Origin of the sequence: Eubacterium sp. AM05-23, from assembly GCF_003477535.1 — a bacterium.
Classification (GTDB): domain Bacteria; phylum Bacillota; class Clostridia; order Eubacteriales; family Eubacteriaceae; genus Eubacterium; species Eubacterium maltosivorans.
In genome coordinates, this window is the sequence record NZ_QUDF01000009.1 from 115,344 (window position 1) to 164,658 (window position 49,315).

General features: G+C 51.2%; 46 protein-coding genes (1 of these 46 running past the window's edge). 10 read left to right on the plus strand and 36 right to left on the minus strand.

The features are described from left to right. The 7 genes from DW091_RS13755 to DW091_RS13785 all read right to left on the minus strand — a co-directional run. A protein-coding gene (locus DW091_RS13755; protein WP_118518439.1) for a calcium-translocating P-type ATPase, PMCA-type crosses the window boundary here: on the minus strand, positions 1–748 show its start. The gene continues 1,940 nt to the left of window position 1, outside the view; 748 of the gene's 2,688 nt are visible here — the first part of the coding sequence; the start codon lies at positions 746–748; its stop codon lies off the left edge, out of view. A 337-nt stretch (positions 749–1,085) separates the two neighbouring features. Then, positions 1,086–2,342 carry an ABC transporter permease gene (locus DW091_RS13760; RefSeq protein WP_058694963.1) on the minus strand — a complete coding sequence of 419 codons (1,257 nt, stop codon included), beginning with the start codon at positions 2,340–2,342 and terminating at the stop codon, positions 1,086–1,088. Further along, the gene (locus DW091_RS13765; protein ID WP_058694964.1) at positions 2,329–3,057 is read right to left on the minus strand and encodes an ABC transporter ATP-binding protein; all 729 of its coding nucleotides are present in this window, start codon (positions 3,055–3,057) and stop codon (positions 2,329–2,331) included. The genes DW091_RS13760 and DW091_RS13765 overlap by 14 nt, the downstream gene beginning before the upstream one ends. After that, entirely contained in the window at positions 3,047–4,036 is a 990-nt protein-coding gene (locus DW091_RS13770) for an HlyD family efflux transporter periplasmic adaptor subunit (RefSeq protein WP_074616100.1), read from the minus strand. Before DW091_RS13770 ends, DW091_RS13765 begins: the two co-directional genes overlap by 11 nt. Positions 4,037–4,208: 172 nt before the next feature. Then, a complete protein-coding gene (locus DW091_RS13775; protein ID WP_058694966.1) occupies positions 4,209–5,228 on the minus strand; it encodes a HAMP domain-containing sensor histidine kinase in 1,020 nt (339 codons plus the stop codon). Next, positions 5,218–5,922 carry a response regulator transcription factor gene (locus DW091_RS13780; protein ID WP_058694967.1) on the minus strand — a complete coding sequence of 235 codons (705 nt, stop codon included), beginning with the start codon at positions 5,920–5,922 and terminating at the stop codon, positions 5,218–5,220. The genes DW091_RS13775 and DW091_RS13780 overlap by 11 nt, the downstream gene beginning before the upstream one ends. A gap of 90 nt (positions 5,923–6,012) precedes the next feature. Next, positions 6,013–8,649, minus strand: coding sequence for a valine--tRNA ligase (locus DW091_RS13785; protein WP_147365293.1), 2,637 nt, complete (start codon positions 8,647–8,649; stop codon positions 6,013–6,015). 234 nt (positions 8,650–8,883) lie between these two features. Between DW091_RS13785 and DW091_RS13790 the strand changes: the two genes are divergently transcribed. After that, entirely contained in the window at positions 8,884–10,206 is a 1,323-nt protein-coding gene (locus DW091_RS13790) for a GHKL domain-containing protein (RefSeq protein ID WP_158577901.1), read from the plus strand. Between the two features lie 46 nt (positions 10,207–10,252). Here the strand turns inward: DW091_RS13790 and fabZ are convergent, their stop codons facing one another. The 14 genes from fabZ to DW091_RS13860 all read right to left on the minus strand — a co-directional run bounded on the left by fabZ (position 10,253) and on the right by DW091_RS13860 (position 23,278). Beyond that, a complete protein-coding gene (fabZ, locus tag DW091_RS13795) occupies positions 10,253–10,678 on the minus strand; it encodes a 3-hydroxyacyl-ACP dehydratase FabZ (RefSeq protein WP_058694969.1) in 426 nt (141 codons plus the stop codon). Between the two features lie 2 nt (positions 10,679–10,680). After that, the gene (gene fabF / locus DW091_RS13800) at positions 10,681–11,916 is read right to left on the minus strand and encodes a beta-ketoacyl-ACP synthase II (RefSeq protein WP_096919433.1); all 1,236 of its coding nucleotides are present in this window, start codon (positions 11,914–11,916) and stop codon (positions 10,681–10,683) included. Then, a complete protein-coding gene (gene fabG / locus DW091_RS13805; RefSeq protein ID WP_199678171.1) occupies positions 11,913–12,650 on the minus strand; it encodes a 3-oxoacyl-[acyl-carrier-protein] reductase in 738 nt (245 codons plus the stop codon). Before fabG ends, fabF begins: the two co-directional genes overlap by 4 nt. Positions 12,651–12,664: 14 nt before the next feature. Then, the gene (gene fabD, locus DW091_RS13810) at positions 12,665–13,582 is read right to left on the minus strand and encodes an ACP S-malonyltransferase (protein ID WP_118518443.1); all 918 of its coding nucleotides are present in this window, start codon (positions 13,580–13,582) and stop codon (positions 12,665–12,667) included. Continuing rightward, positions 13,579–14,664, minus strand: a complete 1,086-nt coding sequence (locus DW091_RS13815; RefSeq protein WP_118518444.1) for a nitronate monooxygenase family protein — start codon at positions 14,662–14,664, stop codon at positions 13,579–13,581. The genes fabD and DW091_RS13815 overlap by 4 nt, the downstream gene beginning before the upstream one ends. After that, positions 14,648–15,604, minus strand: coding sequence for a nitronate monooxygenase (locus DW091_RS13820; protein ID WP_096919430.1), 957 nt, complete (start codon positions 15,602–15,604; stop codon positions 14,648–14,650). The genes DW091_RS13815 and DW091_RS13820 overlap by 17 nt, the downstream gene beginning before the upstream one ends. A gap of 133 nt (positions 15,605–15,737) precedes the next feature. Beyond that, on the minus strand, positions 15,738–16,676 hold the full coding sequence (locus DW091_RS13825) for a beta-ketoacyl-ACP synthase III (protein ID WP_118518445.1): 939 nt from the start codon (positions 16,674–16,676) through the stop codon (positions 15,738–15,740). A gap of 2 nt (positions 16,677–16,678) precedes the next feature. Next, a complete protein-coding gene (locus DW091_RS13830) occupies positions 16,679–17,485 on the minus strand; it encodes an acetyl-CoA carboxylase carboxyltransferase subunit alpha (protein ID WP_058694975.1) in 807 nt (268 codons plus the stop codon). Further along, complete coding sequence (accD, locus tag DW091_RS13835) at positions 17,485–18,354, minus strand: acetyl-CoA carboxylase, carboxyltransferase subunit beta (protein WP_096919428.1); 870 nt, start codon at positions 18,352–18,354, stop codon at positions 17,485–17,487. Before accD ends, DW091_RS13830 begins: the two co-directional genes overlap by 1 nt. Further along, entirely contained in the window at positions 18,338–19,702 is a 1,365-nt protein-coding gene (gene accC / locus DW091_RS13840) for an acetyl-CoA carboxylase biotin carboxylase subunit (protein WP_118518446.1), read from the minus strand. The genes accD and accC overlap by 17 nt, the downstream gene beginning before the upstream one ends. Beyond that, complete coding sequence (gene accB, locus DW091_RS13845; protein ID WP_058694978.1) at positions 19,699–20,148, minus strand: acetyl-CoA carboxylase biotin carboxyl carrier protein; 450 nt, start codon at positions 20,146–20,148, stop codon at positions 19,699–19,701. Before accB ends, accC begins: the two co-directional genes overlap by 4 nt. A 45-nt stretch (positions 20,149–20,193) precedes the next feature. Further along, on the minus strand, positions 20,194–20,415 hold the full coding sequence (locus DW091_RS13850; protein ID WP_013379911.1) for an acyl carrier protein: 222 nt from the start codon (positions 20,413–20,415) through the stop codon (positions 20,194–20,196). A gap of 131 nt (positions 20,416–20,546) precedes the next feature. Then, positions 20,547–22,034 carry a ribosomal protection-like ABC-F family protein gene (gene abc-f / locus DW091_RS13855; RefSeq protein WP_118518447.1) on the minus strand — a complete coding sequence of 496 codons (1,488 nt, stop codon included), beginning with the start codon at positions 22,032–22,034 and terminating at the stop codon, positions 20,547–20,549. A 437-nt stretch (positions 22,035–22,471) separates the two neighbouring features. Then, positions 22,472–23,278, minus strand: a complete 807-nt coding sequence (locus DW091_RS13860) for an amidohydrolase family protein (RefSeq protein ID WP_118518448.1) — start codon at positions 23,276–23,278, stop codon at positions 22,472–22,474. Positions 23,279–23,429: 151 nt separating this feature from the next. On the opposite strand from DW091_RS13860, the gene DW091_RS13865 reads away from it, so the two are divergent. Beyond that, positions 23,430–24,647: an iron-containing alcohol dehydrogenase gene (locus DW091_RS13865; RefSeq protein WP_118518449.1), complete on the plus strand. Its 1,218-nt coding sequence runs from the start codon at positions 23,430–23,432 to the stop codon at positions 24,645–24,647. Positions 24,648–24,775: 128 nt separating this feature from the next. Next, complete coding sequence (locus tag DW091_RS13870; RefSeq protein ID WP_118518450.1) at positions 24,776–25,930, plus strand: FtsW/RodA/SpoVE family cell cycle protein; 1,155 nt, start codon at positions 24,776–24,778, stop codon at positions 25,928–25,930. A 15-nt stretch (positions 25,931–25,945) separates the two neighbouring features. On the opposite strand, the gene DW091_RS13875 is transcribed toward DW091_RS13870, so the two are convergent. The 12 genes from DW091_RS13875 to DW091_RS13930 form a co-directional block, all read right to left on the minus strand. After that, the gene (locus tag DW091_RS13875; protein WP_118518451.1) at positions 25,946–27,073 is read right to left on the minus strand and encodes a hypothetical protein; all 1,128 of its coding nucleotides are present in this window, start codon (positions 27,071–27,073) and stop codon (positions 25,946–25,948) included. Beyond that, a complete protein-coding gene (locus DW091_RS13880; RefSeq protein ID WP_074616114.1) occupies positions 27,070–28,479 on the minus strand; it encodes an FAD-binding oxidoreductase in 1,410 nt (469 codons plus the stop codon). The genes DW091_RS13875 and DW091_RS13880 overlap by 4 nt, the downstream gene beginning before the upstream one ends. An 11-nt stretch (positions 28,480–28,490) precedes the next feature. Continuing rightward, positions 28,491–28,856, minus strand: coding sequence for a DUF1667 domain-containing protein (locus DW091_RS13885; RefSeq protein WP_058694985.1), 366 nt, complete (start codon positions 28,854–28,856; stop codon positions 28,491–28,493). A gap of 6 nt (positions 28,857–28,862) precedes the next feature. After that, on the minus strand, positions 28,863–30,107 hold the full coding sequence (locus DW091_RS13890; RefSeq protein ID WP_118518452.1) for an FAD-dependent oxidoreductase: 1,245 nt from the start codon (positions 30,105–30,107) through the stop codon (positions 28,863–28,865). Continuing rightward, positions 30,104–31,825 carry an FAD-dependent oxidoreductase gene (locus tag DW091_RS13895; RefSeq protein WP_118518453.1) on the minus strand — a complete coding sequence of 574 codons (1,722 nt, stop codon included), beginning with the start codon at positions 31,823–31,825 and terminating at the stop codon, positions 30,104–30,106. The genes DW091_RS13890 and DW091_RS13895 overlap by 4 nt, the downstream gene beginning before the upstream one ends. Positions 31,826–32,038: 213 nt before the next feature. Further along, positions 32,039–33,532, minus strand: a complete 1,494-nt coding sequence (locus DW091_RS13900) for a glycerol kinase (RefSeq protein ID WP_058694988.1) — start codon at positions 33,530–33,532, stop codon at positions 32,039–32,041. 531 nt (positions 33,533–34,063) lie between these two features. Continuing rightward, positions 34,064–34,696 carry a corrinoid protein gene (locus DW091_RS13905; protein ID WP_058694989.1) on the minus strand — a complete coding sequence of 211 codons (633 nt, stop codon included), beginning with the start codon at positions 34,694–34,696 and terminating at the stop codon, positions 34,064–34,066. A gap of 19 nt (positions 34,697–34,715) precedes the next feature. Then, entirely contained in the window at positions 34,716–36,260 is a 1,545-nt protein-coding gene (locus DW091_RS13910) for an FGGY family carbohydrate kinase (RefSeq protein WP_118518454.1), read from the minus strand. Positions 36,261–36,293: 33 nt separating this feature from the next. Further along, positions 36,294–37,442, minus strand: coding sequence for a uroporphyrinogen decarboxylase family protein (locus DW091_RS13915; RefSeq protein ID WP_118518455.1), 1,149 nt, complete (start codon positions 37,440–37,442; stop codon positions 36,294–36,296). 15 nt (positions 37,443–37,457) lie between these two features. Further along, the gene (locus tag DW091_RS13920; protein ID WP_083336992.1) at positions 37,458–38,027 is read right to left on the minus strand and encodes a glycerol-3-phosphate responsive antiterminator; all 570 of its coding nucleotides are present in this window, start codon (positions 38,025–38,027) and stop codon (positions 37,458–37,460) included. A 185-nt stretch (positions 38,028–38,212) separates the two neighbouring features. Then, on the minus strand, positions 38,213–38,980 hold the full coding sequence (locus DW091_RS13925; RefSeq protein WP_058694993.1) for a DeoR/GlpR family DNA-binding transcription regulator: 768 nt from the start codon (positions 38,978–38,980) through the stop codon (positions 38,213–38,215). A 59-nt stretch (positions 38,981–39,039) separates the two neighbouring features. Further along, the gene (locus tag DW091_RS13930) at positions 39,040–39,603 is read right to left on the minus strand and encodes a GNAT family N-acetyltransferase (protein ID WP_118518456.1); all 564 of its coding nucleotides are present in this window, start codon (positions 39,601–39,603) and stop codon (positions 39,040–39,042) included. A 148-nt stretch (positions 39,604–39,751) separates the two neighbouring features. Here DW091_RS13930 and DW091_RS13935 point away from each other — a divergent pair, with 148 nt between their 5' ends. The 7 genes from DW091_RS13935 to DW091_RS13965 all read left to right on the plus strand — a co-directional run bounded on the left by DW091_RS13935 (position 39,752) and on the right by DW091_RS13965 (position 45,835). After that, positions 39,752–40,882 carry a glycerol dehydrogenase gene (locus DW091_RS13935; protein WP_118518457.1) on the plus strand — a complete coding sequence of 377 codons (1,131 nt, stop codon included), beginning with the start codon at positions 39,752–39,754 and terminating at the stop codon, positions 40,880–40,882. A gap of 624 nt (positions 40,883–41,506) precedes the next feature. Beyond that, on the plus strand, positions 41,507–42,187 hold the full coding sequence (locus DW091_RS13940; protein ID WP_118518458.1) for a hypothetical protein: 681 nt from the start codon (positions 41,507–41,509) through the stop codon (positions 42,185–42,187). Then, entirely contained in the window at positions 42,184–42,903 is a 720-nt protein-coding gene (locus DW091_RS13945; RefSeq protein WP_118518459.1) for an ATP-binding protein, read from the plus strand. The genes DW091_RS13940 and DW091_RS13945 overlap by 4 nt, the downstream gene beginning before the upstream one ends. Positions 42,904–43,115: 212 nt before the next feature. Further along, positions 43,116–43,493: a GntR family transcriptional regulator gene (locus DW091_RS13950; protein WP_058694999.1), complete on the plus strand. Its 378-nt coding sequence runs from the start codon at positions 43,116–43,118 to the stop codon at positions 43,491–43,493. After that, entirely contained in the window at positions 43,493–44,359 is an 867-nt protein-coding gene (locus DW091_RS13955) for an ABC transporter ATP-binding protein (protein ID WP_118518460.1), read from the plus strand. Before DW091_RS13950 ends, DW091_RS13955 begins: the two co-directional genes overlap by 1 nt. Continuing rightward, the gene (locus DW091_RS13960; RefSeq protein ID WP_058695001.1) at positions 44,356–44,982 is read left to right on the plus strand and encodes an ABC-2 transporter permease; all 627 of its coding nucleotides are present in this window, start codon (positions 44,356–44,358) and stop codon (positions 44,980–44,982) included. Before DW091_RS13955 ends, DW091_RS13960 begins: the two co-directional genes overlap by 4 nt. Before the next feature lie 130 nt (positions 44,983–45,112). After that, positions 45,113–45,835, plus strand: a complete 723-nt coding sequence (locus tag DW091_RS13965; RefSeq protein WP_058695002.1) for a FadR/GntR family transcriptional regulator — start codon at positions 45,113–45,115, stop codon at positions 45,833–45,835. Between the two features lie 65 nt (positions 45,836–45,900). On the opposite strand, the gene DW091_RS13970 is transcribed toward DW091_RS13965, so the two are convergent. The 3 genes from DW091_RS13970 to garR all read right to left on the minus strand — a co-directional run bounded on the left by DW091_RS13970 (position 45,901) and on the right by garR (position 49,077). After that, entirely contained in the window at positions 45,901–46,566 is a 666-nt protein-coding gene (locus DW091_RS13970; protein ID WP_058695003.1) for a cyclase family protein, read from the minus strand. A 171-nt stretch (positions 46,567–46,737) separates the two neighbouring features. Beyond that, on the minus strand, positions 46,738–48,171 hold the full coding sequence (locus DW091_RS13975) for a four-carbon acid sugar kinase family protein (protein ID WP_118518465.1): 1,434 nt from the start codon (positions 48,169–48,171) through the stop codon (positions 46,738–46,740). A gap of 9 nt (positions 48,172–48,180) precedes the next feature. Then, positions 48,181–49,077 (minus strand): 2-hydroxy-3-oxopropionate reductase, encoded by an 897-nt coding sequence (garR, locus tag DW091_RS13980; RefSeq protein WP_074616126.1) that lies wholly within the window; start codon positions 49,075–49,077, stop codon positions 48,181–48,183. Between the last annotated feature and the right edge of the window lie 238 nt (positions 49,078–49,315).

A 49,315-nucleotide genomic window follows, 5' to 3' on the forward strand; every position in this document is an offset into this window, starting at 1 on the left:
GCTCTGTCAGCCGTTTCTGCAACGGCGTCTGCATGGATACTGTGCCCTGGATCATGCCGGCGATCTTGCCAATTTCTGTGTCCATGCCGGTCTTCGTCACAATGAATTTCCCGCGGCCGTAGGTTACCGTGCTGCTCATATAAACAGAGTTGAGCCGGTCGCCCAGCGGCGTCTCGGGGTTGCTCAGATCAGCGAGGTTCTTCTCAACCGCCACCGATTCCCCCGTCAGGGCAGATTCCTGTATCTGCAGGGCTGCGGCCTCGATGAGCCGGCCATCTGCAGGCACATTGTCCCCGGCGTCCAGGTAGACTACGTCCCCAGGTACCAGATTCTCGGCTTTAATAACTGTCTGTACGCCGTTTCGCAGCACCTTAGCTTCGGGTATGGTCAGCTTTTTAAGCGCCTCCATGGAGTTCTCAGCCTTATTTTCCTGTACCATCCCAATGACGGCATTGAGGATAACAATAATTAAAATTAAAATGGCATCGCTGATTTCCCCCAGAAAACCGGATATGACCGCGGCAGCCACCAGTACCAGAATCAGAAAATCCTTAAACTGCTCTAAAAACATCCGCAGCAGTGATTTCCGCTTTCCCTCGGCCATTTTGTTCTTTCCATAGGTCTGCTGCCGCACAGCGGCCTGGGCGTCGCTGAGCCCGGTGCGCACGTCGGTATCATAGACCTTCTCGGTCTCCGATACGGATAGTAAGAAAGATTCCCTTGACTTATTGCTTTCTTCGTTTGTCATTCTGTCCTCCTTGAATTATAAATAAAAAGACCCTTATCTCTAAGTTACCCCGCCTGCCCAAAGACAAACGCGAAATTAGAAATAAAGGTCTTACTCTCAAGTATAACGCTTGATGCTTAGCCGGAGCGTTCGCTCGAAATGACGACTAAGCAGCTCCTTAATGGTTGAGTTACTCCCCTTCAGGGTGCTTTTATTTAATTAATTTATTCTATTTTAGCACTTTAACCACAGGAAGTAAAGATAAAATCTAGTCAAAAACGGATTCAGCGTCGCATTTTGCAAAGAAAGCTTTTATCCTTTACTCGGAATGCTTTCTCTGTAAAATGCATCTGCTTCGTTATTCGTATCTCAGCGCCTCAATGGGGTCGAGCTTGGCGGCTTTATTGGCCGGGTAGTACCCGAAGAACACGCCGATGGCCATGGAGAAGCCCACAGCCAGAGCAATGGAGCCAAGAGACGGCACAACCGTAGTTTTGAGCAGCAGGCCGCCGAGGGCGCCAAAGCCCGCACCCAGCAGAATCCCCAAAATACCGCCGATAATGCAGATAATCATAGATTCGACCAGAAACTGTATGCGAATTGCACTGTTGGGGGCTCCCAGAGCCTTGCGCACCCCGATTTCCCGCGTACGCTCGGTAACAGATACCAGCATGATATTCATAACCCCGATACCGCCGACCAGCAGCGATATGCCCGCGATAACCGCGATGGCCATAGATACCTGCGACATGGCAGTGTTCATTTCCTTCATGATGCTTTCCATACTCTGAGCCTCTACCTTGCTGTTGCTGTTTTGAGGATAGAATTTATTGAAATAGGCTGCCGCTTTGGTGGCAAGCTCTGTCGAGCTGACGTCCGGCGAGGCCATGAGCATAATCATGCTGTAGCCCTTGGTCGTATCATTTGTAATATTTTTGGCTGTCGTGTAAGGGATATAAGCGGTCGAACGGCCGCTGCCGCCCATCGCCACCATCATGGCGCTCTGGGTCGCGTCCTCCATGGGATCCTGATAAACCCCTACAACGTAAAAGCTCTCGGTTCCATAGGTGGTTTCCACCTTTATCTCTTTACCGATAGGGTCGCTGCCCTCGCCATACAAATTCTTTTTCATGATACTGGAAATAACAATGACGTTCTTCTCACCATCGGTGTCCCGGTCGCTGATGGCGCGTCCCTGGACAATCTTGATGTTCTCAACCGTAAAGTAATCATGGTTAACGCCAGTAATTTTCATCTCCTGCTGCGGAATCGCGTCGACGGTTTTGGCCGCCCCGACGTTATTGCTGATCTCAAGGCCTTCAATCTCATCGCCGTAGCGTTCTCTGAAGCGTTCGATCATCTCATCGGTGATGTTGTCCTCATCGCTGTTAGAGTAGGTGCCGTCCACATCCTTAGGCATAACGTACAGCTGAATGTTACGGCCACCCACGTTGGAGAGTGTCTCGTTCAGGGTATTGGACATGGCGTCGCCAAGGGAGGTGATGGCAATGACCGAGGCGATCCCGATAATAATACCCAGCATAGTCAGCAGCGCCCGCATTTTGTTGGCGCGCAGCCCTTCCAGGGCCAGTTTAATATTTTCAAGCAAATTCATGGTGCCGCTCCAATCTCACTCCGGTGCCCGCCCGGGTGCCGACGATATTGCCATCGCTCAGGGTGATAATCCGCTCAGTTTCATCGGCCAGCTCCGGATTATGGGTGATCAAAATAATGGTTTTACCCTGCTTTTCATGCAGCTCGTGAAAAATATCCATGACCATGCGGCCGGTTTTACTGTCCAGCGCGCCGGTGGGTTCATCGGCCAGTATAATGGATGGATTATTGGCCATGGCTCGGGCGATGGCGATACGCTGCTTCTGTCCGCCGGAAAGCTCGTTAGGACGGTGCTTGGCACGGTCCGACATATCCACCAGGGCCAGCAGCTCCTCTGCCCGCTCCCGGCGTTCCGCCTTGGGCATGCCCGCGTACAGCATGGGCAGCTCCACATTATTGAGCGCCGTGGAACGCGGAATCAGGTTAAAGGTCTGGAACACAAAGCCGATTTTCTGGTTACGGATCTTTGAGAGCCCGCTGTCCTTAATGGTGCTGACGAGCAGCTTATCCAGATAATACTCGCCTTCTGTGGGCCGGTCAAGAGCGCCGATAATATTCATCAGCGTGGACTTGCCTGAGCCTGATGCCCCGATAATGGATATAAACTCGCCCTCTAAGACTTCCAGATCAAGACCATGAAGGATTTCAAGCTCATTGGGCGAACCCACATAGAAGCGCTTCACAATGCCCTTCATCTCAATGATCTTATTGCGCATTGGTGTCTCCTTGAGCAGTATCTGCCTGGGCTGTGACGCTGTCACCGGTCTGCTGCAGTGTGACAGAATCGCCGGCCTTAACCTTGTCGATGTCGGTGATGATCTGCATGCCGTCTGTCAGCTGGTCGCCTGAAATTTCAATGGCAAAGTCCGTTTCTGTCCCGGTTGTGACAGGCACCTCCTTCACAGTGTAGACGCCGTCCTTGGGGTCGGCGGCTACCAGCACGCAGCTTTCATTGTTCGCATTGGTGGTCAGCACATCAAAGGGAACGCTGTAAACGCCGTTTCTTTCCTCAACGATGATATTAAGGCGCGCTTTCATCCCGATCAACAGGCCGCTGATGTCAGAATCAATGCTGACCCGGGCCTCAAATTCCGGATTCTGGCTGCCTGTAGAGGCGGCGGCTGTCGCCCCGGTGCCGGAAGCACTGGACTGCTTGACAGCCGTAGGTGCAATGCTCTGCACGGTGCCAGTGTATTCCTTGTCCCCGGTCGCATCGGTTTTGATACTTACCTTCATTCCCGGCTGTACGGTTCCCACATCGGCTTCCTTGATGTTCGTGACCACACGCAGGCTGTTGGTATCCTCGATGGTAAAGAGCACACCGTTGGCCGGGGCGCCGTTCTGGGCGTTAATGGCCGTCACCGTACCAGAGGTCGTGGCTTCCACACGTTCCCAGGTATCGCTTTTTTCATCGTACAGGCGGCAGAGACGGTCGCCTTTTTCAACCCATTCGCCCACCGATACGTCGATATCCCACACGGGGATACCAGTCATATTGCTGACCTGCTCTACGTAGGTGCTCTCAACCGTACCATTGGTCGAGACTGTTCTCTGAAGGTTGGTCTTCTCAAGTGTCGTGGTTTTGACAGCGGCTGCCTGCGGCTGGCTGGTGCGCGTACAGGCCCAGACGCCCAGCGCTACGACAACGACTGCCAGTATGACAAGCGTAATAATGATACTTTTTTTCTTATTCATGGTGCCTCCATTATTTGTTTTGTTGTGAATCATTTTAACATAAAAACATGAAGAAATTCGGGATGAATTCTAAAGATTTTATTAATATTTTCCATGTAATCGTGCCTCATATGTTCTTTTTGCGGTGCAAGGTTGAAAAACAACCTCAAGCCGTACAGGGCCGGTATTTCGGCTAATACAAAGGCAAAGTCCAGATCGCCACAAACTCACCCTTCTCAATCCAGCTTTTAAAGGTTCCTTCATGACGTTCCGCAATTTTTTCACAGGTTTTCAGTCCAATGCCAAAGCTCTCGCCGCCGCTGTTTTTTCGCACCTGGTTCGTCTGGATAATCCGCAGGGTATCCGGCTCCAGCATAACATCAAAGCAGATGGGCCGCTTAGGGTCGGCATATTTCAGGGCGTTGGAGCAAAGGTTGTCAAAAACGCGCCGGAACTGCTGAATGTCCACATTGATGGCAAATCCTTCCTCGATGCTGTCTCTCACCTTGACGGTCAGGCCCTTTTCTTCCAGCAAAAAGACGCTCTCCGATAAGACCTGCGCCAGCAGCTCATTACCGTCGATCAGCTCATAATGAAACATAACCTCCTCGTTTTCGGCCACCGAATGGCTGAAGAGAGCTGTGGTGAGGTTTTTGATCTGATAGGCTTTCTCCAGCGCGTTGTTGATATAAACAGCCCCCTCCTCCGGGCTTTTGACCTTGCCGTCTCTGATGAGATCCAGATAACAGATTACAGAGGTAAGCGGCGTCCGGATGTCGTGGGATATGGCTGTGACCATCTCATGATTTTCACGGATTGCTGTCTCACGCTCGTTTATCTGCTTTTGCAGTGTCCGCCGCATATCGTTAAGCTGAATGGCCAGAGCGGTCAGCTCATCATTGCCCTCTACTGGAATGGGGTATTCCAGCCCGCCCCCCTCTATGATCTCAATACCGTGCTCCAGGGTATGAATGTAACGGATTTTTTTATGGAACAGCTTTAAAAACACAACAAAGAGCACCGCGATGGTCACCATGTAAGACAAAAGCTCCACAGTCTCCTCTGAGATACCGTTCTCACGGATAAAGCAGGTCAGCAGCAGCGTGGTAACAACACCTGAAGCCAACGCGATGACAAAGGAAACACCAAAGTATTTCATGACGGTCAGCCCAAGCTTTGACCTGAAAATACTTTCCTCCTGCTTAGTCAACATAATAGCCCTTTCCCCAGGCGGTCTTGATGTACTGGGGCTCCTGAGAGTTATCTTTGAGCTTTTTACGCAGGTTCCGGATATGCACCATGACTGTGTTGTTGGCAGAATAGAAATAGGGCTCATTCCAGATGCTTTCATAAATATTCTGAGCAGAAAAAACCTTTTTCCGGTTGTCCATCATAAGCTCCAGTATCCGGTACTCAATATCGGTCAGGGTGACGATCTCTCCGCCGATCTCGACATTCTGCGCATCCTTGTCCAGCACCAGATCACGGATCACCAGCCTGTTACTCTTTTCTGCCGGCGCGCTGCCCTGGTACACGTAATAACGCCTCAGGAGAGACTTGACCCGGGATACCAGCTCGGTATAGGAGAAGGGCTTGGACAGGTAGTCATCACCGCCCACAGAGAACCCCATCACCTTGTCGGAATCCTGGTCCTTGGCTGTCAAAAACAGAATGGGCACCCGTGTTTTTTCCCTGATTTCTGAACAGGCCTTATAGCCAGATTTCTGGGGCATCATGACGTCCAGTATGATCAGATCAATGGAATCATCCGTCCTGTCCACTGCCTCCTGACCGTTTTTAGCCTGAACGACCTCAAAGCCTTCTGCTGTCAGCAGAATTTCTACCAGCTCGCAAATATCCTGATTGTCGTCTGCAATCAAAATCCGTTTCTTTCCTTCTTCGTTCATGGGAACTCCTTTCATTTAGTCGGCAACAAATACAACTTTACCTTAAAGAAAAGGCGGAAGTCTCCTTCCGCCCTGTTCTGTTTTATTTTCTTACTGATTGTAATAGGCCAGGCGTTCCAGCACCTTATCCAACATTTCCTGGTATTTTCGCTGTTTTTCACGCTCGCCCTCCACGACCTTTTCAGGCGCCTTATCTGTAAAGCCTTTGTTAGACAGCTTTTTGTCCACACGCTCCAGCTCTTTCTCAAGCTTGGCCTTCTCGCCGTTCAGACGCTCAATTTCCTTTTCTTTGTCTACCAGCTCGTCCATAGAAAGGAACAGCTCTGCGTCTTCAACAACGGCGCTCACATAGTTTTCCTGAACCTCCTCCTTGACAATGGCGGAGATACCGGAGACAGAGGCCAGCTTTTCAAAATAAACGGAGGACTTAAGCATCAGCTCCCCACGCGCCGCATTGTCTGTGATGACAAAGAGCTGCGTTTTCTTGGAGTTTGGCACATCCATCTCGGAGCGGATATTCCGAATGCTCTTGATGCATGCCATCAGGAAGCGGACATCCTCCTCATCCTGCTTAAACTGCAGGGCTTCATCGTATTCCGGCCATTCGGACACAATGATGGCTTCGCCGGCGTCTGGCAGGTAGCCGTAAATTTCTTCGGTGATAAACGGGATGACCGGATGCAGCAGCTTAAGGATGTTGGTCAGTACCAGGTTCAGGGTGTACTGCGCAGCTGCCTTGGTAGTCTCATCGTCGCCGTAGAGTCTTGGTTTTACCAGCTCGATGTACCAGTCACAGTATTCGTTCCAGGCAAAATCGTAAACTTTCTGGGCTGCGATTCCCAGCTCGTATTTGTCCATGTTTTGGGTCACATCCCGTACAACATCGTTCATGCGGCTCAGAATCCATTTATCAGTATTTTCCAGATTGGCAAGCGCGACGTCCTGCCGATCCATGATATTTTCATCCAGATTCATCAGCACAAAGCGGGCGGCATTCCAGATTTTGTTTAAAAAGTTTCTGCTGGCTTCCAGCTTTTCGTCCTGCCAGCGGATATCATTCCCCGCTGAATTCCCCGTGATGATTGAAAAGCGCAGCGCGTCTGCGGAGAACTGCTCAATGATTTCCAGCGGGTCAATGCCGTTGCCCAGAGATTTGCTCATCTTGCGGCCCTGAGAATCACGGATCAGGCCGTGGATATAGACATCGGCGAATGGAACCTCACCCATGTTATAAAGCCCCATAAAGATCATGCGGGCAACCCAGAAGAAGATGATATCATAGCCTGTGACCAGCACGTTATTGGGGTAGAATCTGTCAAGATCTGGCGTCTTTTCAGGCCAGCCCAGGGTTGAGAATGGCCAAAGGGCAGAGCTGAACCAGGTATCCAGGGCGTTTTCGTCCTGGGTAAAGTGTTCGCCTCCACACTTCGGGCAAACTTTCGGCATTTCCTTGGCGACAACCATCTCTCCGCAGTCATCACAGTAGTAGGCGGGAATCTGGTGTCCCCACCACAGCTGACGCGAAATGCACCAGTCGCGGATATTTTCCATCCAGTTAAAGTAAATCTTACTGAAGCGGTCGGGCACAAACTGTGTGTCACGGTTTTTGACAGCCTCAATGGCTGGTTTTGCCAGTGGCTCCATCTTTACAAACCACTGCTCAGAGGTCATGGTTTCAACGGTAGTGCCACAGCGGTAGCACTCGCCGACATTGTGGATGTGGTCCTCGATTTTTTCGAGCAGCCCAAGCTCCTTAAGGTCCTCCACAACCGCCTTGCGGCATTCATAACGATCCATGCCCGCATATTTTCCGGCCAGCTCATTCATAGTGCCGTCCTCATTCATGACATTGATCTCTTCAAGGTTATGGCGTTTTCCGACCTCATAGTCATTGGGGTCATGGGCCGGGGTCATCTTGACCACGCCGGTTCCAAATTCCATATCCACATAATCATCGGCAACGACCGGGATTTCCTTGTTAACCAGCGGTAGGATAACCGTTTTGCCTACCAGTTCCTTATAACGTTCATCATTTGGATTGACTGCCACACCGGAATCGCCCAGCATGGTTTCCGGACGGGTCGTGGCGACGGTAACGTAATCGTCACTGCCTGCGATGGGATAACGGATATGCCACAGATGGCCTGCCTGCTCGGCGTACTCCACCTCTGCGTCGGAAAGGGCGGTTTTACAGTCCGGGCACCAGTTTATGATACGGCTCCCCTTGTAGATCAGGCCCTCTTCATACAGACGGACAAAAGTCTCCTTGACAGCCTCGCTGCAGCCCTCATCCATGGTAAAGCGCTCACGATCCCAGTCACAGGAAGCGCCAAGCTTTTTAACCTGCTCACGGATACGGTCTTTATAGGTCAAAGCCCAGTCCCAGGCACGCTTTAGAAACTCCTCACGGCCAAGCTCTTCCTTGGTTTTGCCTTCCTCATTACGGATTTTTTCAACAACCTTTACCTCGGTGGCAATGCTGGCATGGTCCATCCCCGGTACCCACAGCGCCGCATAGCCCTGCATTCTTTTGAACCGGGTGAGTACGTCCTGAAGGGTGTCGTCAAAGGCATGGCCCATGTGCAGCTGTCCGGTAATATTCGGCGGCGGCATCACAATGGTAAAAGATTTTCCGTCGGGATGAACCTCCGGCTTAAAATAGTCCTTTTCCTGCCACCAGACATATATACGGCTTTCTACGTCCTTCGGATCATAGACTTTTGACATTTCTTTTTTCAATCTGCTTACCTCTCTCTATGCTAATGTTTTTAAACCGCGATAAATTTTTTCGATATTTTATTATTATACCAAACCATCGGCTATTTTAAAAGGGCGGACTGAAAATTAGTTGTAAAATCAGGATTTGACAACAACGCTCTCCTGTCGTATATTTAAAACAGACATAACAGACAGCCCAGCGCTGTCATGTCTGAGGATTTGTCTACGGAAAGGAAATTGGAAATGGATAAAGTGATCGCTGTCATGGAAAGCATGGTATCTTCACCCTTAGGGCTTATTTATATGAGTATTCTGTCGGATGGATGGCGTTTTTCAAAAAAGGCTACCCGGTGGCTGGTTCTGCTCTTTATCCTCTTTTTGCTTCTCGCCGATATACTTATCGTATTCAGCGCTGAGACCATCCAGTCCGCCAAATCGTCGATTTCAGTTTTCAATATTATTTTCTGCGGCCTTTTCTATTTTCTGATCTATCGCCGCTTTGACGGCAGAATGCTGTTCAATTTTTTCAGCGCCTGCCTGTTCATCTTTATCAGCGATACCCTGAGCGATACCATTTTTTACTCAACCGCCCAGATTCATATCCTTATCAAACTGCTTGTTTTTCTGTTTACCGCGCTGCTTCTGTACTTATTTTTCAGGAAGCCATTTTTGGAGGTTTTCAGAGATATTCGCAGCGAATGGTGGTGGCTGATGATCGTACCGATATCCTTCAGCTTTGTATTCGCAATGATCATCATGGTTCCGGGTCCGCTGTACCAGCACCCGGAAATGCAGCCGCAGGCACTTCTGATGTGCATTGCTGTCGTCTGCGCTTACATTGCCTTTTATATTGTATTTAAAGGAATAAAGGACCGCTGCCAGATCGAAAAAAGCTATGCCCTCCTCCAGATGCAGACATCTTTTATCAAAAAGCACACCGCCACGCTCCAGGAAATGGACGAGCAGATAAAAATGTACCGCCACGATATGCGTCACTACGCACAGCTGGTCAACACCTGTATCATAAACAAGGACTGGCACTCCATTAAAAAGGTGGCCGATTCAATGGACAGACGCCTCGACACCTCACAGAACAGCGGACAGCTCCAGAGTTATACCGGCGAGCTCATCGTGGACGGCGTACTGTCTTTTTTCGCAGAAAAAATGGAGCGGGAAAAGATCGACTTGACAATCCTTCTGGAGACGCCGTCTGAAGAACAGGTCGATATTACAGAATTCTCCGTCATGCTGTCAAACGCCATTGAAAATGCCTGGAACGCCTGCAAAGCAATGGCGGCAAATACGAAAAAAATCATCCGGATTACCGGCACACACCAGCACTCACAATATTTTCTGGCAATTGACAACACCTGTGGCAACGAGGTAGTCTTTGACGCAGATGGAAAGCCTGTCAGCTCAGAGAAAGGGCATGGCTATGGTGTTCAGAGTATTTCTGATTTCGCTTCGCGGTACCGTGGCTATTTACAATTTTCATGCAAAAACGGCTGGTTTCGCATGCAGATGATTTTACCTGGCCCAGAACCTGAAAAAAGACAAACTTCCTGACCCCAAAAGGGCCATTCCCTGGAATATCCGGGAATGGCCCTTTTTATTACTGCTGAACCGCAAACATCAGCTCACATTTCACAGCTTTTTCACCGTCGACAGTCGCCAGCGCATCCGCGAAGCCGATACCTGCGCGGAACCCTTTAAAGGTGACGTCCAGAGTCAGCTTGTCTCCGGGAATGACCTGGCGATGAATACGGGCCTTGTTGATGCCCGCGAACAGCGCGATTTTGCCCTTGTTTTCCTCTTTTGACAGAAGCAGCACCGCGCCCGCCTGGGCCAGCGCCTCAATCACCAAAACGCCGGGCATGACATGCTGCTGTGGAAAGTGTCCCATAAACTGCATTTCATTGGCTGTGACACATTTGACACCCACGACATGGTCGCCCTCCATCTCAATGATCTGGTCTACCAGTAAAAAGGGATAACGATGTGGTATAATTTCCTGTATCTGATTTGAATTTAAAAGCATTTTTAATCCTCCCATTTCGAAAACGCCAGGGTTGCGTTGTGTCCGCCAAATCCAAAGGAGTTGGAGATCGCACAGCGAATATCTTTTTTTACTCCTTCATTTGGCACCACGTTCAGATCACATTCGGGATCAGGCACCTGATAATTCAGGGTAGCCGGTACAAAGCCATCCTGAAGGGCCTTAACGGTGATAACAGCCTCTACAGCCCCGCTGCCGCCCAGCAGATGCCCGGTCATGGACTTGGTAGATGAAATCATCAGTTCTTTGGCACAGGCCCCGAAAAGCGCCTTTACCGCGGCTGTTTCGCCTTTATCATTCAAAGCTGTACTGGTGCCGTGGGCGTTGATATAGTCCACATCGCTGACCTTCAGCGCCCCATCCTTCAGTGCATTTTCCATTGACTTCACCGCGCCGCTGCCGTCCTCAAGAGGCGCGGTAATGTGATGGGCGTCACAGCTGGCACCATAACCCACGACTTCGGCGTATATTTTTGCGCCTCTGGCCTTTGCGTGCTCCAGCTCCTCCAGCATCAGGATACCGGCGCCCTCGCCCATGACAAAGCCGCTGCGCTCCTTATCGAAAGGGATAGACGCGCGTTTGGGATCATTACCGCTGTAAAGAGCACGCATGGACTGAAAGCCCGCAATGCCGAGAGGCGTGATGGTGGACTCGCTGCCGCCAGCCGCGATAACATCCTCGTAACCGAAACGAATGCGGTGGAAGGCCTCCCCGATGGAATTGGTTCCTGAAGCGCAGGCCGTCACGCTGCTGGAGCAGATACCCTTTGCCTGTAAATCAATGGCAATGTTCCCCGGCGCCAGATTGACAATGGCCATAGGGATAAAAAACGGCGATACCCTTCCCGGTCCCCGGCTGTTTAATGTTTCAGTGGATTCCTCAATCTTGCGCAGTCCGCCGACGCCTGAGCCTACAATGACGCCGAAACGGTCGCGCTCAATATCCGCATCCTCAAGACCTGCGTCCGCATAGGCCTGCTTGGCCGCAATTCGGGCAAACTGCGTAAAGCGTTCGTTAAACTTCATCTCACGTTTGCTGAAATACTGCTCAGTGTCCAGATCCTTGACCTCAGCGGCCAGCTTCACCTTATAGTCGCTGGTATCAAATGCGGTGATCTCGCCCACGCCGCAGCGGTTTGCCTTTACACTTTCCCATGTTTCGTCAAGGGTGTTTCCAATCGGGCAGACAATGCCCAACCCTGTTATCACAACACGTCTCATATGCTCATACCTCCATCAATACTGAATACCTGTCCGGTTATGTAATTGCTCTTATCTCCTGCCAGAAAAGCCGTCAGGTCGGCCACATCCTGAGGCGTGCCGTAGCGCTTAAGCGGAATCTGGCTCATGATCTCTTCCTGTACCTTTTCGGACAAAGCGCCGCTCATATCGCTTTCAATAAAGCCCGGCGCAATGGCATTGGCGGTAATATTTCTGGAGGCGAATTCCTTGGCAGTTGTCTTTGTCAGAGCGATGACCCCCGCCTTGCTGGCCGCATAGTTCGCCTGTCCAGCGTTGCCGCCAATACCGACCACAGAGGCCATGTTGATGATTTTTCCCTTCTTTTTCTTCAGCATTACCTTGGATACATGCTGGGTGCAGTTAAAGCAGCCTTTGAGATTTGTGTCGATGACCCGGTCAAAGGATTCTTCCTTCATGCGCAAAATCAGCGCGTCGTCGGTGATGCCGGCATTGTTGACCAGCACGTCGATGGTCCCAAACTCGGCGGCCACCTGGTCAACCATGGCCTTGACCGCTGCGTTATCTGCCACGTTGCACTGGCAGGTCATGGCGCGGACGCCCAAGGCTTCGCATTCTTCTTTAACGGCTGTGGCCTTTTGGGCGTTTCCGTTGTAATTGATGGCTATATTATAGCCCTCCTTTGCCAGATTCAGAGCGATGGCTCTGCCGATTCCCCGGCTGGCACCGGTGATCAATGCTGTTTTCTTTTCCATTTTCATCTCCTGATTTAACGAAGCGCTTCACAGACTGCTTCAAAAGTTTCCAAATTTTCCACGTTCATCACTTTAACGGACCGGTCGATTTTTTTGACAAAACCACTGCAGGCCTTACCTGGGCCCACCTCGATAAAGGTGTCCACGCCCATCTCGATCATGCGGCGGATGCCTTTTTCAAAATAGACTGAGGAATGGATCTGCTGCACCAGCACATCTCTCACAGGCCTTGTCTCAACATCGCCGCTCACGTTGGAAACCACCGGGACCGACGGCGTTTTGATCTCAACCGTATCCAGTAAATCAGCAAGCTCCTTTGAAGCCTCCAGAAGTAATGAGGAATGAAAAGCGCCGCTGACGTTAAGCGGCATGACACGCCGCACGCCGCGTTCAAGAAGCAGCGCCCTGGCCTTTTCTACTGCTGGGGTCTCCCCGCTGATCACGATCTGTCCCGGGCAGTTATAATTTGCCACCTCGCAGACGCCTAAATCAGAGGCGTCTGTGCAGGCCTGCTGGATGGTTTCAGCGTCAGCTCCAAGCACAGCGGCCATCATGCCAGTCCCCTTCGGCAGAGCGTGGGCCATGAGCTGGCCTCTTTTGCGCACTACCCTCAGAGCGTCCTCCAGCGTAAAAGCGCCGCCGTAGGTCAGCGCTGTGTACTCGCCAAGGCTCAGCCCTGCGGTAATATCAGGGATAACGTCTGCTTTTTTCAGGCAGTGCGCCATCACATAGGATGTGATCAGCAGACAGCTCTGGGCATAGGCGGTATCATTGACCATATCCTCTGGCCCTTCAAAGCAGCACCTGGCCAGGTCAAAATCCAAATCGTTATTTGTATAAAAATCCCGGACCTCTGGAAAGGCATCGTAAAAATCCTTTCCCATGCCCACTTTCTGGGCACCCTGTCCGGCAAATAAAAATGCAGTTTTCATCTTTCCTCCATTAATGCGTTGGCTTCATTCATACAGCTTTCCATGATCTCCCGGACGCTGGTCAGCACCTTCATACGATACGCGTTAGTCCCGCAGAAGAACAGGCCATTGTTTGTATCGCCGGAGACGGCGGATACCAGGGCGCGCTGAATGCAATAGGGCGCCCTGGCTGGATCGCAGGGCTTCAGGCAATCCACACATTTGACTGGCGGAATGCGCCCCTCTCGGGACAGCCGCTCAATCAAAGCTGTCTTTACAGCCCTCCCCGGAAAGCCGACTGGGCTTTTGACAATCTCGATATCCTCTTCTTCTGCGTTCAACAGTACGGCCTTATAGGCGTCGACACCGTCGCATTCATAGGTACCGATAAACCGGGTCGCCATCTGAACCCCGTCTGCACCGAGCTTCAGAAAACGGGCAATATCCGCTCCGTCGTAAACACCGCCTGCTGCAAACACAGGGATTTTCCGGCCGAACTTTTCTTCAAAGGCGGCGGTTTCCCGATTAACATCCGCGAGAATCTCTTCAAGAGAAGGGCATTTGCCCTCAAGCAGATCACTTTCCTTAAATCCAAGATGCCCGCCTGCCAGGGGCCCTTCAATGACAATAAAATCCGCGGTACGCCCGTAGTGCTTGTCCCAGGCTTTTAAAATGAGTCTGGCAGCCCGGCCGCTGGACACGATAGGCGCAATGGCGATGCTGTCATCCTCCACATATTTAGGAAGCTCCAGAGGCAGCCCGGCCCCAACGATGATGGCGTCCACTGCGGCGTCTACCGCAGCCCGCACATAGGTCTCAAAGTTTTTGAGGGCTGCCATGATATTAACGCCTAAAAGCCCTCTGCCGCCCGCGATCTCACGCGCCTTTTTTACCTCTCCCGCAAAGCCACGGATATTGGCGGCCAGATTGTTTCCTAAAAAGTCCGGCTCCCGATAGCCCGGATGAGCCATGGACAAAACACCCATGCCGCCGTTTTTCATCACATTGCCCGCCAGATTCGCAAGCGAAACGCCAACGCCCATACCACCCTGAATAATCGGGATTTCAAGAAGCTTATCTTTAATCTTAACACTCTGTATCATAGATCAGTTCCTGGCTTCTTTTCTCAAAGACTTTCTTTTCCTCTGCCGCTTCTCCCAAAAGCGTGTCGATGATCTGTGAAAAGGGCTTAACCTCTTTACACATGGCTGCAACCTGGCCCATCATCAGGGAGCCGTTTTTCACATCGCCTTCCACGACCGCTTTTCTCAGGGAGCCCAGCGTCAGGCGCTCCATTTCTTCCCGCTCAATCCCTTCACGCTCAATTTTCAGGTACTCTGTGGTCATGGCATTTTTCAGAACACGAACCGGTGCGTTCAAGCTTCTGCCGGTCACAACCGTATCGCGGTCCTTTGCCTTGATCACTGCTTTTTTATAGTTTTCGTGGATCGGGCATTCCTCAGCCAAAAGCAGGCATGTTCCAATCTGAACCCCCTCTGCGCCCAGGCAGAGGGCAGCGTTCAGCTGTCTGCCGGAAGCGATGCCACCGGCTGCGATCACAGGTACGTCCACTGCTGCGGCTACCTGCGGGACGAGGGACATAGTGGTAATATCACCGATATGTCCGCCGGATTCGGTTCCTTCAGCAATGATGGCGTCCGCTCCGTTCTGTGCCAGCCGCTTGGCCAGTGCAACACTTGCCACCACTGGAAAAACTTTAACACCAGCCTCTTTCAGCGCGTCCAGATATTTGCCCGGATTGCCTGCACCGGTGGTTACCGCCGCAACCTTTTCCTCGATTAAAACCGCCATGATATCATCGGAACAGGGGTTCATCAGCATGACATTGACGCCAAAGGGCTTGTCGGTCAGCTCACGGCAGCGGCGGACTGCCGCGCGCGTTTCCTCACCCGTCATGGAACCGCTCGCGATGATGCCAAGACAGCCGGCATTTGAGGCCACTGCCGCAAATTCCGGGGTGGCGATATTCGCCATTGCGCCTTGGATAATGGGATATTTTATATTTAATAATTGATTGATCAAATTTTGTACTCCTTGCTACTTCATATAAGATATAACAATGGAGAATGGAAAATGGAAAATTCAGGAACAAATCGGTTGGCCGATTTGATTATATTCAAATCTGTACCATCATTCTCAATTCTCAATTCTACATTTAAATTTCAATTAAAGCTCCAGCCCAGGTAAAGCCTGCGCCAAAGCCAGCCATGATCACCTTCATGCCGGGCTTCAGCAGACCCTTTTCATTCATCTCCGCGTAGGCGATGGGAATGCTGGCAGAGGAAGTGTTGCCGTAACGGTCAATGTTGACATAAACCTTGCTCCGGTCAATCCTGGCCTTTTTCGCCACATAGTCGATGATGCGGATGTTGGCCTGGTGCGGGATGATCCAGTCAATGTCGGCGATGGTAAGGCCGGATTTTTCCAGGGCCTTGTCCACTGCCTCCGACATGGCTTTTGTTGCAAAGCGAAAAACCGCGTTGCCATCCATGGTTACCGGCATATGCACTGGCAGCGATTTTGTCTCCAGCGCCCCTGAGGAATCCCCTCTGGCCGCTGCGTAAAAACAGGACTGCCTGGCCGGGTTCGCCTTTAACACCATAGCCCCGGCGCCATCTCCGAAAAGCACGCAGGTGCTCCGGTCCTCCCAATCCAGCACGTTGGAGATCACCTCAGTTCCCACCACACAGGCATGGTTTACCTGTCCTGTTTCCAGCAGGGCTGAAGCGACATTCATGGCATAGAGATAACCGGAACAGGCGGCGTTGACATCAAAAGCCATAACGGGCAGCTCTCTTATTCCAAGTTTTTCCTGAATCAGGCAGGCACAGGAAGGCGTGAAATTTTCCGGCGTAAAGGTCGCGGTGACAATGCAGTCGATGTCCTCCGGCTTCAGCCCGGAACGCTCAATGGCTTTGGCAGCCGCCGCACATCCCAGGTCTGAGGTTGTTTCATGTTCTGCGATAAAACGCGCGCCGATTCCGGTACGGCTCCTGATCCACTCGTCACTGGTATCAATTTTTTTAGCCAGATCAACATTGGTCACGCAATTTTCCGGTACGGAAAAAGCGCTTGATAATATTTGTATTCCCATTACTAAGCTCCTATTTTCCGGAACTTTTCATAGCGTTCTGCTGTCAGCTCCATTGTCTTTTTCCGCCCCAACGCCTTGAGGTCACGCTCGATCAGAGCGTCCATCTGTGAGATGACGAAATCCACGCACTGCTCCACACCATCTGCCGGTTCACTGATGATTTCATCTACGATGCCCTTGCGGTGCAGATCCTGGGCGGTAAGCTCCATGACTTCAGCCGCTTCCTGCACGCGGGAATCGTCCTTCCAAAGGATGCTCGCAAAACCTTCAGGAGACAGCACCGAGTATACCGCATGCTCCATCATATAAATCCGGTCTGCCACACTCAGGGCTAAAGCGCCGCCGCTGCCGCCCTCACCGATAACCAGGCACAGCACCGGCACCCTGAGGTCCGAAAAAACCTTAAGGCATTCGGCAATGGCCGAGGCCTGTCCCCGCTCCTCTGCTCCTCTGCCCGGATAAGCACCCGAGGTGTCCACAAAGGTGATGACCGGCCGTTTAAATTTTTCCGCCTGCCGCGCAAGCCGCAGCGCCTTTCGGTATCCCTCCGGGTTCATCATTCCAAAGTTGCGGTCAAGGTTTTCCTGAAGGTTGGTTCCTTTATTCTGAGCCAGAATGGTAACTGGCTGGCCATGAAAAAAGCCGACGCCCGCCAGAAGAGCCTGATCGTCGCCATACAGCCGGTCGCCGTGCAGCTCCATAAAGCCGTCAAACAGCGCGTCTACATAGGCCTGAGCGCGGGTGCGTTCCGGCCGTCTGGCCATCATCACCTTATCCCATGCAGTCAGTTGTTGTTTTTCCTCTGTCATCAGCCTCTCCTCTCATGTAAGTCCAGCAGCTTTTCGATGGTTGATTTCATCTGGCTGCGATGCACAATGGCGTCAATGGCGCCCTTTTCCAGTAAAAACTCTGCCTTCTGGAAATTCTCTGGAAGCTTTTCCTTGATGGTATTCTCAATCACACGCTTGCCAGCAAAGCCGATAAGGCTGTCCGGCTCAGCGATGAGAATATCCCCGAGCGTCGCAAAGCTGGCGCTGACGCCTCCGGTGGTCGGATTGGTCAGAACACTCAGGTAAAAACCGCCGGCTTCCGCAAATCGCTCAAGGGCGGCGCTGGTTTTAACCATCTGCATAAGGGAGATGATTCCCTCCTGCATCCTCGCGCCGCCAGAGGCGCAGAAGATCACAAGGGGCAGCCTCTTTTTGGTGGCCAGCTCGATCAAGCGCGTGATCCGCTCACCCACGGCGCTGCCCATGCTGGCCATCATAAAGCGGCTGTCCATTACAGCTACAGCTGTTTTTCTGCCCCCGATTTTTCCAATGCCGGTCAGCACCGCTTCGGACATACCCGTCTGGCGCTGGCAGGAATCAATTTTTTCTGTATAGCCTGGAAAAGCGTCGGTATCTGGGTTGACCAGATTTTTATCAATGGTTGAAAAGCTCCCTTTGTCACAGACCTGGCGCACTCTTTCTCTGGCGCTGAGCTTGTAGTGGTAGCCGCATTCGGGACAGACATACAGGTCGTGCATCAGCGATTCTGAGGGGGTGCTTGCTTTGCACTTCGGGCAGGTAATAAACACGTTGTCCGGTATGTCACGTCCCTGCTTGTCTTTGATGGCGTGGCGCAGTGTCTTGAACAGCGTCAGCTTGTTTTTTCTTTCCTTAAACGATTGTTCCATTATCCTTCAGCTCCTGTACAAAGGTATCGACATAGCCGGTGTCAAAGCGACCCTTGATAAATTCCGGCTCATGCATCAGCACATATAAAAATTCCACATTGTTGGGAACACCTTCAACGATCAGTTCTTCCAGAGCGATCCGCATTTTTTTAATGGCCTCCAGACGGGATTCACCGTTTGTGATGCATTTTAAAATCATGGAATCGTAATAGGGCGGGATGTCATAGCCGTTGTAGATGGCTGTATCCACACGCACCCCCCTGCCTCCTGGAAGGTTCAGAAAGCTGATATGTCCTGGTCTTGGGGCAAAATCGGCGCTCACATCCTCGGCGTTGATCCGGCATTCGATGGCGTGGCCCAGACAGCGGATATCCTCCTGCTTCAGGTTACACTTCTTCTTATCCGCAATGCGGATCTGCTGCTTGATCAGGTCGATGCCTGTGATCATTTCGCTGATGGTGTGCTCAACCTGTATGCGGGTGTTCATTTCCATAAAGTAATAACGCTCTGCGCCGTCCCACAGAAATTCAATGGTTCCAACGCTGTTGTAGCCCACGTACCGGCTGGCCTTGACCGCATCGGCGGTCATAGCCTCCCGTATCTTTTCTGGAAGACAGCAGCAGGGTGCTTCCTCAACAATTTTCTGGTTGCGGCGCTGCAGCGAGCAGTCCCGCTCAAAAAGATGCAGGACATTGCCATAATGGTCGGCCAGAAGCTGTACCTCGATATGCTTGGCACTCTGCACGACTTTCTCAACATAAACACCGTCGTCGCCAAAGGCGGTCCTCGCCTCTGCCCTGGCGGTGGTGTAGGCATCAATAAATTCTTCCTCAGCTTCCGCGACGCGCATACCGCGTCCGCCGCCGCCGCTTCTGGCTTTAATGAGCACAGGAAACCCAATGTCCCTGGCAACCTGAAAGGCCTCGTCCAGCTCTACCACACCTCTGGAACCGGGAATAACAGGCACCCCTGCCTCGATCATGGTCTCCTTGGCTCTTGCCTTGTTGCCCATCATCTCGATGACATCGGCGTCCGGGCCAATAAAAATAAGCCCGCATTGTTCAACCAGACGCGCAAAGGCTGGATTTTCAGATAGAAACCCAAAACCCGGATGGATCGCATCGCAGCCGGTGAGACAGGCGGCGCTTAAAATACGCTGCATATTCAGATAGCTTTCATCAGATTTCGGGCCGCCGATGCACACCGCCTTGGTAGCGTACTGCACATGGAGCGCGTCCTTGTCTGCTGTCGAATAAATCGCCACTGTTTCGATGCCCATTTCCTTGCAGGTCCGGATAATACGGACGGCAATCTCTCCGCGGTTAGCGATTAAAATACGTTCAATCATTGGGCCTCTCCAATACAAATGATTTTTTCGTCATATTCCACCATGGTTTCATTTTCAACGTTGATGGCTGTAATGACGCCGTCGCGGTCGCTGCGGATTTCATTCATCATCTTCATGGCCTCAATAATGCACAGAAGGTCTCCCTTCCTGACGGTATCCCCTACCTTTACCAGCGGTTCTCCGTCTTTGATGTTGGAGCGGTAAAAGGTGCCAACCAGCGGCGATTTTACCCAATGTCCCTTGGCCTCCTCGCCAGCCTCATCCACACTGGCTTCAGGCACCGCAGCCGCGGCCACTGGCTCCTTGACAGCCAGCGCAGCAGACGCCGCGGCACACTCTGTTCCTTTTTCTAATTTTATGGTAACGTCCCCGCTCTGCAGCTCCATTTTTGAAAGGGCAGAGCTGTCAAAGATCTGGACTATTTTTTCAAGTTCGTTAATGTTCATCCGTTTACCTGCCTGTGGGTGCCGGGGAGTTTGCTCCCCGGCTCCTTATTTATTTTCAACGATGTTCAGGATATCCTGAACCGTTTTTAAATTTGCCAATGCGTCGTCTTCGATACGGATATCAAATGCGTTTTCAAGTTCCATGGCCAGTTCTACGGCAGATAAAGAGTCAATGCCGAGGTCTTCCTGCAGTTTTGCTTCAGGCACGATTAAGTCCTCATCTACATTGATCGCTTCTACAATAATTTCTTTAACCTGTTCTAACACAATTACGTCCTCCTTAAAATTACTTACAGGTTAAAAGTATATCCGAAATGTTTTCAATTGTAAATAGTTTTATATTAAAATATTTTGAGGTTACGATTTCATTCTGAATTCTTAAATATTTTTAAGGCAGATTACAGTGCCACCACCTTTGTCGCCACATTTTCCATAAACATGCGATCATGCTCCACAAAAAGCATTGTCGGCTCATAACGGCAGATCAAATGCTCGATCTGTATGCGGGACAGCACGTCAATGAAGTTTAACGGCTCGTCCCAGATATGGAGATGGGCTGGTTTGCACAGGCTTGCTGCCAGCAGCACCTTCTTTTTCTGCCCGCTGCTGTAGGCCTCAAGGCCTTTGTCAAACTGCTCTCTGGAAAAGCCCAGCTTTCTGAGAACCGCTTTAAACAGGCTCTCGTCAAGACCGTTTTCACGGATATAGGTTCTCAGGCTACCTGCCAGAAAGGAGGTGTCCTGAGAAACATAGGAATATTTGAGGTGGGTTCCGACAATGAGTTCACCATTGTGGGGGATTTCTTCGCCCAGAACGGCTTTCAGAATACTGGATTTTCCGCATCCGTTTTTACCGCACAGGGCCACCCGGTCGCCCCGGTTCACCTCAAAGCTGACATTCTCAAAAACCGCTGTTCCATCATAGGTGATGGACAGCCCTCTGGCCTCGACCAGCCTGTTTTTAGGATAGCTCAGGGTTTTGATGGCAAGCTCATCGGCCCAGTCAATGTTTTTCAGCAGCTTTGACTTTTCCGCGATGGCTTTCTCCTTTCTGGCCTCTGTGACCTTCGAGCGCTTCATCATTTTAGCGGCCTTATGGCCAACGTAGCCACGGTCTGGCTTCAGACCTGCCACCAGTTTACGGCTTGCGCCTTTCTTTGTGTTCTCCACAGCGTCCGACCATCCGGCGGTCCGTCTGGCTGCCGTGGTCATTTTCTTTATTTCTTTTTTTAACTTTTCATTTTCGCCCATCTCATACTGATCCTGGCGCTCCTTATTTTCCACCCATGAGGAGTAGTTTCCACGCTGCACCTCAATGTTCGTATTGTTAATGGAAAGAATATGGTCCACACACTGATCTAAAAAATAACGGTCATGCGAGACCAGGATAAACCCGCGCTTGGTGTTCAGATACTGTCCAACCAGCTCCCTGGACGCCATATCCAGATGGTTGGTGGGCTCATCAATGAGCAGAAACTGGTTTTCCCTCATAAAGAGAACCGACAGCAGCACCTTGGTCTGCTCTCCCTGGCTTAATGTGCTGAAAGGACGGTACAGGACATCATAGTCCACCTCCAGCATGGAAAGCTCCCTCTGAAGTTCCCAGAATTCATAATTCCCACTCAGTGAGTCTACCACGTCGATGGTATTGCGCGTGCTCTGCCCAACCTTAAAGGGAAAATAAGAAAAATCAACCGAAGCGGCAATAGTACCGCTGTATTCATACTGGCCCATCAAAAGCTTTAAAAAAGTAGTTTTTCCTTTACCATTGCGCCCGGTAAAGCCCAGCTTCCAGTTGGTATCAAGTTGAAAGGATACTTTTTCAAAAATCGTATCGTAGCTTCCATCGTAGCCAAAAGTCAGGTTTGATACATTTATTAAAGACATACTTAACCTCCTGATAAAAATGATCACATGATGCAGTAAAAGCCTCTCTTCGCATCATCTGTTCGTTTCATCCGCTAATGCTTCTTGTTCGCTGCCGGATTTGCTCTGGCAAATTTGGATGAAACATCAAACGTCAAAAAACCGCAAGAAAGTATAATAACCTTCTTGCGGTTCAAAAAATGCGCAGACATCATCAGGAAAGTATCCTGACATATCGAGACGGGCAGAATTTGTCTGTCTCCTCTGTCTATATTTTATGAGCGATCAGATCGTTATCTTTCTTGCTGAAGCACACCAAAAAACCCCGGCAAAGCGGACTGGCACACTTCCATATTAAAATACTTAGCAAGAAAAATTGCGCATCTTCACATCTCCTGTTCTTTTTTAGATTTCGAAGCCATTATAACAGCATTTTGGGCTGCTGTCAACACGGTCTGTCAAATTCCAATGAGCCTTTCGGCGTTTTCGTGGCAGATCATCTCCTTTTCATCCCGGGTCAGACCCACTGCCTCAAGAAATACCAAATCCTTGGCCGCGTCTCCCCAGGGGTTGTCCGTGGCAAAAATAAAGCGTTCGGCGCCGTAGATGTCGATCAGACGTCTGTAAACTGTAGGCTCAAAGGTATAGGAGGCAATGGCTGTATCAAAGGTTACGTTGGGTGTATCAAGGTAAATATCCTGTGAAGGATTACCAAAATACAGGCCGCCGGTGTGGGCGGCGATAATGGTCAGCTCTGGAAATTCCCGGGCCATTTCCACCACGGCCTCTGGCGTGGCATGGATGCAGCCGGGTGAGATGGGGTCATACCCGGTATGAAAGACCACCGGCAGCTTTCGGTCGCTGATGGCCTGGTACATCGGGTACAGCCGCTTTTCATTGATAAAAAATCCCTGGTAATCGGGGTGGAGCTTGATCCCGTAAAATCCCATTTCCACAATGCGGTCGAGCTCCTGGGCATAGTCCGGCGCGTCGGGATGGATGGTGCCAAAGCTGATAAAGGCACCGCTGTGATTCTGGACATAGGCCGCAAAATCGTTGACACTTTTCTGCTGGTGCGGGTTGGTAGCGATGGGCAGCATAACGCCCAGATCAACGCCCCATTCCTTCATATTTTTTTCTGCACAGTCCAGGCTCCCGTCGCCATAATAGGTCAGATGATGATTGGGGTCGGTCTTTGCCAGCTTTTCAATGGTTTTCGGGCAAAGCTTGTCCGGAAACAGATGGACATGTGTATCTATTAACATAACTTTCACCTCGGTTAATCTTTTCTACCTATTATAACCTTGATTTTTCCTTGCCGCAATCCCAATATTTTTAACTGTTTTTTAATTCTCCTTGACCCGCACTCTTTTAGCGTTTAAAATGAGACTATAACAAAGTGAAGGAGTGAATCTTATGAACCTGATGACGATTCCGTACCGGACATCGCATATTATGATGAAAGGTGTATTAAACGTACTCAAGCTCCCCATTCCACCAAGCCTGGTGGGCCCTGGAATGGTCAAACGTTTCCCGGAAATTATTTCGCTCTGTGATGTGCACAAAGCGCTCGTTATTACTGATAAACCTTTAATGGAGATGGGACTGCTCGACGGCTTTCTTGAAGCCCTGAAAAAGGCCGGCATCGACTACGCTGTATTTGATGGCGTTCAGCCTAACCCCACCTTCGAAAATATTTATGACGGTCTGGAAGCCTACTATACCGAAGGCTGCGACGGCGTTATTGCCTTTGGCGGCGGCTCCTCCATGGACTGCGCTAAAATCGTGGCTGCCAAGGTCACCAATGACAAGCCGATTCCAAAAATGAAGGGTCTGTTTAAGCTGACCCATCGTCTGCCGCCGTTTTTTGCCGTTCCCACCACGGCAGGCACCGGCTCTGAAGCCACCGTCTGTGCGGTTATTACGGATACCTCAAATCATGAAAAATTTGCGATCAACGATCCTAAGCTCGTCCCGCTGGCAACGGTGCTGGACCCTGAGCTCATGGTCGGCCTGCCGCCGGCTCTCACTGCCAGCACCGGCATGGACGCGCTCACCCATGCGGTCGAAGCTTACATCGGCCACTATGACGCGCCCTTTGTCAAGGAAAAGGCTCTGGCTGCTACCGAGGTGATCATGCGCGATCTGGAAGCTGTCTACAAAGATGGCTCTAACCTGAAGTTTCGCCAGAATATGTCTGTCGCCTCCTTTGACGCAGGCCTTGCCTTTACCAGGGCTTATGTGGGCTATGTCCACGCCATCGCGCACAATTTAGGCGGCTTTTACGGCGTGGCCCACGGCTTTGCCAACGCGGTTATCCTGCCGCATATCCTGGAATTTTCCAGAGAGGCTGCCCAGAAAAAGCTTTCAGAGCTTGCCCTGTGCGCCGGCCTTGGCGAACCCTGGGACAGCGAGGAGATTCTGTCCTATCGCTTTATCGACCGGATTAAGGAAATGAACGCCAATATGGGGATTCCTGAAACCATTGATGCGCTTCGCATTGAGGATATTCCTGAGCTCGCCAGGCGTGTGCTCAAGGAAGCCAACCCGACCTACCCTGTCCCCAAAATCATGGATTATGACGAATGTGTCGCCATGCTTGAAGAACTGGTTACTCCTGAGCAGCCGGACTAAAGAAACAAATGTGAGCAGGCATATAAATTGCCTGCTTTTTTATTGATTTTTTCTGAAGCGTTAAATAAATTACAGTTTTTTACAAGTATTCAGGCGTAAACTAAACCATAAAAGGGAGGAGGCGCGGCATGACCAAGCTTAAAGCATTTTTCAGAGACACCGATGGTTTTTATCTTCTGTTGATAGCAGCCTGTTCACTGCTGTCTGTCACACTGCTCCTTTCGTGGTGCAACAGCGTGTCCCCTGCCCCTGCTCCCAGCTTCTGGGAATTTCTTGTAAAATATCGTGTAGCCCTGATCCAGCTGCTGGCTGTGGCAGCAGGCCTCTCCTGCGCTCTGATCATAAGCCGTATTGATTATCACCGGATGACACCGCTCTGGATAAGCTACACAGCTGTGATCTGGCTGCTGGTGCTGCTGACCTTTCTGCGTGCCGGCCCTTTTGGCATAAGCCCCGGCGATACCGGCGCCTATTGCTGGATACGCCTGCCCTTCGGCCTGGCCCTTCAACCCACCGAGCTGGCAAAATCAAGCTTTATCCTGACCTTTTCCCTTCATCTGTACGCAGTACGCCATACCGACAGCCCCCTGGCGGTCGGCGGCCTTATCGCCCATCTGCTGGCACCCGTTATTCTGATTCACTTTCAGGGTGACGACGGCACTGCGCTGGTCTTTTTTGTCACGGGCCTGGTCATGTTCTTGTCGGTTAAGCACAAGCTGCGCTATTTTATCGGCACTGCGGCTGCGGCATTGGCTGCTGCTCCTCTGGTCTGGCATCTGATGGCTGGTTACCAGAGGGCGCGCATACTGGCTGTTTTTGCCCCCGGAAGGCTGGACAGTCTGACTTTGGAGTCCATTCTATACCAGCAAAACCAGGGACTGGCCGCCATTAAGGCAGGCGGGCTCTTTGGTCTGGGCCTTTTTAAACCCGATACGACTTATATTCCCGCCGCCAATAATGATTTTATCTTTTCCCATCTGGCTGAGGTCATGGGCCTTGCGGGTTGTGCGGTTCTGATTTTACTGCTGGCTGCCATTCTGTATAAAACCCTGTCCATCGGCGTAAGAAGCCATGATTTCAGGGGGCGTACCATTGCCATTGGTGTCTTTACCCTTTTTCTTGCTGAAACGGTGATCAATATTGGCATGAACCTTGAGCTGATGCCGGTCATTGGGCTGCCTCTCCCATTCTTCAGCAGCGGCGGCTCCTCACTTATGGGTGCTTTTCTCTGTGCAGGCTTTATTCTGAGCGTAAAAAGAAACAGCTTCTCTGAAAAACTCTGAGAAGCTGTTTCTTTTTTATTGTAAACATTCAAGGTAGTAAAGGACTGTCTTGTCGGGCATCGCTGTCTTTAACGCCGCATAGGCATAGGGCTCAAAGACGACAATCTGCTCTGCTCCGGCTTTTTCAATATCCGCGAGGGCATCTTTCTGGATACGGTCTGCCATCTCAGCGTCAAAGCCGGTCAGATGATACTCCGCGCCAAGTGGTTTCTGCCAGATATTTAAAACATTGACGCGCTTGTCTGCCTTTAACAGCGGTAAAAATTCCATACTGGCAGCGATTGGCGTCTCGTCATTGTTGATGGCAAGCGCATTGAGGGCCTGGCCGTTTCTCAGGAAACGGCAGTTGAAGCTGCCGCCATAAAAGTAAGAGGGTGCCTCGATTTTCAACAGCTTCAGCTCGTTGGGAAGGTAAACGACCTGGAAAGGCACGCTGATCCCCAGCTTTTCTGCAAACTGTGTCAGCAGATAGGTTGTCTGGCCCGAAAGGGTATAAACTACCTCTATTCCTTTTTCCTGAAGCCCGCTGATCAGGCCTTCCAGGTATTTAATCCCTTCTTCTACCATGCCGTAAGCAAAGTATTCCCAGCCTGCAAAAACCGGGGCGATTTCAGGCTCAAAAGCAATCCCTCTTGACCTGAACCATTGCCCCAGTCTTGATGCGCTTTCAGCGGCGAGGGCGGCTGTAGCGTCGTCCAGAAAGAGAAAGTTACTGCTGCCTTCAAGCACCGGAACAGCCTCCTGCCACTGTCTGAGCGCCGCCGCGTCGGTTTTCAGGATATGTCCACCGCCTGCCTTCAGGGTATCTTTAAGCGAATCGGCAGTTTGGGTTCCAAAGCCTTTTTCCAGCATCAGCTCGCGGCAGAGGATCATGACGTCTGTCAAATCCTCAGGGCTTTCGCCAAAGTTCTGCCAGCGCTCTCCCTGGCGTGACAGAATGCTTTGGAATACCAGCTCTGCAATGTAATCGTTGGGGACTATTTCGTTCTTGAAGACCGCCCGGGCCAGCTGCAGCTTACGGGAGGGATAGTCGTGGAGCATGTGGCTCGCCCGGAATTCCGGACAATAGCACACGGCCTGATCCATATGGATCACCTGATGGTTCAGCTTGTCTTCGTAATGTTCTAATGTAAATTCTCTCATAATCCCAGTACTCCTTTGTTCACTAATCCCTTGGGGTCAAGGGCGTCCTTGATTTTTTGCATGACCTCGATCCCTGCTTCGCCGTGCTCAAGCGGTAGGTATTCAGCCTTGGCTTTGCCGCTGCCGTGGTGATGGGAGACATTGCCGCCGTATTTCAGGCTGGTCCGGATAGCGGTATCCAGGCATTCCATGTAGCGCTTTTCACCGTCAAAGTCATCACCGCCGGTCTGGGCGTGGAAAATGACATAAACACTGGCGCCGGTATGGTATACGTGTGAAAAATGGCAGTCAACGCTTTTGCACATTGGCTCAAGGGCTTTGCGCATCTCACGCCACACATCGGCGATGCAGTCCCAGGGGGCTGCCACCTCGATGGCGTCGGCTGTGCCGCCCTTCATGGCGTCGTGGTCCAGCATTTTTTTCGTGGAAAAACGTGAGTGGAACCAGTCATAGCCTGGCTTCGCTCCCTTAGGTACACCACCATTCAAAGCGCAGTAATGGTGAACGTATTCCCGCTCAAGATCCACCTGCTTTTCCAGGCCTTCATAGCCAATGACCAGAAAAACGTGGCCTTTTTCAAAGCCGTATTTTTCCATTTTAGGAATGCTTTCCTCTTCGTCGTAAAGGCGGACCACTGCCGGGTGCACATTGTTCTGGACAAACTGGCGGATGGCCTCAAGGCCGTCCTCGGTACGGTTAAAGGTAAAGGCTTCAAAATAGCGCTTTTCGGCTACTGGATAAATTTTCATTTCCACCTTGGTGACAACCCCGTATACACCCTCGCTGCCAAGGAACAACTGATCCAGTTCTGGTCCGGTTGATGCCTTAGGTGTTTTGTGCGTTTTCAGCACATGGCCATTTGGCAGCACCACCTCAAGGGAGTTGACCATATCATCCATTTTACCGTATTTGGTTGAAAAGGTCCCGATCGCGCGTGTGGCGACCATACCGCCCAGCACTGCGCTCTGGAAGGACTGCGGATACTGGCCGCAGGTATAGCCCGCTTCGTTCAGCATATTCTCAAAATCTGCACCGGTCAGGCCTGCGCCTCCCACGGCAGTACAATTGACAGGATTGATTTCAAATTCCTTGAGATTTTTAATATCCAGCATGACTTCATGGTTTTCGGCGATACTGCCGCCCACGATGCCAGAGCCGCCGCCGAAGGGAATAATCCCGACACTGTACTCCTGAGAAAGCGCCATGATCCGGCTGACCTCATCGGTGTTTTCAGGCATAAGAATGGCTTCTGGCAGAACCTTGTAAGGCCCCTGAAGCAGCCATTTATATTCTCTGGGATAACAGCCGTGGGCATAGATAAGGCGTTCCTCCTCACGGCGGAGTACTGTAACCTCTGGCAGCTCTTCCTGAACCGCTTTCAAAAAACCTTCAATATTTTCTTTCATTAATATTCTCCTTACTTTGCTTTAATGTCACGTGCCGCTATAATGTCAACACCCGTGTCCAAAATATTCGAAACGACCACGTCTCCAGCTCTGACCGGTGCTTTGACCGTAATGCTGTAAAGGGTATGGATGCAGTCTCTGAGCCTTTTTTTGCTGACCTCTTCACTGCTGACCACAGGCAGAAGGTTAAAAATGCCATTTTCTATTTTAACGGTTGTGGTCAGCATGCGTTTGGGGTCGGTATACTCATTGACCGCGTATTTTTTCCCATTATTGCAGTCAAAGCCTGTGGTTTCAAAGGTCCCGTCATTTTTGACTGTTAGCTCTCCCTTACAGCTTTTTGGGCAGACAATACAGGTATAATTTCTTTTTTCCATTTTCCATCACTCCTTTGCCACGCTGATACAGATGGGGCCGTCTGTTGTTTTGCCAAGATCAATGACCTCACAGACCATCTCCGGCGGCTTAACCACGGCGTGCTTTTTCAGCTTCTGAGACTGCTTGTCCTGGCTGAACACCAGCCTTACCTTTTCGTCGGGCTTTCTGACCCGCATAAACACCGGCACCTCTCCAGCTGTCCCGCTTATTTTCTGGGGAACCACAAAGCTGATGTTATCCCCGGCTTCCACGGCCCGGCAGCTGCCCGTCTCAAGCTCACCCTTCAGATAGCGGACTGCGCCGCGGGCCGCCATCTCTCCAGTTTGGGATACATAGTCCACCAAATCAAATACCGTGACCACATTGCCTGCCGCAAAGACACCGGGAACAGAGGTCATCATCTGCTCATCCACCACCGGACCGCGTGTTCTCGGGTCCATTTCAATATTCAACTGTTCACTGAGCTCATTTTCAGGGATAAGGCCAACAGACAGCACCAGAAGATCGCAGTCAATCGTTTCTTCGGTTCCTGCGATGGGCTTGAGGTGTTCATCCACCTTTGCCACGGTAACACCCTCGATCCGGTCCCTGCCGTGAATCTTGGTCACGGTAGTGCCCAGATGCAGGGGAATGTTATAATCCTCAAGGCACTGGACGATGTTTCGGGTCAGGCCGCCCTCGGTATGCATGATCTCATAGACGCCTTTTACCTCTATATCCTCAAGGGTCATGCGCCTTGCCATGATGAGGCCAATGTCGCCAGAGCCTAAAATCACAGCCTTTTTACCTGGCAGATAGCCCTCCATATTAATATAGCGCTGGACCGCTCCGGCAGTCAGCACCCCGGCGGGGCGCGTGCCATAGATCATGACCTGCGAGCGCGTGCGTTCACGGCAGCCCATGGCCAGAATAATCGACCCTGCCTTGATCTCGAGCAGGCCATCCTTTTCGTTGACCGCGTAAATGGTTTTATCCGGACGGATCTCCAGCACCATTGTATCCAGTTTAACCCCGATCCCACTGGTCTCGACCTCGTCGATAAAAGCCTGGGCGTACTGGCCTCCTGTCATGCGGCGTTTAAACCGCAGCAGGCCGAAGCCGTCGTGGATACACTGCTGCAGAATACCGCCAAGGGAAAGGTCCCGTTCAATAATTAAAGTGTCAAGTCCTGCCTTATGGGCTTCCACGGCTGCTGCCAGTCCTGCGGGACCGCCGCCGATAATGGCGCAGTCTGTCTTTATCTGCTTCATTCTTCCTCCCCCTTTCTGGACGCTGTGGTCAGCATTTCTGATCCTGCGCCGCGCTTGGTTACTTCCTCAGGCGCGACCCCCAGTTCTCTGGCAATGATCTCAACAACCCTCGGGCCGCAGAAGCCGCCCTGGCAGCGCCCCATGCCTGCTCTGGTGCGGCGCTTCACCGCGTCCACAGTTGTGGCTGGTATTTTACCGTGTATGGCGTCAACGATCTCGGCCTCTGTGATGGTCTCACATCGGCAGATCACATGTCCGTACAGCGGATTTTTGGCGATAAGCGCTTCTTTTTCTTCCAGGCTGCAATCCCTGAAGGCCTTGTGCTCTGGACGGATAGGGTCATAATCCTCACGCACGGTGGCTTCTGGGTGAAGCGTTTTGTAAATTCCCTCGACCCGTTCGGCGATGGCTGGTGAAGATGCCAGCCCGGGGGACTGAATGCCAGCGACATGGATGAAATTATCAAGTACCTCAGACGCTTCGATGATAAAGTCCTCAATATAATTCGATGCACGGCAGCCGCTGAAATAGGTGATAATGTCTTTTTCAGAGGCGCCTTCGGTCAGGTGCTTACCCTTTTCCATGACAAAGCGCACATCCTCTTCGTCCACTGCCAAATCATCTTTTTCCGGCACCTCGATGGCTGAGGGGCCCCACAGCGGGTTTCCCTCAGGTGTCTGGGTCGGGCCGCCGCCCTTGGTAAAGTTTTTAGGCGGTGTGCCGATAAAGCATTTGTTGGTGGTTTTGCCGATTTTTTTATCCAGAATCACCAGGGTGCCCCGGCGCGGATGAATGGTGTAAAACCGGTCGCCTGCCAGCTCTGCGATTTCGTCGGCATACAGGCCTGCGGCGTTGATGACACAGGCTGCTTCGATGATCCCCTTGTCGGTAACCACGCCGCTTATCCGACCGCCCTGTCTGGTAAAGCCCAGCACCTCTGTGTTCAGCATAAGCTCTGTCCCGTTGTCAATGGCGTTTTCCATGAGGGCTTCAACCACCTCGTAGGGCTCAACATAGGCTGCCGAGGGGGTCCACAGGGCCTTAATGACATCGTGGTTGACTGCCGGGTCAATGGCTCTGGCCTCGTCACCGCTTAAAATGGCAATGCCAGGCACACCGTTCTTTTTTCCCAGCTCATAGTACTGCTCCAGATAGGCGTCGTCTGATTCGTCAAAGCCTACGACAAAGGAGCCGCAGCGGTTCATTTTGAAGTGAAGTTCTTCCTGCCATTTAGTGTACATGGCATTGCCCTTTACATTGAGCAGGGCCTTCAGGGAGCCTGCCTTTGAGTCGTAACCTGAGTGGATCATCCCATTGTTTGATTTGGAGGTTCCCTCGGACACATCTGAGGCTTTTTCCACCACGATAATGCGCTTGTTATATTTAGACAGGGTTCTGGCGATGCCGCTGCCGGTTACCCCCGCGCCAATGACCACAATATCGGCCTGACCGATCACACCGGTGGTCTCAGCCTTCTTTACAGCCTCTGTCCGGTCTCTCGGAGCAGTTTTTGCCCCCTTAACGGTCAGCTTATTGACAACCCCTTTTACGCCGCTCTTTCCAGCCGCGTGGCCAATATCAACAACATGCTGCCAGACATCCACCTCGCCAGTCAGGGTAATGACCCCGCGCGCGTCGGCGCTGGCTTCAATTTTATAATGCTTTAATGACGGATCGTCCTCTAGTTTCTGATAAAATTGTGCAACACAATCGGACACGATTGTCTCTCCTTTCATCTCTTAAAATCATTATTCCAAGGTATCGGCAAAATTGACTGAATGGTGAACTTTTGAGTTGACAGTTGATCATGGATAGTGGATAGTTAGCGTTCCGTAACTATCCACTGTCAACTAACCATTATCCACTAAAACTTAAACAGTCCACCTTTTCCCCTTCACCTCTACCTTTTTTGCTTATTCCTTTACTCGTCCCTATGCCTGCTTGCGCCAGCCGATGGAGCGCTCGATGGCTTCACGCCAGCCTGCGTACAGCTCTTCGCGTTTTTCCGGTGTGATGGCCGGCTCAAAGGACTTGTCGATTTCAAGAGACTTGTCGAAATCGGCTTCGGTCCAGAGGCCTGCTGCCAGGCCGGCCATTTCGGCTGCGCCAAGACTGGTGGCTTCGACGGATAACGGCCGGTCGACACGGGCGTCAAGCATATCTGCCATGAGCTGTGCCAGCAAATCGTTCATGGAGGCGCCGCCGTCAATACGGATATCGGTCATCTTTACGCCGGATTCTTTTTCGACGACATCCAGAATGTCCTTTAAGCGGTAAGCGACCCCTTCCAGCGTTGCCCGTACAATGTGGGCCTTGGTGGTGCCGCGGCTGATGCCGAAAATGGTGCCTCTGGCATAGGGATCGTGATAAGGTGCGCTGAGCCCTGCCAGCGCGGGAACAAAGTAAACCCCGTTAGAGTCCTCAACGGACCGCGCCAGAGGCTCAGATTCACTGGATTTGCCGATGACCTGAAGGCCGTCGCGCAGCCACTGAACCGCTGAGCCTGTGACGGCTTCAAAGCCTTCCAGCGCATAGCTCACCTCATCCCCGATCTTCCAGGCGATAACTGTGTTTAAGCCCTGGTCTGAGACGACACATTCGCCGCCGATGTTGATGTCTAAGAATGAGCCTGTACCGTTGGTGATCTTGCAGGTCCCCTTGGAACGGCAGCCCTGGGCGTAAAGCGCGGCATGCTGGTCAGCAATGGCGCCGCAGATGGGAATCCCGGCTCCGAAAATATCTGGATCTGTGGCGCCGTAATTACCGGAGTCGTTAACGATCTCTGGATAAATGTCGGTTGAGATGCCCAGATAGTCTAAAAATTCGGTGTACCACTTACCTGTCTGGAGATCCAGGCTCCCCATAACAGATGCGTTGGAATAGCTGACCACATGGCTTTTTCCGCCGGTCAGCTTCCAGATCAGCCAGGTGTCAATGGTGCCGAAAAGCGCTTCGCCGGATTCGATCTTTTCTTTGATCTCCGGTACATTTTCAAGATACCAGTGCAGCATGAGAGAGGAATAAACCGGCGCTACTGTCCAGCCTGTGGCTTTGCGGGCTTTTTCTCCCCATTCACTGTCGTTGATTTCCTGACACAGGGCCGCGGTGCGGTTATCCTGCCAGACAATGGCGTTGTATAACGGCACGCCGGTGTTTTTATCCCATACCAGGCAGGTGGCCCGCTGGTTGGTAATGCCGATGGCGGCGATCTCTTCTGGCGCCACGCCGCCTGACAGCATGGCTTCCTTACACATCCGAACACTCTTGTCGTAAATTTCCATGGCGTCGTGTTCAACCTTGTCTTCGCTCGGTGTGTACTGTGTGAATTCTTCATAGCACTGGGACACAATATTAAATTCCCTGTCAAAAATCAGCGCTCTGGTACCAGTTGTTCCTTCGTCAATGACTAAAACATAGTTTTTCATTTTTTACTCCTTTACTCCTCAAAAAATGATTATTCAGTTGTCTTCCTTATGCTCAGCTACGGTGTCAGAAACCTCCTTTCCTCTTTCGCTTGTAAATGCTTTACATATTCACTTTTTATGTATTTTGTATTGACTTTATGTTAATATTATATGCTTTTTGGTTGTTTGTCAACTCATTTTTAAATTTTGCAAATTTTACAATTAAAAAAGCACACTGGTCTCCAACAGCGTGCTCAGAGTATAGTCAAACTTTAATATTAGGAGACAAAACGTTAATAAAGAGGCTTTTTAAGTTGAAAGTGGATAGTTGAAGGTTGAAAGTTCAGGTTCAAATCAGCCTTTGGCCGATTTGATTGAATGCGGCCAAAGGCCGCTGTTTAAATCGCTTGAGCCAAAGAGAAAACGTTCCATAACCTTCCACTTTCCACCTTCAATTTTCAACTCTCAAAGCTTCATGCTTCTCTTTGCAGCTCATGAACGACTTTGCCAACCGTATCCGCACACTGGTCTCCACAGTGTGCTTAAATTCTGTTAATGACTACAGATCTGTACGGCTGTCTCGGCGGCGCTTCCCGCGTCCTTGGCAAAGGCGTCACAGCCTGTTTTATCGCAGAAATCCTGCGTAATGGGCGCTCCGCCAATCATAATCTTAAACTGCTCCCGAACGCCCGCATCCTCAAAAGCCTTAACGATTTTAGGAATTTCGGGCATGGTGGTGGTCAACAGCGCAGAACAGGCCACGATGTCCGCTCTTTCCTGTACAGCGGCCTCCACAAAGCGCTCCTCAGGCACGTCGATGCCGATATCCACTACCTTAAAGCCGCGGCCCTCAAACATCATTTTTACCAGGTTTTTACCAATATCGTGCATATCTCCCTTTACACTTCCCAGCACAATGGTTCCGGCGGCTGTCTGCTGGTTTTCAGTGAGCAGCGGCTTCAGCACCTCTGACCCATTCTGCATGGCGTAGCACGAGCACAGCACCTCCGGTATGTATATCTCTTCGTTTTTAAACTCCTCTCCCACCATCTCCATGGCTGCCATCATGGTATCCAGAACAGCCTGTGGACTGGCTCCCTCGTCCACTGCAGCCTGCACCAGGGACGGCGTATCGTCCTCTAAACCTTCATAAACTGCATTCTTAATCTGATCCAATATATTCATTCTTGTCTCCTCTGTTTTCTCATTTTAATGCCAGTTTCACCAGGCGTTCGTAGACGTCTGCCTTTCTCAGCGCCTGGTAGGCATCCTTGTATATTTCAAAATATTCATTATACAGCGCGTGCCGCTGCATATCGGGCTCACAAACCGCCACAATCTTCACCATATGGGCAACGGCTTCACGCACGTTTGCGTAGAGCTCTGCTCCCACGGCCGCCAGAATTGCTGCGCCCAGCGCTGTGGCTTCTTCTACGGCCAGAATACTGCAGGACTTGCCGTAAATGTCTGCCTGGATATGGTTCCAGACGTCGGATTTTGCGGCGCCGCCGCTCAGCACAATCTCATCAACCTCGACACCGTTTGTAATCATTTGGTCGATGATCTCGCGAGTTTCGTAGGTAACGCCTTCCATAATGGCCCGCGCCATGGCCTGCCGGCTGTGGCCCAGGGTCAGGCCGATAAAGGTTCCGCGGGCAAAGGGGTCCCAGTTCGGCGCTGCCGAGCTGGCAAAGTACGGGATACAGATCAGCCCGTCGCTGCCGGGGCGTATCCCCTCTACCTGTTCATTGATCAGATCGTAAGGGTCAACTCCCAGCGCTTTTGCTTTTTCTATCTCTGGTACGGCAAATTCGTTCCGGTACCATTTCAGGGAGCTTCCGGCCGCGTTCTGCAGGCCTTCTGTTTCCCACTTGCCCGCAACCGTATGGGCTGAGCACGGCAGGCGCATGCTGCCGTCGTAGATGGGCTCGTCCATATAAGCAAGGGTGACACCTGCGGTGCCAATGGTTACCTCAATGGTACCTTTTTTCACCGCACCTGCGCCAATACCGGCACACTGCTGGTCGCCGCCGCCTGAAACCAGAAGCGTTCCCTCGGCAAAGCCTGTGAGCACACTGCTCTCTTTTGATATTTTTCCAACGACCTTGCCCGACGGCACCAGGGTCGGCAGCTTAGATTTGTCAAGCTCCAGAGCCTCGATCAGCTCATCGCTCCACTCAAAGGCTTTGATGTCCATCAGCCCCTGCAGGGACCCATTGGACCAGTCCTCAAAGTAACCCTCTGCGCCGAGCTTGTTTAAAATACGCTCCTGATCCATGGCAAACTTATAAGTTTTCGCATAAATCTCCGGCTGGTGTTTCCTGATCCACATGATCTTGCTGACTGACCAGGTCGTGCCTACCGGCAGGCCGGTGATCTCATAATAACGCTCCGCGCCCACCAGGCGGCTGATCTCTTCACATTCCTCAAAGGAACGGCTGTCCTGCCAGGAGATGGCAGACCGCAGAGGCATGCCGGCTTCATCCACCGGGGTAAAGGTACAGCGCTGGGTGGAAAGGCCGATGGCGCGGATTTCCGCAGGATCAATGCCTGCCTTGGCGATGGCTTCCCGGGTGGCCTCGCAAGTCTGCTGCCAGGTCATTTCCCCGTCCTGTTCTACCCATCCCGACTGCGGAAAGGTACAGGGATACTCACGGTAAGCGCTGCTGACAGTGGCGCCCTCCATGTCAAAAATAATCACTTTTACGCCGGTTGTTCCGATATCGATTCCACTAATATAATTTTTCATCTCTACTCTCTCCAAAAATTATTTTTTATTCGCTTACAATTGAATGGGATAAACGCCGAATTCGTGGGCACATTCGATCATATGCACCAGATTTTCCGCGCTCACATCGCTCTGAACATTGTGGGCCGGTGACAGCAGAAAGCCGCCGCCTGGCGCCAGTGCCTTAATGGCGTCGCGCACTTCCTGGGTGATCTCGTCCTTTGTGCCAAAGGGCAGTACTTTCTGAATATCGATGTTGCCGTGAAAGACGATTTTATCACCGAATTCCTGTTTCAGCTCGTAACGGTTCATGTGGTTGGCGCCCGGCTGTACCGGGTCCAGAATGTCGATGCCACAGTCGATGAGATCCGGGATAAAGGGGCGGATCGAGCCGCAGCTGTGAAGCATGACCTTGCCGTTGGGATTCTTCTTCCGCAGCTCTGTCTTCGCGCTCACCCAGAGCTCCTCGAGATGGGGTTTTACCACCTTCCGGAAGGTTCTCGGTGAAATGAGCGGGCTGTCCTGTGTGCCCAGATCCTCGCCGCTCAGGCGCAGAATATCCACGTATTCACCCACCGCGTCGATGCAGACACGGTCGATTTCCTTCTGTATCTGACAGACTTTATCCAGCAGCGCGTGGGCAAATTCCTGATTGTTGATGAGGTCACGGTACCAGCGCTCGTGACCGCGCATATAGGTGGCCACCTCGAAGACAGCGCCGGCAAATTTTGCCAGAATCGCCAGGTCGCTTTTGTCCCGGACCATCTGCATCTCCTCGCGCAGGCCCTGGTAGCGCGCCGGATCGGTGGGGTCGGGCCAGTCGTAGCTTTCCAGATCCTCGATAGTGGCGTCGGCCAGAGGCGGGTTCTGCAGCTCAAAGTAAAAATGTCCGCCGTCGATCATGGTCTTTTTCCAATAACAGCCCCATTCATCGGTAAAGCTGCCATCGTCAAACTGTCTGGAATGGGCTGATTTGGCCGATCTTGGCGAAATGTAGTACATGTCCAGATCCAGCGCCTGGATCATCTCCAGCGGCATCTGGACATCGGTCCAGTGGCCCATTCTGGGTGTGTCTGGAAGATGGTCCATCTTCAGCAGTCTTTTCATATCTCTGTATACATCAATGGTCAGGACCATATCCACCGGCACCCGGTCGGGCTCCTGGTGGCTGGCCGCTGCCATCACACGTTCTCTCGAATTCATTCTTTTCTCTCCTTTTTACAAATTCCAAAGCGCCTCGCAGCTGCACACAATGTTCATGGCGCCTGCCTGTATCATTGTTTTAACGTCGCTCGGCTTTGAAACCAGCCCGCTTGTGATCACAGGCTGATCAAATTCATTGCTTACCTTGCGCACGATCCGCGGGATCAGCCCTGGCGTCAGCTCGATAATATCCGGCTTCGACGCCTTAAACAGGTTAATGCCGCTTTCCAGCGCCTGGTTGTCCATGAGGAAAATCCGGTGCACGGTGATCAGGTTTTCCTTAGCCGCCAGCTTCAGAATATGGCTTTTGGTCGAGATGACGCCATCAATTCCGGTGTGCTCCACCGCGTATCGAATGCCGCCGATGTCCCGTCCAATGCCTTCAATCAGGTCCATGTGCAGGAATACCAGTCCATTTCGTTCTTTAAATTCCTTAATCAGCTTTTCTGCTTTAAAATAATCGCCTCCTACCATAAACAGCACCCGCACTTTTGACTCGAGGGCCTGCCTGAAATTCTCTGGCGTCCGCACAGCGGCAATAACCGGGTATGCTTTAAAAGTCTTCATTTGTTCCTTAGTGATCATTGGAGTGGCCTCTTTCCAATGATTTAAGATAGAAAAAAACCGCGATAAACAAACAGGAAAGCACTCCCATTTATTTATTGCGGTTTCTACAATCTCAAACCAATACGTATTAATTTATTCAATAATAGCATGTTTATAAATCGATGTCAATAGCTAATTCTGATATTAAAGATATTTTTACGATTTCACAGGATGTCAATCCCGTTATTACGGGCGTATTCCCTGTAAATTTCCGGCTCTTTACCATCGACGATGAAGGCCTCGAAAATATTAAGGTCGAACATCTTGGCCAGAGATATCTTGTCAAACTTGGTGTAGTCGGCCATGAGATAGCATTTCTGGCTGATCTCGGCCAGGGTCTGGTTAACCTCGATCTCTTCCAGCGAGCTGTGGGTCACGCCCTTGGGGATGGAAACAGCCAAAACACCCATAAAGGCCTTGTCAATGTTAAACTTCCTGAGGAAATCGTCCGCATCCTTTCCATAAAAAGCACCGGAAATACTGCGCAGCCGCCCGCCAGGCATAAAGACATTCACACCCTTTACTGTGGAGGCCTTGAGGGCCACATTCAGCGACAGGGTTATGACGTTCAGGCTTTTCATATCCTCCAGGTAATCGAGAACCAGCTCAACCGTACTGCCTGAGTTCAGCGCGATGGTATCCCCATCCTTGATCAGCTTTGCCGCCTTTTGCGCGATGATCCGTTTTTCATCCAGGTTTTGCAGCTTCTTCTGGGCAATGTTCATCTCCACAGTGGTCTGGCTGGCCAGGCTTTCCTTGGCATAGGCGCCCCCGTAGGTCAGCTCAATGCCGTACTCCTCTGCCAGGTATTTTAAATCCCTCCTGATGGTCGGCACGCCTACTTCGTATTTTTTTGCCAGCGCGTCAGCCTTTACGGAACCCTCTTTCAGGATTTTATTGAGTATTTCTTTTCTGCGTTCTACATGCAGCATTCACTTCACCGCCCTTTTCTACCAACACTATACCATTTCTTTCATGGCTCTGCAAGGGTTCAGCCCGCTGCTTTCTGCCATTCGCGGCGCAAAATGCTGTAAATCACGGCGTCGCAGAGGCCATGGTTGTTCACATTGTATTCCCGGAGCACCCCTTCTTTTGTCATGCCGCACTTCTGCATGACGCTCCCGGACGCCGGGTTTTCAACAGCGTGCAGAGCCTCAACGCGGTTCACGCCCACTTCCTCAAAGAAAAAGCCAATCACCGCTGACAGGGCCTCTGTGGTGAGCCCCTGGTTCCAGTATTTACGGCCGATACAGTAGCCCACATGCACAGCCTCTGCCGCCTCATCGATCCGGACAACGCCGAGGCTTCCAATGGGCTCGCCGGTTTCTCTGCAGGTGATACACCAGTTATAATCGTCCAGCAGGATGGCGTTATTCTGCCACTCCTCAATGACCGCACGGGAGGCTTTCACGCTCTCATGTGTGGGCCAGCTTAAAAAACGGGTGACTTCCGGGTCTCCCGCCCAATTCAGGTACATGGCATCTGCGTCGTCAATGGAAAACTGACGCAGCACCAGTCGCCCGGTTTCAATTTTGCGCGTTCCCTGATGGTTCATATGAATCCCTCACTTTCTTTTAGCTTATTATAACAGGATTCCCTTAAAGTGAAAAGTGCCAGGTTGAAGATGGCGCTTCAGACTTTGCCTCTCCCTGGCAATATGGTATAATACTCCCAAATTCATTTACATCAGGAGGTTTTTACACATGCTTACATCCACCACGCGCGCATTTGGCTCCCCCAGCCGCTACATTCAGGGCTACGGCGAGCTTGAGCGCCTTCATGACTATACAGCCGACTACGGAAAAAAGGTGCTTGCCATCATTGACCCGTTTTTTTACGATACCCTTTCGCCTGCCTTAAAGGACCAGTTTGAAACGGCCGGCGCTGTCATCGAATCGGTCAAATTCGGCGGTGAAACTACTATCACAGAGCTTGAACGCCTGGCCGCCATCGCCTCAGGCTACAGCAGCGATGTTGTCGTGGGAATCGGAGGGGGCAAGACCATCGACGCCGCCAAATACACAGGGATCAAGGCTTCGGCAGCCATTGTCATCGCTCCGACCTCAGCCGCCACAGACGCGCCCACCTCGGCCCTCTCAGTTACCTACACCGAGGAGGGTGTCCACGCTGAGACCATCTACTTCAAACGCAATCCCGACCTCATTCTGGTCGACAGCAAAATCGTCTCTAAGGCGCCTGTCCGTTTGCTGGTATCCGGCATGGGCGACGCCCTGTCCACTTATTTTGAGGCCAGGGCGCATCAGGAATCCAATACCGCCAACCGCATCGGCAAGGGCTACCGCACCACCCTGGCCGGCATGGCAGTGTCTGAGCTGTGCTACCAGGTGCTGCTTGAGGACGGCCTGAAGGCTAAGCAGGCTGCCGAAGCCGGCGCCTGTACCGAGGCCCTGGAAAATATCATCGAGGCCAACACCCTGCTCAGCGGACTGGGCGTGGAATGTGTGGGCTGCGCAGGGGCGCACTCACTGAACAGCGGCTTTTCTGCCGTGGAGGCCTGCCGGAATTACACCCATGGTGAGATCGTAGCCTTTGGCACCCTGTGCCAGCTGGTGCTCGAAAACCGCCCGAAAGCGGAGATCGAGGAGGTCCTGGCCTTTTCCACCAGTGTGGGACTGCCCGTCACCCTTGCCGAAATCGGCCTGGAGGCCAGTATGGAGACCGATCTTCGCCGGGTAGCCGAGCGCGCCGCAAAGGCCAGGCACATTGTCGCCGAGCCTGTCACCGTCAACTCCGAAATCATCTACCATGCCATCCTGGCCGCTGACGCAATGGGCCGGGGATGGAAGGCTGAGCGCTTGAGTACGGGTGTGTGAAAAATCGAGCGCGTGATTCAAGGTTAAATCCAGAGGCTGTTTCAATGGAGAATTGAGAATGCAGAATGGAGAATTAGAGGAAAAAAATGCTGCGCATTTTGATTGGATTTGCGGCCAAAGGCCGCTGTTTCAATCGCTTTTTCGACAGAAAAAGGGTTCAATCATTTTCCATTCTCAATTTTCCATTCTCCATTAAACACCCCTCTTTTTAACGCTTTATGTTCTCATGATAAAGTTTTTCGACAGTCTGCGACCGCTCTACGCGGTCTTTTTTTTATTATATCCAGTTTTTTCTTTTTTTGAACAAAATCCGGTAAAATCCGCCTCCTTTTTTCCATTGTATGAATAGAGGCTTCTACACGTGAAATAAGGGTAAAGGAATTATTTCTTAAAGGTGTCGCCCAATTTCAGAAAATTCGGTATGTTCATAGTAGGAACTGCATTTGCCCCTATGTATACAAGAATAAACCGAACAAAAAAGTTGCCCATTTGGCATTAAATCATTTTTATTCTTTTATTACGATTGAAAATTTCATTTTATTTGAAATTCCGTTAAACAAACCGTTGATATTTTTGTCAAAAAAAGTATGTATGTAGTAGAAGCATCTCCAAAGGAGGAAAAACATGGATTATCTCAAACAGCTCAACGCCTACCGAAGAAAGCGACTGGCCAGCCCGCTTTCATCAAACGCCATTGCCCTTTATGCCATTCTTCTGGAATACGCTAACGACCTGTATTTCCCAGACCGCTTTACCGCGGCCAATTCCGTAATCTGCGGGCTCAGCGGCCTCAGCCTGACACGGATGCAGGTTGCACGGAAGGAGCTCTGTGAAGGCGGTTTTCTGGCTTATTCAAAAGGGGGCAAAAACCAATGCGGGATTTATCACCTTGTGGATCTGGTTAAAGCCGGAGGCAACGGCAAAAAAACGTCAAAACCGGACACGGTTCCGGATACAGTTCCGGACATGGTTCCGGACACAGTTCTGGATACGGTTCCGGACACATTAAATAAACCAAACCAAAGCAAACCAGACCAACTCAAAGAGTGCTATGGCGACTTCGTCACCCTCACTCCCAACGAGCGCGCAAGGCTCACCGAACGTCTGGGAGAACCCGACACCCTGCGCTACATCGACCGGCTTAACGAGTACATTGGCCAGATTGGCCCAAAAACCGCCAGCAAGCGCTACAAAAGCCATTACCATACCATTCTCAGCTTTTACCGCCGAGACGCGGAAAAGCACAAAAATCAGCCAGACAGCCCCATTCCAGATTACACCGCAAGCAAAGGAGAAAGCCTGTGAATTTTGAAGCCACAATTCCCAATCCCAACGCCGGCAGCCAGGAGTTCTATGAAGTGGACGGACTTAAGCACTGTTCCCTCTGCCACACCCCCATGGAGACATGGGTGGTTTTTGGTCACGTCAGAAAAAAGGTGTCCTGCCTGTGCCAGTGCAAAACCGAAGCCCGCGACCAGCGCGACCAGGCCTTTAAGGCCCGTCAGCAGGCCGAACGGAAAAAACAACGGAAGGCCTCCCATATTCAGGACCCTGCCCTGCGCAGAATGACCTTTGAGGCCGACAATGGCGCCTGCCCCGGCGCCATCGAAAAAGCAAAGCGATACGTCGCCCAGTTTGATACAAGCCGCAGTGAAAATATCGGCCTGCTGTTTTACGGCGATGTGGGCACCGGAAAGACCTTTACGGCCGGCTGCATCGTCAACGTCCTGAACGACAAAGGCTACAATGTCCTGGGCACCAGCCTCACCCGCCTGAGAGACGACCTGCCCGGCGAGTTTGAAAGCGACCGGAGCCGGAGCCAGTACTACGACCGCCTGGCCGCCTATGACCTGGTGCTGATTGACGACTTTGGCATCGAGCGCCAGAGTGAGTTTACCCTGGAGCAGATTTACAACCTTATCGACGCCCGCTACAAAAGCGGAAAGCCCACCATCATCACCACCAACCTGACGCCCGAGCAGCTCAAAAATCCCAAAAACATGGCCCAGCGCCGCATTTAAGACCGTATCAATGAAATGTGCAGCCCCATGCTTTTCGAGGGGCAAAGCCAGCGCCCCGCCCGTCAGAAGCAAAAGACCGAACTGGCGCGTAAACTGCTTTCTCCGGAAAGCAGGGGCTGAGCACGCAGCAAAATTTTTCTTGACAAGTCCTTCAAGCGAGTATATACTGTATATATCGTATATATACAGTATAACTTTTGAAAGGATCATCCATGGATATTATCATCAGCAACAGCAGTGGAAAGCCGATCTATGAACAGATCACCACGCAGATTAAAAATAAGATCATTACAGGCGAGCTAAGGCCCGGCGACGCCCTGCCCTCCATGCGGGTTCTGGCAAAGGAGCTGCGCATCAGCGTCATCACCACCAAGCGGGCCTACGCCGATCTGGAGCAGGACGGGTTTATTGAGACCGCTCCGGGCAAGGGCAGCTTTGTCGCCCAGAAAAACACCGAGTTCATCCGCGAAGAAAACTACCGCCAGATACAAGAACTCCTGGAACAGGCCGTTGAACTCTCGCAGGGCTGTGGCCTCACCCTTTCCGAGCTCACCGAACTTATCACATTACTCTACAAAGGAGACAGCTAATGGACACTCAAAACGCCATCGAAATTAAAAACCTCAGCAAACACTACAGCGGCTTTTCCCTGAAGGATGTCAGCTTTAATCTGCCCTCAGGCAGCATCATGGGCTTTATCGGAGAAAACGGCGCCGGCAAAACCACCACCATCAAGGCACTGCTGGGCCTGATCCACCCCGACAGCGGCGACATGCAGATTCTGGGCATGGACGCCGCGCAGAATGAAAAAGACATCAAGAAAGAGCTGGGCGTCGTTTTTGCCGACCAGAACTTTCCCGACGACCTTCGCCCGCCCGAGATCACGAAAATTATGGGCAATATCTACAAAACCTGGGATAAGGCCTTGTTCGAGGATTTCCTCTCCCGCTTCAGGCTTCCTGCAGACAAGCGGCTTAAGGACCTCTCCAAGGGGATGAAAATGAAGCTTTCCATCGCCGCCGCCCTGTCCCACAGGCCCAGGCTCCTGATTCTGGACGAGGCCACCAGCGGGCTGGACCCGGTCGTGCGCAACGAAATTCTGGACATCTTCCAGGAATTCATCGAGGATGAGAATCACGCTATTCTCATGTCCTCCCACATCACCAGCGACCTGGAGCGGGTGGCAGACTACATCACCTTTATCCACGACGGGCAGATTCTGTTCAGCGAGGCCAAGGATACGCTCATCGAAAGCTACGGCATCCTCAAGTGCAGCCCAAGCCAGTTCGAGTCCCTCACACTCACCGACGTGGTGGGCGTCCAGCGCTCAAGCTTTGACGTTCAGGCTCTGATCAAAAACCCCGTGGCCGTGAGAAACCGCTTTCGGGATATGATTGTCGATACCCCCAGTCTTGAGGATATCATGGTGTTTTATACAAAAGGAGACCAAAAATGAAAGGCTTAATCATCAAAGAATTTCTCGGCATGCGCCGGTATTTCAGGATACTGGCTGTGCTCATGGTGCTGTATATCTTTATGGCCTTTGGCATGGCCTCGACCAGTATTTTCTCAGGCGTCAACGCCATTCTGGTCATGATCTGCGCCCTCAGCAGCTTCAACTATGACAGCTACAACCACTGGGACGAATTCGCCATGACCCTGCCCCTGAGCCGGGCCGACCTGGTAAAAAGCAAATACCTTTTCATCCTTCTGCTGTGCGCCTTTGGCACGGTCATCACACTGGCTCTCAGCCTTGTTATCGGCCAGATGATCCATGTATCCATTGAGGAAATCCTCATCGGCACCCTGTGCTCGGCCCTGGTGGCGCTGTTTCTCGGCGCGCTCGCCACGCCAATCATCTACAAATTCGGTGTCGAAAAAGCCCGGTATGTCCTGATGATCGTGGTACTGATTCCTACTCTTATTTTTATAAGCTTCAGCAGCTATCTGCCTGCGCTAAGGCCCCTCTCAGCTCAGACTCTCACCCTTCTGGCCTGGTGCTCCCCGGTGTTCGTGCTGGCGTTTGGCCTCCTGTCCTATGTGGTCTCCAGGCGCATTTTTATGAATAAGGACCTGTAGAGCACGCTGTCCTGAGAAAGGCGTTCCGATTCTTAAATAAACATTTGATCATTCATTGCCGGTAGGTTATAATAAAGTGCAAACAGGATGTCCAAACATCCTACTAGATGACCTTAGGAGATTTGAATTTATGCCAAGCGACAGAAAAAAACCGGCAAATGCCCTTTCACCCATTGATAACTCCTCTATTGTTGACAAGATTATCGACCGGATCGTCAAAGCCATTTCTACCGGACAGTTTAAAGTAGGGGAAAAACTCCCCAGTGAATTTGAGCTCATGGAAGAGCTGAACGTGGGACGGAACTCCCTGCGTGAGGCCATGAAAATTTTATCCGCCCTGGGCGTGGTGGACATCCGCCGCGGCGACGGCACCTATGTGTGCGACCATATTGCCCCCACGGTGTTCAACCCCATTATCTACAGCATCATCTTCCAGGCCGAAAGCGACCCGGATATGGTGGAATTCAGGGAGTGCATGGAGGAAATGGTCCTGCGCACAGCCATGAAAAAAGCCACCGACGGCGATATCGTCCACCTCAGCCAGATCATCAAGGATATCCGTAAGGCCTATGAGAGCGGCGACAAGGAAAAAGCTGCCTACCTGGATTACAAGTTTCACGTTGCCATTGCGGATATCTGCGGCAACCCCTATATTTCCAAGCTGGTCAACGGCATCTATGAAATCTTTTCCCTGTCCATTGAGGATACCATCAATACCCAGGAGCTTTTTGACAAGGCTGAGGGCTATCACAAGGAAATCCTCCGCTGTATTCAGGAAAAGGATGTGAAAAGCATCGACGCCGCTGTGGAAAAGAGCATGACCTTCTGGCACAGCAAAGAGATTGAAAGTTGAAGGTCCAAAACCTTCCACCTTCCACTTTCAACCTTCCACCAAAAAAAGAGCCCGGAGGCTCTTTTTTAGTCTAAATCTGCAATAACACTGACCTGGCTGCTGTCTACGCCCACAATGCGCAGCGGAGCGGCAACGACAAAATTGATTTTGCCCTTTAATTCGGACAGGTTCATGTCTTCGATTGCAGTGATGAATTTTTCAGTGTTCAGTCCTAACAGATTCTGGTGCGCCGGCGCTGCCAGATCATTGCAGGGAGAGCCGATTGCCAGGAAGTCAAAGCCCACGCATCTCAGGTTCTTGTAGGTGTTGACCATATACAGGCAGGTTTCCGGTGTCAGGAATGGGCCTTCCATCTGGTATTTCTTGGGATCTGTTTTTCTTACTTCACCAAAGCCGGTACGGATCAGCAGCAGATCTGCCTGCTGAATTTCTTCCTCATGCTTCTGTAAATCCTCGATGGTTACACCTTCGCAGGCATTTTTCGGAATATCTAAAAGCAGTACCTTCTTAAACACAAAGTAGTCAATGGGCAACTCGTTGATTCTCAGCCCGTCAGGATTAAAATGCTTCGGCGCATCATAATGGGTGCCGCAGTGGTTTGGCAGCTCGGACATAAAGCTGTTGAACGGGGTTTCATCACCGATTTCAGTACACTGTCTTACTTTAATGACCGGTTCGCCTGGCCATGCTAAATCGTTCGGGTCCAATGGATAGGATAAGAAAATGTTCATAAAGTTCACCTCATATAAATTTTATTTTATCAAACGGCAGCGTTGGCCGTTAATAATCCTAAAATAGTTGATAGTTTAGGTGCAAATCTGCCCTGCAGATTTGATTAAGATTTGATTATATGCGACCGCAGGGCGAAAGCATTCCTCAACTATCCACTATTCACTGCTCTTTCAGTCCCCCATCAGGGTCTCAACTGCTTCTCTCAGCGTGGTATTGGTGCCGACATTGCCTGGGAAGATCACATAGGGCAGTCCCGGGAATTTGCTCTCTTCTCCGGTCATCCATACTGGAATCCCCGGCTTGATCTGGCCCATGACATTCGCTTTCTGCACCCGCAGCGCCTTGGTGCCAATGTCACTGGAGGTGATCCCCCCCTTAGCTACAATAAAGTTAGGCCGCACGGACAGGTTTGTGATAATGCTGGTCACCGCATCGGATATTTTGACAGACACCTTAAGCTGTTCATCCTTATCATCGGTATCCAGGTCGAAGCGGTCCCTGCGGGTATAAACGGCGACGGTCTTGCCAGCCTTAATATCCGCTTCCACAATGTCTACCACCCGCTCTACTTCCTGTTCCAGCCCGTTTTCTTCCAGCACACGGTGCTGGTTAAACTCGATAAATTCAATGCGCTTGTCCGAGTTTTTAAGCTCCTCAAGCTGGGCGGTTGTCTTGTTGACATGGGAGCCGACAACGATGATACCGCCGTTTTTGTTCTCTGCTAAAATCAGTTCGTCATGGCTGAGAATGGGCTTATCCGGCACGCCGCCAAGCACCTTTGTGATGGCTGCGGCTGAGCGGAATATAAAGTTTTTACCCTGATTCATGGCTTTTACCAGTGCGATGGCAAAAACCTTAACATCGGCGTAGTCGATGGAATTGACCACAATTTTATTGAAATCCTTCACCTGCATGAGCTGGTCTGTAATCTTGTCGATTTCCAGGTTTCGCAGATCCTCCAGCGCGATAAAGGTCACGTCCTCAGCCTTGTATTTGCCGCCGGATTTTTCTTCGCACCACTCGCCCAGATGAGACGCCTTGTAGCCAAAGGATTTATCCTTCGCGAACTCGGTTTCACCCGCAGGCACCAGCTCATCGCCTTCCTGCACATAGTGCACGTTGTCAATGGTAAAGCGGCCGCCTTCTTTAAAGAACGGATAGATAATTTCACCGTCAATTTTCTGGTCTGAACCCGCCTCAATAACGTCCTTTAAAATTTCCGGTTCCAGTGGATAATGCCCGCGCAGGGTCGAGTCGCTCCGGCTGATCACGACAAATTTTTTGCCGGTTTCCCTGGCGACCTGTAAAATGTTCTTAGCCATTTCCCGGTGAGCCTTTGTGGTCTCAGGGGCTGTCAACCCTCTGGAGTTGGTCAGGATGAAAAACATACTGTTTTCTTCGTCAAAGCCCTTGCGCATGCTGTCAACCGACCAGTCTGTATAGACGGAAATGTCGTGAACAGTCTGTACCCCAGTGGGGTCGTCGTCCAGAACCACAATTTTACGGTCAAAGCCCTTTAGGGCTTCATTCAGCTGTGCAGTAACCTCTTTTTCCGGAATGGGCTTGAAGGTTGTTAAAATGGATGCGTCTAATCTTTCTGCCATGTCACTCACCTATTTTTCCTTGCGTTTTACTTCTACACCGGCCAGCTTTTCAAAATACTGTACAATGCCGCCGTGGTCGTCTTCCAGATGGCCGTCTACCTTCAGGGCCTGCATGATTTCCAGGAGCTGGCTGCTCATGGGCAGCGGCACATCGATATCGTGGGCGGTTGCCATGACGTTTTTAATATCCTTCAGGTTAATGGAAATCTTGCCGCCGGGTACAAAGTTGCGGTCGATCATCAGCGGCGCCTTGGCGTCGAGAACGGTGCTTCCCGCGAGACCGCCGCGGATGGCCTTGTAAACCAGCTCCGGATCGGCTCCGGCCTTTGTCGCCAGTACCAGCGCCTCCGATACAGCTGCGATGTTCAGGTTTACGATAACCTGATTGGCCAGCTTTGTCACAGAGCCGCTGCCAGTTTCACCGACCAGCAGCGCCGATGCGCCCATGATGTCAAAGTAGGGTGTCATCTTGTCAAAGGCTTCCTGCTTGCCGCCGACCATAAAGGCCAGCGTCCCGTCAATGGCCTTGGGTTCTCCGCCGCTTACTGGCGCATCCAGGAAATCGACACCAAGAGGCGCCAGTTTTTCGGCGCAGACTTTCGATTCTGTAGGCGTCACAGAGCTCATATCCACAACAATGCTGCCTTCTCTGATCCCCTCGGCCACGCCGTCAGCACCAAACAATACCGACTGAACAATTCCGCCGTTGGGAAGAATGGTGAAAATAACCGGACATCTTTCACCAATCTCTTTCAGGGTTGCCGCCTGGGCGCCCATATCTGTCAGTTCCTTTACTGCCTCCCCATTCAAATCGTTTACCAAAAGGCTGCATCCACCTTTAACCAGGTTCTTAGCCATTGGTTTTCCCATAATACCGAGTCCGATAAAACCAACCATACGATCCATTTCAGTACCTCTTTTCTGCTTTCTTAGTAGGTCATCCTACCTTTATGCCTAAAATTTTTAATAGAACGCTATTTGTTAAATGTGTAACGAAGAACGTCCTATGTATTGCTTTTCATAAATCAATGATAAAGCCACCTCCCCTTTTTGTCAAGTCTTTTTTGGAAATCTTAAACAAAAAAAGAACACCCCGAATTGTAAAATTAATTGACCGCATAATTATACAACAAATTTTAAAGAA

Bases quoted from the DNA above. Each gene is read 5' to 3' on its own strand.
- DW091_RS13760 (WP_058694963.1), bottom strand. From the start codon at position 2,342: ATGAATTTGCTTGAAAATATTAAACTGGCCCTGGAAGGGCTGCGCGCC.
- DW091_RS13765 (WP_058694964.1), bottom strand. From the start codon at position 3,057: ATGCGCAATAAGATCATTGAGATGAAGGGCATTGTGAAGCGCTTCTAT.
- DW091_RS13770 (WP_074616100.1), bottom strand. From the start codon at position 4,036: ATGAATAAGAAAAAAAGTATCATTATTACGCTTGTCATACTGGCAGTC.
- DW091_RS13775 (WP_058694966.1), bottom strand. From the start codon at position 5,228: ATGTTGACTAAGCAGGAGGAAAGTATTTTCAGGTCAAAGCTTGGGCTG.
- DW091_RS13780 (WP_058694967.1), bottom strand. From the start codon at position 5,922: ATGAACGAAGAAGGAAAGAAACGGATTTTGATTGCAGACGACAATCAG.
- DW091_RS13785 (WP_147365293.1), bottom strand. From the start codon at position 8,649: ATGTCAAAAGTCTATGATCCGAAGGACGTAGAAAGCCGTATATATGTC.
- DW091_RS13790 (WP_158577901.1), top strand. From the start codon at position 8,884: ATGGATAAAGTGATCGCTGTCATGGAAAGCATGGTATCTTCACCCTTA.
- fabZ (WP_058694969.1), bottom strand. From the start codon at position 10,678: ATGCTTTTAAATTCAAATCAGATACAGGAAATTATACCACATCGTTAT.
- fabF (WP_096919433.1), bottom strand. From the start codon at position 11,916: ATGAGACGTGTTGTGATAACAGGGTTGGGCATTGTCTGCCCGATTGGA.
- fabG (WP_199678171.1), bottom strand. From the start codon at position 12,650: ATGGAAAAGAAAACAGCATTGATCACCGGTGCCAGCCGGGGAATCGGC.
- fabD (WP_118518443.1), bottom strand. From the start codon at position 13,582: ATGAAAACTGCATTTTTATTTGCCGGACAGGGTGCCCAGAAAGTGGGC.
- DW091_RS13815 (WP_118518444.1), bottom strand. From the start codon at position 14,664: ATGATACAGAGTGTTAAGATTAAAGATAAGCTTCTTGAAATCCCGATT.
- DW091_RS13825 (WP_118518445.1), bottom strand. From the start codon at position 16,676: ATGGGAATACAAATATTATCAAGCGCTTTTTCCGTACCGGAAAATTGC.
- DW091_RS13830 (WP_058694975.1), bottom strand. From the start codon at position 17,485: ATGACAGAGGAAAAACAACAACTGACTGCATGGGATAAGGTGATGATG.
- accD (WP_096919428.1), bottom strand. From the start codon at position 18,354: ATGGAACAATCGTTTAAGGAAAGAAAAAACAAGCTGACGCTGTTCAAG.
- accC (WP_118518446.1), bottom strand. From the start codon at position 19,702: ATGATTGAACGTATTTTAATCGCTAACCGCGGAGAGATTGCCGTCCGT.
- accB (WP_058694978.1), bottom strand. From the start codon at position 20,148: ATGAACATTAACGAACTTGAAAAAATAGTCCAGATCTTTGACAGCTCT.
- abc-f (WP_118518447.1), bottom strand. From the start codon at position 22,034: ATGTCTTTAATAAATGTATCAAACCTGACTTTTGGCTACGATGGAAGC.
- DW091_RS13860 (WP_118518448.1), bottom strand. From the start codon at position 23,278: ATGTTAATAGATACACATGTCCATCTGTTTCCGGACAAGCTTTGCCCG.
- DW091_RS13865 (WP_118518449.1), top strand. From the start codon at position 23,430: ATGAACCTGATGACGATTCCGTACCGGACATCGCATATTATGATGAAA.
- DW091_RS13870 (WP_118518450.1), top strand. From the start codon at position 24,776: ATGACCAAGCTTAAAGCATTTTTCAGAGACACCGATGGTTTTTATCTT.
- DW091_RS13875 (WP_118518451.1), bottom strand. From the start codon at position 27,073: ATGAGAGAATTTACATTAGAACATTACGAAGACAAGCTGAACCATCAG.
- DW091_RS13880 (WP_074616114.1), bottom strand. From the start codon at position 28,479: ATGAAAGAAAATATTGAAGGTTTTTTGAAAGCGGTTCAGGAAGAGCTG.
- DW091_RS13885 (WP_058694985.1), bottom strand. From the start codon at position 28,856: ATGGAAAAAAGAAATTATACCTGTATTGTCTGCCCAAAAAGCTGTAAG.
- DW091_RS13890 (WP_118518452.1), bottom strand. From the start codon at position 30,107: ATGAAGCAGATAAAGACAGACTGCGCCATTATCGGCGGCGGTCCCGCA.
- DW091_RS13900 (WP_058694988.1), bottom strand. From the start codon at position 33,532: ATGAAAAACTATGTTTTAGTCATTGACGAAGGAACAACTGGTACCAGA.
- DW091_RS13905 (WP_058694989.1), bottom strand. From the start codon at position 34,696: ATGAATATATTGGATCAGATTAAGAATGCAGTTTATGAAGGTTTAGAG.
- DW091_RS13910 (WP_118518454.1), bottom strand. From the start codon at position 36,260: ATGAAAAATTATATTAGTGGAATCGATATCGGAACAACCGGCGTAAAA.
- DW091_RS13915 (WP_118518455.1), bottom strand. From the start codon at position 37,442: ATGAATTCGAGAGAACGTGTGATGGCAGCGGCCAGCCACCAGGAGCCC.
- DW091_RS13920 (WP_083336992.1), bottom strand. From the start codon at position 38,027: ATGATCACTAAGGAACAAATGAAGACTTTTAAAGCATACCCGGTTATT.
- DW091_RS13925 (WP_058694993.1), bottom strand. From the start codon at position 38,980: ATGCTGCATGTAGAACGCAGAAAAGAAATACTCAATAAAATCCTGAAA.
- DW091_RS13930 (WP_118518456.1), bottom strand. From the start codon at position 39,603: ATGAACCATCAGGGAACGCGCAAAATTGAAACCGGGCGACTGGTGCTG.
- DW091_RS13935 (WP_118518457.1), top strand. From the start codon at position 39,752: ATGCTTACATCCACCACGCGCGCATTTGGCTCCCCCAGCCGCTACATT.
- DW091_RS13940 (WP_118518458.1), top strand. From the start codon at position 41,507: ATGGATTATCTCAAACAGCTCAACGCCTACCGAAGAAAGCGACTGGCC.
- DW091_RS13950 (WP_058694999.1), top strand. From the start codon at position 43,116: ATGGATATTATCATCAGCAACAGCAGTGGAAAGCCGATCTATGAACAG.
- DW091_RS13955 (WP_118518460.1), top strand. From the start codon at position 43,493: ATGGACACTCAAAACGCCATCGAAATTAAAAACCTCAGCAAACACTAC.
- DW091_RS13960 (WP_058695001.1), top strand. From the start codon at position 44,356: ATGAAAGGCTTAATCATCAAAGAATTTCTCGGCATGCGCCGGTATTTC.
- DW091_RS13965 (WP_058695002.1), top strand. From the start codon at position 45,113: ATGCCAAGCGACAGAAAAAAACCGGCAAATGCCCTTTCACCCATTGAT.
- DW091_RS13970 (WP_058695003.1), bottom strand. From the start codon at position 46,566: ATGAACATTTTCTTATCCTATCCATTGGACCCGAACGATTTAGCATGG.
- DW091_RS13975 (WP_118518465.1), bottom strand. From the start codon at position 48,171: ATGGCAGAAAGATTAGACGCATCCATTTTAACAACCTTCAAGCCCATT.
- garR (WP_074616126.1), bottom strand. From the start codon at position 49,077: ATGGATCGTATGGTTGGTTTTATCGGACTCGGTATTATGGGAAAACCA.